At 51.4% G+C, this 57,671-nt stretch carries 56 protein-coding genes, 1 tRNA gene and 1 other annotated feature (1 of these 58 running past the window's edge); of the genes, 44 read left to right on the top strand and 13 right to left on the bottom strand.

Annotation, left to right across the window (positions count from 1 at the left end; all coding sequences use genetic code 11):
• The 18 genes from M4D81_RS13860 to M4D81_RS13775 all read left to right on the top strand — a co-directional run.
• Nucleotides 1-34, top strand: the end of a protein-coding gene (locus tag M4D81_RS13860) for a WIAG-tail domain (RefSeq protein WP_071223485.1). It extends 527 nt beyond the left edge of the window; only the last 34 of its 561 coding nucleotides appear in the window; its start codon lies off the left edge, out of view; its stop codon occupies nt 32-34.
• 177 nt (nt 35-211) lie between these two features.
• The gene (locus M4D81_RS13855; protein WP_260066928.1) at nt 212-1,069 is read left to right on the top strand and encodes a glycosyltransferase family 2 protein; all 858 of its coding nucleotides are present in this window, start codon (nt 212-214) and stop codon (nt 1,067-1,069) included.
• A gap of 145 nt (nt 1,070-1,214) precedes the next feature.
• On the top strand, nt 1,215-2,150 hold the full coding sequence (locus M4D81_RS13850; protein ID WP_260066927.1) for a glycosyltransferase family 2 protein: 936 nt from the start codon (nt 1,215-1,217) through the stop codon (nt 2,148-2,150).
• On the top strand, nt 2,147-2,908 hold the full coding sequence (locus M4D81_RS13845) for a glycosyltransferase family 2 protein (protein WP_071223483.1): 762 nt from the start codon (nt 2,147-2,149) through the stop codon (nt 2,906-2,908). Before M4D81_RS13850 ends, M4D81_RS13845 begins: the two co-directional genes overlap by 4 nt.
• Nucleotides 2,905-3,636 carry a sugar phosphate nucleotidyltransferase gene (locus M4D81_RS13840; protein ID WP_194541426.1) on the top strand — a complete coding sequence of 244 codons (732 nt, stop codon included), beginning with the start codon at nt 2,905-2,907 and terminating at the stop codon, nt 3,634-3,636. The genes M4D81_RS13845 and M4D81_RS13840 overlap by 4 nt, the downstream gene beginning before the upstream one ends.
• Entirely contained in the window at nt 3,633-4,364 is a 732-nt protein-coding gene (locus M4D81_RS13835) for a glycosyltransferase family A protein (protein ID WP_260066926.1), read from the top strand. Before M4D81_RS13840 ends, M4D81_RS13835 begins: the two co-directional genes overlap by 4 nt.
• A gap of 71 nt (nt 4,365-4,435) precedes the next feature.
• Nucleotides 4,436-4,726, top strand: a complete 291-nt coding sequence (locus M4D81_RS13830) for a nucleoside-diphosphate sugar epimerase (protein WP_071223480.1) — start codon at nt 4,436-4,438, stop codon at nt 4,724-4,726.
• Nucleotides 4,727-4,758: 32 nt separating this feature from the next.
• Nucleotides 4,759-5,070, top strand: coding sequence for an alpha-helical endospore appendage domain-containing protein (locus M4D81_RS13825; RefSeq protein WP_233354786.1), 312 nt, complete (start codon nt 4,759-4,761; stop codon nt 5,068-5,070).
• Nucleotides 5,070-5,384, top strand: a complete 315-nt coding sequence (locus M4D81_RS13820) for a hypothetical protein (protein ID WP_260066925.1) — start codon at nt 5,070-5,072, stop codon at nt 5,382-5,384. The genes M4D81_RS13825 and M4D81_RS13820 overlap by 1 nt, the downstream gene beginning before the upstream one ends.
• Before the next feature lie 7 nt (nt 5,385-5,391).
• Nucleotides 5,392-5,700, top strand: coding sequence for a hypothetical protein (locus tag M4D81_RS13815; RefSeq protein WP_074961975.1), 309 nt, complete (start codon nt 5,392-5,394; stop codon nt 5,698-5,700).
• 203 nt (nt 5,701-5,903) lie between these two features.
• Complete coding sequence (locus M4D81_RS13810) at nt 5,904-6,995, top strand: CgeB family protein (RefSeq protein WP_260066924.1); 1,092 nt, start codon at nt 5,904-5,906, stop codon at nt 6,993-6,995.
• Between the two features lie 49 nt (nt 6,996-7,044).
• A complete protein-coding gene (locus M4D81_RS13805; protein ID WP_071223476.1) occupies nt 7,045-8,169 on the top strand; it encodes a CgeB family protein in 1,125 nt (374 codons plus the stop codon).
• A 149-nt stretch (nt 8,170-8,318) separates the two neighbouring features.
• Nucleotides 8,319-9,719 carry a glycosyltransferase family 4 protein gene (locus M4D81_RS13800; RefSeq protein WP_260066923.1) on the top strand — a complete coding sequence of 467 codons (1,401 nt, stop codon included), beginning with the start codon at nt 8,319-8,321 and terminating at the stop codon, nt 9,717-9,719.
• A 150-nt stretch (nt 9,720-9,869) separates the two neighbouring features.
• Nucleotides 9,870-10,964 carry a non-hydrolyzing UDP-N-acetylglucosamine 2-epimerase gene (gene wecB, locus M4D81_RS13795; RefSeq protein WP_071223474.1) on the top strand — a complete coding sequence of 365 codons (1,095 nt, stop codon included), beginning with the start codon at nt 9,870-9,872 and terminating at the stop codon, nt 10,962-10,964.
• Nucleotides 10,954-11,940, top strand: a complete 987-nt coding sequence (locus M4D81_RS13790) for a polysaccharide biosynthesis protein (protein WP_260066922.1) — start codon at nt 10,954-10,956, stop codon at nt 11,938-11,940. The genes wecB and M4D81_RS13790 overlap by 11 nt, the downstream gene beginning before the upstream one ends.
• On the top strand, nt 11,937-12,764 hold the full coding sequence (locus M4D81_RS13785; RefSeq protein WP_260066921.1) for an SDR family oxidoreductase: 828 nt from the start codon (nt 11,937-11,939) through the stop codon (nt 12,762-12,764). The genes M4D81_RS13790 and M4D81_RS13785 overlap by 4 nt, the downstream gene beginning before the upstream one ends.
• Nucleotides 12,746-13,705: an NAD-dependent epimerase/dehydratase family protein gene (locus M4D81_RS13780; protein ID WP_260066920.1), complete on the top strand. Its 960-nt coding sequence runs from the start codon at nt 12,746-12,748 to the stop codon at nt 13,703-13,705. Before M4D81_RS13785 ends, M4D81_RS13780 begins: the two co-directional genes overlap by 19 nt.
• Nucleotides 13,706-13,882: 177 nt before the next feature.
• Complete coding sequence (locus tag M4D81_RS13775) at nt 13,883-14,923, top strand: YhcN/YlaJ family sporulation lipoprotein (protein ID WP_071223470.1); 1,041 nt, start codon at nt 13,883-13,885, stop codon at nt 14,921-14,923.
• Between the two features lie 97 nt (nt 14,924-15,020).
• On the opposite strand, the gene nagA is transcribed toward M4D81_RS13775, so the two are convergent.
• The 3 genes from nagA to M4D81_RS13760 are packed head-to-tail and all read right to left on the bottom strand — an operon-like array spanning nt 15,021 to nt 17,812.
• On the bottom strand, nt 15,021-16,208 hold the full coding sequence (gene nagA / locus M4D81_RS13770; protein WP_260066919.1) for an N-acetylglucosamine-6-phosphate deacetylase: 1,188 nt from the start codon (nt 16,206-16,208) through the stop codon (nt 15,021-15,023).
• Nucleotides 16,205-16,933, bottom strand: a complete 729-nt coding sequence (nagB, locus tag M4D81_RS13765; RefSeq protein ID WP_260066918.1) for a glucosamine-6-phosphate deaminase — start codon at nt 16,931-16,933, stop codon at nt 16,205-16,207. Before nagB ends, nagA begins: the two co-directional genes overlap by 4 nt.
• Before the next feature lie 3 nt (nt 16,934-16,936).
• Nucleotides 16,937-17,812, bottom strand: a complete 876-nt coding sequence (locus tag M4D81_RS13760) for a MurR/RpiR family transcriptional regulator (RefSeq protein ID WP_260066917.1) — start codon at nt 17,810-17,812, stop codon at nt 16,937-16,939.
• A gap of 290 nt (nt 17,813-18,102) precedes the next feature.
• Between M4D81_RS13760 and M4D81_RS13755 the strand changes: the two genes are divergently transcribed.
• From M4D81_RS13755 to M4D81_RS13725, 7 genes are all read left to right on the top strand, one after another.
• Complete coding sequence (locus tag M4D81_RS13755) at nt 18,103-18,327, top strand: helix-turn-helix domain-containing protein (RefSeq protein WP_006208732.1); 225 nt, start codon at nt 18,103-18,105, stop codon at nt 18,325-18,327.
• A gap of 278 nt (nt 18,328-18,605) precedes the next feature.
• Nucleotides 18,606-18,878, top strand: a complete 273-nt coding sequence (locus M4D81_RS13750; protein ID WP_260066916.1) for a hypothetical protein — start codon at nt 18,606-18,608, stop codon at nt 18,876-18,878.
• Nucleotides 18,879-19,053: 175 nt separating this feature from the next.
• A complete protein-coding gene (locus tag M4D81_RS13745; RefSeq protein ID WP_260066915.1) occupies nt 19,054-20,847 on the top strand; it encodes a cache domain-containing sensor histidine kinase in 1,794 nt (597 codons plus the stop codon).
• Nucleotides 20,822-21,610: a response regulator transcription factor gene (locus M4D81_RS13740; RefSeq protein ID WP_071223463.1), complete on the top strand. Its 789-nt coding sequence runs from the start codon at nt 20,822-20,824 to the stop codon at nt 21,608-21,610. Before M4D81_RS13745 ends, M4D81_RS13740 begins: the two co-directional genes overlap by 26 nt.
• 112 nt (nt 21,611-21,722) lie before the next feature.
• Entirely contained in the window at nt 21,723-23,042 is a 1,320-nt protein-coding gene (locus M4D81_RS13735; protein WP_260066914.1) for an extracellular solute-binding protein, read from the top strand.
• Between the two features lie 100 nt (nt 23,043-23,142).
• Nucleotides 23,143-24,024, top strand: a complete 882-nt coding sequence (locus M4D81_RS13730; protein WP_260066913.1) for a carbohydrate ABC transporter permease — start codon at nt 23,143-23,145, stop codon at nt 24,022-24,024.
• A 13-nt stretch (nt 24,025-24,037) separates the two neighbouring features.
• The gene (locus M4D81_RS13725; protein WP_260066912.1) at nt 24,038-24,922 is read left to right on the top strand and encodes a carbohydrate ABC transporter permease; all 885 of its coding nucleotides are present in this window, start codon (nt 24,038-24,040) and stop codon (nt 24,920-24,922) included.
• Between the two features lie 108 nt (nt 24,923-25,030).
• Here the strand turns inward: M4D81_RS13725 and M4D81_RS13720 are convergent, their stop codons facing one another.
• The 3 genes from M4D81_RS13720 to M4D81_RS13710 are packed head-to-tail and all read right to left on the bottom strand — an operon-like array spanning nt 25,031 to nt 27,361.
• Complete coding sequence (locus tag M4D81_RS13720; RefSeq protein ID WP_260066911.1) at nt 25,031-26,416, bottom strand: nucleoside recognition domain-containing protein; 1,386 nt, start codon at nt 26,414-26,416, stop codon at nt 25,031-25,033.
• Nucleotides 26,367-27,113 (bottom strand): FeoB small GTPase domain-containing protein, encoded by a 747-nt coding sequence (locus tag M4D81_RS13715; RefSeq protein WP_260066910.1) that lies wholly within the window; start codon nt 27,111-27,113, stop codon nt 26,367-26,369. Before M4D81_RS13715 ends, M4D81_RS13720 begins: the two co-directional genes overlap by 50 nt.
• On the bottom strand, nt 27,110-27,361 hold the full coding sequence (locus M4D81_RS13710) for a FeoA family protein (protein WP_127589552.1): 252 nt from the start codon (nt 27,359-27,361) through the stop codon (nt 27,110-27,112). The genes M4D81_RS13715 and M4D81_RS13710 overlap by 4 nt, the downstream gene beginning before the upstream one ends.
• A 235-nt stretch (nt 27,362-27,596) precedes the next feature.
• Here M4D81_RS13710 and M4D81_RS13705 point away from each other — a divergent pair, with 235 nt between their 5' ends.
• The 7 genes from M4D81_RS13705 (at nt 27,597) to M4D81_RS13675 (ending at nt 37,818) form a co-directional block, all read left to right on the top strand.
• Nucleotides 27,597-28,664 carry a flavin-containing monooxygenase gene (locus M4D81_RS13705; RefSeq protein ID WP_260067125.1) on the top strand — a complete coding sequence of 356 codons (1,068 nt, stop codon included), beginning with the start codon at nt 27,597-27,599 and terminating at the stop codon, nt 28,662-28,664.
• Nucleotides 28,645-28,950 carry an ArsR/SmtB family transcription factor gene (locus M4D81_RS13700; RefSeq protein ID WP_071223457.1) on the top strand — a complete coding sequence of 102 codons (306 nt, stop codon included), beginning with the start codon at nt 28,645-28,647 and terminating at the stop codon, nt 28,948-28,950. The genes M4D81_RS13705 and M4D81_RS13700 overlap by 20 nt, the downstream gene beginning before the upstream one ends.
• 368 nt (nt 28,951-29,318) lie before the next feature.
• Nucleotides 29,319-31,055, top strand: coding sequence for a proline--tRNA ligase (locus tag M4D81_RS13695; RefSeq protein ID WP_260066909.1), 1,737 nt, complete (start codon nt 29,319-29,321; stop codon nt 31,053-31,055).
• A 519-nt stretch (nt 31,056-31,574) separates the two neighbouring features.
• Nucleotides 31,575-32,597: an MBL fold metallo-hydrolase gene (locus M4D81_RS13690; protein ID WP_260067124.1), complete on the top strand. Its 1,023-nt coding sequence runs from the start codon at nt 31,575-31,577 to the stop codon at nt 32,595-32,597.
• Between the two features lie 435 nt (nt 32,598-33,032).
• Nucleotides 33,033-34,217: a glucose-1-phosphate adenylyltransferase gene (locus tag M4D81_RS13685; protein WP_260066908.1), complete on the top strand. Its 1,185-nt coding sequence runs from the start codon at nt 33,033-33,035 to the stop codon at nt 34,215-34,217.
• 14 nt (nt 34,218-34,231) lie between these two features.
• On the top strand, nt 34,232-35,335 hold the full coding sequence (glgD, locus tag M4D81_RS13680) for a glucose-1-phosphate adenylyltransferase subunit GlgD (protein ID WP_071223454.1): 1,104 nt from the start codon (nt 34,232-34,234) through the stop codon (nt 35,333-35,335).
• Nucleotides 35,336-35,373: 38 nt separating this feature from the next.
• Nucleotides 35,374-37,818 (top strand): glycogen/starch/alpha-glucan phosphorylase, encoded by a 2,445-nt coding sequence (locus M4D81_RS13675; protein WP_260066907.1) that lies wholly within the window; start codon nt 35,374-35,376, stop codon nt 37,816-37,818.
• A 368-nt stretch (nt 37,819-38,186) separates the two neighbouring features.
• On the opposite strand, the gene M4D81_RS13670 is transcribed toward M4D81_RS13675, so the two are convergent.
• Nucleotides 38,187-38,750, bottom strand: a complete 564-nt coding sequence (locus tag M4D81_RS13670) for a phosphatidylglycerophosphatase A family protein (RefSeq protein WP_071223452.1) — start codon at nt 38,748-38,750, stop codon at nt 38,187-38,189.
• Nucleotides 38,751-38,917: 167 nt separating this feature from the next.
• Between M4D81_RS13670 and M4D81_RS13665 the strand changes: the two genes are divergently transcribed.
• The 3 genes from M4D81_RS13665 (at nt 38,918) to M4D81_RS13655 (ending at nt 41,481) form a co-directional block, all read left to right on the top strand.
• A complete protein-coding gene (locus M4D81_RS13665; RefSeq protein ID WP_260066906.1) occupies nt 38,918-39,976 on the top strand; it encodes a GerMN domain-containing protein in 1,059 nt (352 codons plus the stop codon).
• 112 nt (nt 39,977-40,088) lie between these two features.
• A complete protein-coding gene (gene rph / locus M4D81_RS13660; RefSeq protein ID WP_015733982.1) occupies nt 40,089-40,847 on the top strand; it encodes a ribonuclease PH in 759 nt (252 codons plus the stop codon).
• A gap of 4 nt (nt 40,848-40,851) precedes the next feature.
• Nucleotides 40,852-41,481, top strand: a complete 630-nt coding sequence (locus M4D81_RS13655; RefSeq protein WP_098742516.1) for an XTP/dITP diphosphatase — start codon at nt 40,852-40,854, stop codon at nt 41,479-41,481.
• A gap of 80 nt (nt 41,482-41,561) precedes the next feature.
• Here the strand turns inward: M4D81_RS13655 and asnB are convergent, their stop codons facing one another.
• Nucleotides 41,562-43,406: an asparagine synthase (glutamine-hydrolyzing) gene (gene asnB / locus M4D81_RS13650; RefSeq protein ID WP_071223448.1), complete on the bottom strand. Its 1,845-nt coding sequence runs from the start codon at nt 43,404-43,406 to the stop codon at nt 41,562-41,564.
• A gap of 162 nt (nt 43,407-43,568) precedes the next feature.
• On the opposite strand from asnB, the gene M4D81_RS13645 reads away from it, so the two are divergent.
• Both M4D81_RS13645 and M4D81_RS13640 read left to right on the top strand, forming a co-directional pair.
• A complete protein-coding gene (locus M4D81_RS13645; protein WP_260066905.1) occupies nt 43,569-43,877 on the top strand; it encodes a hypothetical protein in 309 nt (102 codons plus the stop codon).
• Between the two features lie 53 nt (nt 43,878-43,930).
• Nucleotides 43,931-44,299: a hypothetical protein gene (locus tag M4D81_RS13640; RefSeq protein ID WP_397376690.1), complete on the top strand. Its 369-nt coding sequence runs from the start codon at nt 43,931-43,933 to the stop codon at nt 44,297-44,299.
• A 105-nt stretch (nt 44,300-44,404) separates the two neighbouring features.
• Here the strand turns inward: M4D81_RS13640 and M4D81_RS13635 are convergent, their stop codons facing one another.
• The gene (locus M4D81_RS13635; RefSeq protein WP_260066904.1) at nt 44,405-45,430 is read right to left on the bottom strand and encodes an aldo/keto reductase; all 1,026 of its coding nucleotides are present in this window, start codon (nt 45,428-45,430) and stop codon (nt 44,405-44,407) included.
• Between the two features lie 112 nt (nt 45,431-45,542).
• Here M4D81_RS13635 and sigZ point away from each other — a divergent pair, with 112 nt between their 5' ends.
• On the top strand, nt 45,543-46,106 hold the full coding sequence (gene sigZ / locus M4D81_RS13630) for an RNA polymerase sigma factor SigZ (RefSeq protein ID WP_260066903.1): 564 nt from the start codon (nt 45,543-45,545) through the stop codon (nt 46,104-46,106).
• Between the two features lie 325 nt (nt 46,107-46,431).
• Nucleotides 46,432-47,913, top strand: a complete 1,482-nt coding sequence (locus M4D81_RS13625; protein ID WP_260066902.1) for a copper amine oxidase N-terminal domain-containing protein — start codon at nt 46,432-46,434, stop codon at nt 47,911-47,913.
• A 91-nt stretch (nt 47,914-48,004) separates the two neighbouring features.
• On the opposite strand, the gene M4D81_RS13620 is transcribed toward M4D81_RS13625, so the two are convergent.
• Nucleotides 48,005-48,301, bottom strand: a complete 297-nt coding sequence (locus M4D81_RS13620; RefSeq protein WP_194541457.1) for a magnetosome magnetite crystal formation protein family — start codon at nt 48,299-48,301, stop codon at nt 48,005-48,007.
• A 158-nt stretch (nt 48,302-48,459) separates the two neighbouring features.
• Between M4D81_RS13620 and M4D81_RS13615 the strand changes: the two genes are divergently transcribed.
• The 3 genes from M4D81_RS13615 to M4D81_RS13605 all read left to right on the top strand — a co-directional run bounded on the left by M4D81_RS13615 (nt 48,460) and on the right by M4D81_RS13605 (nt 49,696).
• A tRNA-Arg gene (locus M4D81_RS13615) sits at nt 48,460-48,533 on the top strand.
• Nucleotides 48,534-48,995: 462 nt separating this feature from the next.
• Nucleotides 48,996-49,193, top strand: coding sequence for a GNAT family N-acetyltransferase (locus M4D81_RS13610; protein ID WP_311200660.1), 198 nt, complete (start codon nt 48,996-48,998; stop codon nt 49,191-49,193).
• 62 nt (nt 49,194-49,255) lie between these two features.
• Nucleotides 49,256-49,696, top strand: coding sequence for a hypothetical protein (locus M4D81_RS13605; RefSeq protein ID WP_260066901.1), 441 nt, complete (start codon nt 49,256-49,258; stop codon nt 49,694-49,696).
• An 88-nt stretch (nt 49,697-49,784) separates the two neighbouring features.
• On the opposite strand, the gene M4D81_RS13600 is transcribed toward M4D81_RS13605, so the two are convergent.
• The 3 genes from M4D81_RS13600 to M4D81_RS13590 form a co-directional block, all read right to left on the bottom strand.
• The gene (locus M4D81_RS13600) at nt 49,785-51,647 is read right to left on the bottom strand and encodes an arginine--tRNA ligase (RefSeq protein WP_260066900.1); all 1,863 of its coding nucleotides are present in this window, start codon (nt 51,645-51,647) and stop codon (nt 49,785-49,787) included.
• Between the two features lie 64 nt (nt 51,648-51,711).
• Nucleotides 51,712-51,936: a binding site (T-box leader), on the bottom strand.
• 49 nt (nt 51,937-51,985) lie between these two features.
• Nucleotides 51,986-52,759 (bottom strand): class I SAM-dependent methyltransferase, encoded by a 774-nt coding sequence (locus M4D81_RS13595; protein ID WP_260066899.1) that lies wholly within the window; start codon nt 52,757-52,759, stop codon nt 51,986-51,988.
• A gap of 144 nt (nt 52,760-52,903) precedes the next feature.
• Nucleotides 52,904-53,332: an EamA family transporter gene (locus tag M4D81_RS13590; protein WP_071223439.1), complete on the bottom strand. Its 429-nt coding sequence runs from the start codon at nt 53,330-53,332 to the stop codon at nt 52,904-52,906.
• A 107-nt stretch (nt 53,333-53,439) separates the two neighbouring features.
• On the opposite strand from M4D81_RS13590, the gene M4D81_RS13585 reads away from it, so the two are divergent.
• Together M4D81_RS13585 and M4D81_RS13580 are read left to right on the top strand one after the other, a co-directional pair.
• Nucleotides 53,440-53,907 (top strand): acetyltransferase, encoded by a 468-nt coding sequence (locus tag M4D81_RS13585; RefSeq protein ID WP_260066898.1) that lies wholly within the window; start codon nt 53,440-53,442, stop codon nt 53,905-53,907.
• Between the two features lie 176 nt (nt 53,908-54,083).
• A complete protein-coding gene (locus tag M4D81_RS13580; RefSeq protein WP_260066897.1) occupies nt 54,084-56,879 on the top strand; it encodes a DEAD/DEAH box helicase family protein in 2,796 nt (931 codons plus the stop codon).
• The last annotated feature ends 792 nt before the right edge of the window (nt 56,880-57,671 follow it).

Raw genomic sequence — 57,671 nt, 5'->3', positions numbered from 1 at the left:
ATGGTTATCATGGATAGCAATAGGCGGACAATAAAATCGTAAAAAAGGGCAGGGAGTTTACTCCCCGCCCTTTTTGTATGTACAGATAGCGGATGGGGATAAGCGTTGGGGCGTAACCGTACATATGCCGTTACGATGAAGAAGAGCAAACATACAATAGGATAGATTGCCAAGGAGCAAGTGACCGTTACAAGGGAGGAGGAGTGCAAGTATGCGCAAAATGCAGCGGTTAAGGCCCCGAAGAAGGCCGGTTTCTCGGCGTCCTTCCAGGGAATCGTTGCAGCCACCCGCTATTCCTACCACCTACCGTCCTATGGAGCCACAGATCCCACGGGAGAATCACCCCCATCCTTGTGTGTCTGTCATTATTCCCGCTATGAATGAAGCCGGTAAGATTTCCGCGGTCATAGCAGAAGCGCGGGCGGTTCATCCCGAAACCGAGGTAATCGTTGTTGCGAACGGGTGTAAGGATCAGACCGCAGCTGTCGCAGAACGGATGGGAGCCAAGGTGTTGTCTTTTGCGGAGCCGCTGGGACACGATGTGGGACGAAGTGTGGGCGCAGAAGCAGCTAAAGGACGAATTCTTCTTTTTACAGACAGCGATATGGTTATTCCCTCCGGTGAGTTAAGGCCTTTCGTGCAGGCGGTTCAATCCGGCGTTGATGTGGCCTTGAACGATTATACCGGTCCTATCGATCGGCAGCCGGTTCACCGGGTTATTCTTGCGAAATATACATTAAATACGATGCTGGGAAGATCTGATTTGCGGGGCGCGTCCATGACAGCTGTACCGCATGCCTTAAGCCGTCGGGCGCTGGAGATAATCGGTGCAAGTGAGCTGTCCATTCCGCCGAAAGCGCAAGCGGCTGCGGTGAACCGGGGGCTGCGTGTAGAAGCGGTCTATCGCGTGGAGGTTGGACGCTTGAATCCCGGTCGAATCCCGGGCGGAGATCCGCTGGAAATGCTGGTGCTTGGCGATCATTTGGAAGCACTGGAAGCCGTGATTGCAGAGCGTGGTATCCGGGGCGGATATCACGATGGAGGACGAAGACGGAGCGTGGTGAGGTGAGCACGTGCAAAGACGGATTCATAAAAAAATAAGTCGATCAGGATCTAAAGGCCGAAGACGTTTAAGGAAAGGTTCCTCACGGGTGGTGGCATACCGTTTAACACGGAGCAGCCGTTGGGAACGGCTCGCACTGAGTGCAGGAGGTATGTCCGGGAGAAGACGAGGAGCCGCCTCCAGAAGGGATGCATCCATGGCCTTGGGTCAATGGCTGGCTTCCAGCGGAATCCCCCAGCACCAGCTCTATCACGTCCTGCCGGGGGTAGCGGAAGCGTTCCGACGAGGATACGCCAGAGGGTCCAGGCAGTCGATTCCGGCACCGCTGCTGCCGCCTCTGAACGGGCGTGCTTCCGTTATCGTGTCCGCCTGCAACGAAGCGGGTTCCATTCCGATGGTGCTGCGAGAGCTAAAGCGGCTTCCATTGCATGAAATCATCGTTGTCGAGAATGGGAGCCATGATCATACGTACGCGGCAGCGCGTGCATTTGAAGGGGTTACGGTGATCCACATTCCCGAGCGGCTGGGGCATGATGTGGCCCGTTCCTTGGGAGCGAAGATGAGCACCGGGGACATCGTTCTGTTCATGGACGGGGATATGCCGGTGCCTGCGGAGAAGCTGAGTTCCTATCTGGTTGCAGCAGATCGCGGAGTGGATGTGGCATTGAATGATATCATGCCATTGCTGCCGGAATTTGGCCGCCAAGATGAAGTTACCCGCTGCAAAACATTTCTCAACCGCATGCTGGGACGTGACGATCTGGAGGCCAATTCGCTAACAGCTGTTCCCCATGCGATGACAAGGCAGGCGCTGGAGAGTATCGGTTATGCAAATCTTTCAGTCCCTCCCAGAGCCCAGACGTTGGCCATAAGACAGGGGCTTCGGATTGAAGCGGTGCAGACCGTGGATGTTTTGAGCGTAAACCGGCGAAGGAAGACGAATCGCGGCAAGGACAATCCAGTGGCAAAGCTGATCATTGGCGATCATATCGAAGCCCTGGGATATACGATGAAAAACCTTGGCGGGCGCCTTCAATGGGGACAGGTGTCACGGACGGAATTAGCCTTACGGAGGAACAGCCTATGAGCGGACTAACGAGTATTATTATTCCCACGTATAACGGACTGCATCTGCTCCGTACCTGTGTGGAGCATATCCGGGCATATACCGATGTCCCCTACGAGATTATTGTGGTGGACAATGGCTCGCGGGATGGAACCGGTGAATATTGTGTACGGGAAGGGCTTTTGCTTGTCTCACTGCCGGAAAACACCGGCTTCCCCATCGCGTGTAACCATGGACTTCGATTGGCCTTGGGAGATCAATTATTGCTGCTGAACAATGATGTTTTTGTTTCACCGCGGTGGCTGACGTTATTGCAAGAAGCGTTATACAGCCAGGAGGAGATCGGGGTCGTGGGGCCTGTAACGAATTACGCAAGCGGTATCCAGCAGGTAAAGGTAGGTTATACGGACAGAGCAGGCTACATCCAGGAGGCAGAACGCTGGAATGTACCGAATGCGGCGCTGTGGCACGAAGTGAATCGTATCGTGGGGTTATGCTATTTGTTTAAGCGCACGGTCATGGATCGGGTGGGATACCTGGATGAGATGTTCTCGCCCGGACACTATGAGGATGATGATTACTGCTATCGCGCTCGCCTTGCAGGGTTCAAGCTGGTGGTGGCAGGGAATGTGCTGGTGCACCATGAAGGGAGTGCAAGCTTCCGAACCCGGTTCCCGAGCGGATTCCAGGAGTTGATTGAACGGAACCGGAGACGGTTTGTAGAGAAGTGGAATGTAGACCCATTACAATTCATCGAGGAGAGAGGTGACGCATCATGAAGGGCGTATTGCTGGCAGGGGGGAACGGCACCCGACTACTTCCGCTGACGAAATATATGAATAAGCACCTGCTTCCGGTAGGAAAGCATCCGATGATTGCATATGGAATCCACAAGCTGCATCAGGCGGGCATCGATGACATTTTATTGATTACCGGCTCCAAATCGGTTGGCCTGTACGCCGAATATTTGGAGAACGGACGGAGCTTTGGTGTCAATTTGACCTATAAGGTGCAGGAGCAGGCAGGCGGAATTGCGGAGGCGTTGGAGCTGGCGAAAGGATTTATACCTCACGGTGAAAAATTCGTTGTTCTGCTGGGGGATAACCTGTTTCAGGATGATTTAAAGCCGTTCATTCAGCATTATGTACAGCAGCCTTCCGGTACGGCTATGGTACTGCTTAGTCCTACGGATAGCCCCCATCGGTATGGCGTACCTGTATTTGCGGAGGATGGCAGCGGGAAATTGCTTTTCATTGAGGAAAAACCCGTAAATCCCCGGAGCCGTCATGCGGTGACGGGAATATATATGTATGACCATAGCGTATTTGACATCATCAGCCGAATCAGTCCGTCAGAACGAGGGGAATTGGAGATTACCGATGTCAACAATCTGTATGCAGCCAACGGGACATTAATGTATGACATCCTGCAGCAGTGGTGGTGCGATGCCGGCACTTTTGAATCGTTGCAGGAGGCGGCTGTGCATATGAAGGATGAATTGCCATGAAAAAACGGCGTGCAGTTCGGGCTGCAGGCCATACCGGAGAGCAGCGAGATGGGGGAGTATCGGGCGAGCATTACCGAGCCGGTTATGAGGCCGGTTATGCTCTCGGGCTAAGGCTTGGGCAGAAGGACAGGGGCAGCGTGTTCGAAGGAACGAGCATTATTATCCCTGCGGATTCTCAGCATGATGCAGCGGTTCAAGTCATACAGCATATTGAGACAATGACTCCCCATTTCTATGAGGTGCTTGTTGCCGATGCTGGCGCCACAGCGAATACGAGGCGGTATATTCATGATCGAAGAGGAGTCGTGCGTCACATCCAGGGGAATAGCGGAGATCATCTAGCCGGCGTTGTGAATAAGGCGATTTCTGCTTCACTTGGCGAGTATATCGTCATATTGGCCAACGATCCTCCACATATGGATAACTGGCTTGGGGTCCTGATGTGCGAGTTTGAGCGTGAACCTGGTGTAAAAATGGTCTACGCCAGTTCTGCAGCAACGGATTTAGGAGCTGCATTAGTGGATGAGGAGAAGTCAGCTCTGCCGAGTTCCTCGTCCAGTCCATTGAGCTGTTTGCTGTTCAGACGTTCGCTCCCGGCAGAGATCGGAATGTGGACGGAAGAGATCCTTTCCGCGGAAGATCATATGCACAGATGGCTTGAACGGATACCCGCGGAACAAAGATTACAGATAGAGGCATCATCGCTATTTGCAAGCGGGAAGATATGATTTGATTGTTGCACGGAGAATCCGTTTTCCGCATATGCTGAACTGATAGAAGAGTGAAGGGGAGTACCGACGTGGAGAGCAAAATCGATGATATGATAGCGCATCTTTCGCATTCTCAACAGCAGCTGGCCCGGATTTTGGAAGCTCAGCGCCATGCTGCTGTTCGCATGGCTCAAATTATACATTCTCTTCCTGAATATGAATTTCAGCTTGCAGAAGGACCGAAATCATCAGGAGGACAGACGACCCAGATCAATCGCAGCATCGTGTCTTATTTGAATGCCATGGCGGATCTGCAGCAAACCGCAGCAGATAGCCTGGAGATCGTGTTAAAGGAAATGAGAGACCAAGAGGAAGAATAACCCGGTAATCTTACCGGATGACAGAGGCGGGAATGCAGGTGAGCAAAGAAGAGTCTTTGATGCGAATGCTGGAAGCAGCCGTAGCCATTCAGCGCGAGACCTCTCTGATCCTGGAAGGGAAGGCTGTCGAAGCTGAAAAAGTTCGCGAGTGGGTGCTTTCGCAGGATCCCTCTACCGGCGGATTGAAGGATTCGCTGGTGATGCATGAGCAAATCGTGGAGCAGATTGAAGGACTGACCCGAATCGGATCAGGGCTCTGCCGGAATCTGCGTGTGGCTTTAGGTACCGATGATCAGGCGTCAAGCGGAGGTTTTGATGAATTTGATTTTGGAGATTCGGATTGATGATTACACGCACCCACCGGGAACATGAAGCAAGGGTAGCCATGATATCATCTATCGCCAGAAGCCAGGAGGCATTGGCCGGCATTTTGGAGAATATCGCCGAAGTCTCGGCCCATTCCGACTTGACAGCGAAAAGGCTTGCTGAGAATATCCGGCTATTAACCGGTTACCAGTCAGTTATGACGGAGATGCTGACAGGCATACCGCGGAACCGAACGAAACGGGGGTCTCCTTCTTCCCCATGGCTTGCAGCCGGAAGGATTGCAAGTCACGGTACAGCAAACCAGGAACAAACCACGCACTTGGGAGGTTAATGACAGGATGAAAGTAAAAATAAAGGGCTTGCGAAAGAGCGGACGTGCACGCCGTGCCGGCAGCAAGAGATTGTCCTTGGCAGTAAGACGCTTAAAGATTGTTAAAGGTGCAAGACGGCGTCGTGGCGGAAACTTGAGTTTGCGTAAACGCCGAGGGATTCGAGGCCGCTATCGTTTACGAAGAGGAGGGCGCGTTTTCTATCCCGCCTCATCCCAGGCGTATAACCAAGGTTATAGTCAGGCATATGACGAAGGATTTAAATCGGGATTTGCGAAGGGTTATGAAGACGGGCAAATCCCTCCTGCACCTGTATGAAGGCGGACAGGGCGGCTCTCACGGAAGGTTTCGAATCCGTGAAGGACCGCTCTTTTTTTATTTTCACTTGCCGTTTCCAAGGGGGCGATACGTAAGGGCATACGCCAAATTCCCGGTTCAAGGGACAATCGTCCATGATGCATTCGTCCTCTTGGCATATAGTTATATGAACCTTTGTAAATCCCATAAGAGACAGGGTGAAGATGGTGAGCTTATCGTTTCTTACAGGTCAGAAGGAGGGCTACCAGGCAGGTTACAGTGAAGGTTACCGTTTGGGGGGGTGCCGTGCGCTGATGGAACGTATTCCAGTCGAGCCCTCGCCATATTTCAATCTGAAAATTCTGTATGTCCCTCAAGGATTTGAGTCCATTGATGAAGGGGTAGTCAAGGGACTTGGCCGAATCGTTCGGGAATGTATCGTGGTGACGCCGGAACAAGTGGTGGAGGTAGCGCTGCAGCAAAAGCCGGATATCATTCTGGTGATGAACGGCTTGCACGTATTTCCGGAGGAGTTTCGCCATTCCATGAATCAGCTCCGGAACCTCGGCTTCCGGACGGCCATTTGGTTTGTCGATGACCCTTATTTTACGGAGGAGACACCGGGATTGGCACAGCATTTTGATGTTGTGTTCACGCATGAGCTGAGCTGTGTTTCATTGTATCAAAGCGTTGGGGTGAAGGAAGTGCATTATCTTCCGCTTGGCGTTCATCCGGAACTATTCACCCCTACGATGGCAGGGCCGGCATATCGTTCTGACATTTGTTTCATCGGTAACGCGTTCCGCAACCGTGCTGCACTGTTTGATGAATTAGCACCGTTCTTGAAAGGGAAGCAGGTTCGTATTATCGGAGGCTACTGGGAACGACTTGCCCGTTATAAAGAACTCTCTCCGTTTGTGTACAGCGGCTTCATTCCGCCTGCTGAAACCGTGAAATTCTACAACGGCGCCAAAATTGTGATCAACCTGCACCGGCCCACACAAAGCGGTGACGATAACCGCAACAGCCTGAATTATCCGGGACGTTCGATCAACCCGCGCACCTTTGAGATCAATGCTTGCGGTACGCTGCAGATCACGGATATCCGTGAGGATCTGAGCCAGTATTATACGCCAGGAATCGACATCGAAACCTTTGGCTCCGTTCCGGAATTGAAACATAAGATTTCCTATTATCTCTCTCAAGAGGATCAGCGCAGAAGTATAGCGCAGCGGGCGCTTCAGACAACGATGACAAGACATACGTATGTTCACCGACTGCCGGAACTTCTGACTTTGATCGAAGCCAATCGATAAGACGGACTTTGTTTTTCGTTCAAGCAAATATCAGGGAGGAGCGAAGCGGATGGCTAGAAGTTTAGTTACAGGACCACGTCGGTCCGCCGTATCCGATGCATACGGGCAAGGCAGGAATGCCGGTCTTCAAGCGGGATACGATGAAGGGTACTTCCGGGGGAAATCACAAGGCATCGTCAACCGGATTGTATACACCCCGCCTGTGCGGGATATCCATGTCTTGTTTGTCAGCTCGGGAAAAGGATTTCCCTATTCGCCGATTGACGAGGCGATTATTGGCACGCTGCATGGCATGGTACGTCAGCTTTCGCTGACGGATGCGAAGCAGGATGTAGCAGCGGAAGCAAGCCGCACCAGGCCGGATCTGGTGCTGGTGCTGGACGGCATGTATCTTCCTGTGGAACAGATGGATGCCGTTCGGGCCATGGGGATTCGGACAGCCGTATGGATGACCGACGATCCGTATTATACCGATATGACCATAGGCTGGGTTCATCACTATGATTATGTGTTTACGCTGGAGTTTAACTGTGTGGCTCATTATCAGAACTTGGGCTGCGCTCAGGTTCATTATTTGCCATTCGCTGCATTTCCCGGCCATTATCGTCCGATCGTCAAACCTGGAGCGGCAACCCGCGATATCAGTTTTGTCGGTACAGCCTACCCGAAGCGGATTCAGTTCTTTGAGCCCATTATGGATCAACTGATGGCGCACCGTACATTTATTAACGGAAATTGGTGGGAACGGTTCCCTGGGTATGGGCGATATAACAACCGAATCGAGGTCAACAAGTGGATGGGCCCCGCGGAAACGGCAGACGTATACAACAGTGCCAAGATTATCATCAATCTGCACCGTGCGGTAGATGACGACGACATTAATCAAAATAGAGGTCATATTCCTGCGGCTTCCCCAAACCCTCGTACGTTTGAGATCAGTGCCTGCGGTACGCTTCAACTCTGTGATGAGCGCGCGGATCTGGCACGCTTTTACACGCCGGGTGTGGAGATTGAGACATACCGATCGCCTGGTGAACTGCTGGAGAAGATTGAGTATTACCTTACGAATGACCAACTGCGTAAAGATATCGCCCATCGTGCGCTGGAGAGAACGTTTCAGGAGCATACCTATGCACATCGGCTGAACACGATGTTCTCGGTCATCTTCCCTTGATCGATATTCAGAAATAGATGAATGTTGGGGGAACAAGCGTCGTTGCGGTATCTTTGTCTCCCTAATATATTGTACCAACTGGGTGAAAAGGAGGTGGATCGCATCCGGTACTGCGAGAATCACGGTTACTGAAGATGCGGACGATACCGATGGCCCTTAAACCGAAAATGTTGATTTTTTCACACGTATCCAATCCTTCAAGCATTACGGGAGCGGAAAAGCTGCTTCTGTTCTTCTGCGGGCAGTTAGCTCCATACTTCGATTGTGTTCTGGTTGCACCGAATGAAGGCCGGTTGACCATGCTGGCCAGACAATCCGGGATTATGGTCAAAATCTACAAAATCCCATTGCTCCACAGTATCTATACACCTGGTGCCCATCTTATAAACGAAGCGGAAAAGTTAATGACAACACCTGTATTCCGTGCCTTGACAAAATGGATAGCAAATGAAGGACCTCAGGTGATCCTTACCAATACCTGCGTGCATTTTATGCCGGCGGCTGCCGGAAAACGACTCGGGATTCCCGTGCTGTGGCAGCTGACAGAAAAAATTACGGATAACGGGTATGCCCATTTCTCCACTTCGTTAATCCATCAGTACAGCAGTTGGGTCATCAGTATTTCCGAATCGGTAGCCGAGAGCTTCCCGCCGGAAGTGAGGCAGTCGAAGATGACGGTTCTTCCTCCATCCTGGAGCGAGTCTGACATTCAGCCGGAAGCATGGCCGGGATGGAGGGCCTCCTACCGGGAGAAGCTTGGGATCACATCGAACAGACCCGTAATTGGAATGATCTCGTCGTTTCTGATCGAGAGCAAAGGGGTCCATCATTTTATCGACATGGCGCTTTCGCTCAAGGATGCCTATCCGGACGCGGTCTTCCTCATTGTTGGCAGCGTGCTGGACCTGGACTATGAGAGGCTGTGCCGCGATCGAATTGCTTGGTCCGGAGCTCAGCACCGATTCATATTCGCCGGTACCCAGGATGATATCACACAGGTGTACTGTGCACTCGATGTTGTTGTTGTACCGAGTGTAGTACCGGAGGGATTCGGGTTGACGGCACTGGAGGGCCTGATGTACGGAAAACCGGTTGTTGCCTATGCCTCAGGAGGACTCCAGGAAGTGTTGACAGCTGCCGGCTGTCCGCATCTGCTAGCCGACCCAGGAAGTACGGCCTCTCTGGTGGAGAAAGTAAGGTCCATACTGGATCAGCCGGATCAGGGAGTTTCCTTGGGAATGCAGAACCGGATGCAAGCACAGGCTGTTTATGGTCCTGCGATGTACCAGGTACGAGTGAACGAAATGGTTTCCCGGTGGATGAATGAGCATCCTGAGTGGTTCCAGGCGACGGCAAGAACGGCGAAGCACCGGGCTGCTCCGACGAGACGGCATAAACAACGTAAGCGGATCCGGAAGAAACGCGGAAAAGCCGGACTGCGCCGAATAATCCCTCGCACGAGAACCAGAAGAACAGAAGGAAAACCGACCAGGCGACGGGCATCAAAGCCTAGACAACGCAGAACGTCCGCAAGGCGACGGAAGGCATAAGACGAGAGGAAAGGCAGAGCGGTCCTCAGGCTGAGACATTAAAAAGCAAGTATGCATCCACTCTGCCTCCTCACGAATACGGGAAGAATGGTCGTGCTGCGGAAAGATCGCCTTCGGATCTGTGATTAACTTGGCAAGGGAGAATCCGATATGAAAGTCATGACAATCTTGGGTACGAGGCCCGAAATTATCCGATTAAGCTTGATCATTCCTCTATTAGACCAGTATGCAACGAGGCATGTGCTCGTGCATACAGGGCAAAATTTCACGAATACCTTAAGCGGGGTGTTCTTCTCGGAGATGGGGCTCCGCAGTCCGGATTACGTCCTTCAGGACCGTCAGGCAACGCTCGGAGGCCAGCTGTCGGTCATGTTCAGCCGTATGGAAGAAATCTTGGAGCAGGAGAAGCCCGATACCGTTCTGCTGCTAGGCGATACAAACAGCGCGCTTTGCGCTGTGCTGGCTGAGCGTCTGGGATATCCCGTGGTGCATATGGAAGCGGGGAACCGCTGCTTTGATCTTGATGTGCCTGAAGAGAAGAACCGCAAAGTCATTGATGCGGTATCCTCCATCAATATGCCTTATACGAGCTACAGCAAGAATCATCTGCTTCGCGAGGGTGTGCCGAGTCAGCGTATCGTTCTGACAGGGAACCCGATCTATGAAGTCATGAAGCATTATGAAACTCAGGTCAATCAAAGCCGGATCATGGAGCAGCTGTCCTTGTCGCCTCAGCAATATTTTCTGGTCACGATACACCGCTCCGAGAATGTGGATCGACCTGAGAATTTAAAGGAAATTTTAAATGGGTTAAACGCGGTTGCGGAAACGTTCGGACACCGGCTCATATGCAGCCTTCATCCCCGGACGGCTTCGCGCCTTGAAGGGGCGAAGGAGGTTAGTCTCCATCCGCTCATTGAATTCCACGAGCCGTTTGGCTTTTTTGATTTTGTGAGGCTCGAGAAGGATGCGCTGTGTGCCATCACCGACAGCGGCACGGTACAAGAGGAATGCTGCATCATGCACGTACCCACAGTAACGGTTCGGCGGACGACGGAGCGACCGGAGACTGTGGATTGCGGAAGTAACATCGTATCCGGCTTGAGCGCCGACCGGATCCATGGAGCGGTCAAATTGATGACTCAATTGAGTCGCGACTGGAAGTGCCCGGACGGATACTTGGCGGACAATGTGTCGCGTACCGTCGTAAAATATGTGCTTGGAGGGAAAGTGAATGTTCACTAATCAACGGATTTTGGTGACTGGCGGCACAGGCTCTTGGGGACATGAACTGATCAGCCAGCTTCTGCCGCTAAATCCTAAGCAGGTCATCGTCTTTTCCAGAAGCGAGGCCACGCAAGTGGCCATGGACCGTGAGTTTGAAGATCCGAGACTCACTTTCCGAATTGGGGACATCCGCGATAAGGAAGCTCTTACGACAGCCTGCCAGGATGTTGATTACGTATTTCATCTTGCGGCGCTGAAACATGTACCTGTATGTGAAGAACATCCCTATGAAGCTCTGAAAACCAATGTAGTAGGCACGCAGCATGTCATTGAAGCAGCCATTGAAAACCAAGTGAAAAAAGTGATATATATTTCAACGGATAAAGCTGCAAATCCATCCAACTTTTACGGCATGACCAAGGCGATTGGCGAAAAGCTGATTGTGTATGCTAATCTGTTGAGTAATCATACCAAATTCGTTTGCGTGCGGGGCGGCAATGTTCTCGGAACGAACGGGAGCGTCGTTCATGTATTCAAGAATCAGATTCGGCAAAAGGGACAGATCAGCATCACCGATCACAACATGACCCGTTTCTTCCTGACCTTGAAGGACGCGATCTCTTTGCTGTTCAAGGCGTCGATTGAAAGCATAGGCGGCGAAATCTTCGTTATGACGATGCCGACCTGCCGCATCGTGGATTTGGCGGAAGTGCTTATAGAGGCTTCCGGGCGAAACGACGTCACAGTGGTTGAAACCGGAATTCGACCGGGAGAGAAGATCCATGAAATACTCATGAGTGATTTTGAAAGCCAGACAACCGTTGTTTACGATGACGAGTATTTGGTCATATTACCGACTTTAGATATTCCTGATCTGAAGGAACGGTATCAGCACCTGCCCAAAGTGTCTTTCAACAGCTTCAGCTCGGAGCATCAATTGATGACGAAGGTCGAAATACGGGATATTCTGCGCCGCGGAGGATTCTTGCCATGAAGATGCTCATTCTCGGGGGAAATGGCATGGCGGGACATATGCTTGTACAGTACTTTCAGTTATCCGGCAAGCATCATGTCTTTTATACGACCCGGGACAGAAGCGATTCACAAGGCCTGGTGCTCGATGTAACCGATATGAGTGCTGTAGAGCATATCGTGAAGGCGGTTGGGCCCGATATCATCATCAACGCCGTAGGCGTCTTGAATCAACGAGCTGAGCAAGACAAGATAAACGCGTATCATATCAATGGATTTTTACCTCATCGGTTGCGGTATTTAGCGAATAGCATTTCGGCCAGACTTATTCATATCAGCACGGATTGCGTGTTTCTGGGGACCAAGGGAGGCTATCGGGAAGATGATCTTCCCGATGGTGTGACTTCCTATGCGTTAACCAAAGCGCTGGGCGAGGTCCAAGACCCGGATCACTTGACGATTCGAACCTCGATCATCGGACCTGAAATTCGGCAGAGCGGAATCGGCCTGTTTAACTGGTTTATGAAGCAGCGAGGCGAGGTCTCCGGCTACCGGGCTGTGCTATGGAACGGTGTTACAACGCTGGAGCTTGCCAAAGCGATCGAATTCTTCATGAACAAGGACGTGGGAGGTCTCATCCATCTCGGACACCCGAATCCGGTAAGCAAATATGAGTTGCTGCTGTTGTTCAAGGACATATGGGGGAAACACGATGTGGTTGTGGTTCCGACGGATGAGTTTGTTCAGGATCGGACGCTGCGCAGCACGCGACTCGATGCAACCTATCCATTCCCGGATTATGCTCAAATGTTAAAGGAGATGTATGAATGGCAGCAGAAACCTTAACAAACAAAAAACTGCTGATCACAGGAGCCACAGGTTTTACCGGCTTACATGCTTGTGCTTATTTCGTCCGGCAGGGCTGTACGGTCGTTGCTGCCGGTCGAAATAAGAAAACGCTGGATTCGATACAAGGCGTCATTTCCGCCGAGTGTCACCTGGAGGACCGTGAACAGGTGAATGACCTTATTCAAACTAACCGTCCCGATTATATTTTACATTTAGCCGGAAAAAATTCAGCTTCGGAGTCGTGGAAGCATCCTGCTTCATATATGGAGAGTAATGTTATGGGCACCATTTATCTGCTTGAGGCTGTTCGGCAGCATTGTCCGGACAGTCGCATGGTGATGGTTGGATCCAGACTAAGCGTAGATCCCGCAAAAGGCGCGGCCGCGGTTCCTCATCCATACAGCCTTAGCAAAACCTTTGCCAGTTGGTCCGCAGCGGCCTGGCACAGCATGTTTAACCAGCATATCGTCCTTGCTGAGCCGTCCAATCTGATTGGCCCTGGAGAATCGACAGGATTCTGCACGCTGCTTGCCCGGTATATTGCAGGCTGTGAAGCGGGTAGGGGCCTGCCGCTATTCCGTATCAGTTCCCGATTCGAATCCAGGGACTTTCTGGACGTTCGGGATGCGGTAGCTGCATACGGCGTACTTCTGAAGAGCGGTTCTTCCGGCATGACGTATCCCATCGATTCAGGGAAAGAGCATACGCTTGGAGAGCTGGCTGAGCGCTTACTGAAGGAGACCGGGACGGCGGTGCCCATCGATTGGGGACCTGAATCCGCCTCGCTTTCATTGGATTCGTTAAATAAGGGGACCGGGGGGCAGCAAGGGGCCGGGCTCCTCAAAGCGCTGGGATGGAGCCCGCAATACGTCCTGGAGCAATCGCTTGCCGATATTATGGATGACGCCAGAATACAGGTGCAGTCCTCCACTTCATAAGTAAATTGAAATAAAACGCCGATGGATGTTCGTGATCTAATCGGTGTTTTTTTTGTCCATAAAATTAGGCTTGATCATCAGTAATCTTCCATGTTAAAACCTTTCAGAATACCACTTCTGCCGCAAGGTCATCCTATACGATGTTAATACACTCATTATAGAGATGGAGGATGAATCATGATTAAATCCAAGGCCCTCAACCTGACCGTCTCCACGGCATTGCTGCTGAGTATGGCTGCAGTAGCAGGATGCGGTAACGCCAACGACGGCAACACGACACGCACGAACAATGTGGACAATGGCCGTATCGGTGTGAATTCCGTACGGAACAACCAGAACGTCCGCAGCACGCAGCAGCATGACCTGACCAACCTGAAATACAGCAAAACGCTGTCGAGAAAAGTTTCGGATATCAGTGGTTTAGGTACAGCCCATGTATTCGTGACAAACCGCAATGCGTATGTATCGCTGTCCCGGGATGGCATGAACACGAACAACATCAACGGTCGTGTGACGGGTATGAGCACTGGAGCTAATCGTGCCACTGACCGTACGCTGACGGGCACGAACACCACGAATGTCAGAAACCGTACCTTCGGTACCTCAGGTACAGGCAGCGTTGGACTCCTGCAAGGAATGGCAAACGACACAAGACGTGCTGTGGACAATACGACAGGTCTTGGAACAGGTTTAGGCCGTAATGCCGATAACCGCGGCTTCGGTGTAAACGGAACGACAACCAATGGCGGATTTGGCGGCAGCAATTATAATACGTTAAACGGAACACGCACGAATGGACTGATGGGTACTAACGGAACGAACGGTACGACAAATGACACTCATATGGGAACAGGCATCAATGGCGTTCCTTATGGCACTTACAACAACAATAATATGGGTATCATGAGCAACAATCGTGAAGAGGTTCCTCAACATGTACGTCAGGAGATTACGAGCAAAATTCGCAAGACCGCTCCGCATATCAGTCAAGTATATGTTTCCACAGATGAGGATTTTTATCAGCATGCCAATCGTTTTGGAACTGACGGTAATGCAGCGAACACGGTTGGAACGCTTACGCGCGATTTCGGCACCTGGATTAACCGTGTGTTCCCACTGAACCTTGGCGGTCGTGACGGCATGAACGATACCCGCGGCAACCTGATGAAGAATGATACGGATGACGGTTGGTTTGGCGGTAATCGGAACAGCCGGTAAAACCTCTATACCAAAAGGAGCTGCTCTTTAGGAATGAAATCATCCCTAAAAAGGCAGCTCCTTTGCTATGTCTGCTATAAGTAATAATCAATCAGGATTAATGTTTGCGTTGTCCTTGAATCCAGACGCCTTGAAGCTCCAGATCACTTGAAAGCATCAGCACATCGGCAAGCTTGCCGGCTTCAAGAGAGCCTGTAAGATCTGCGATGCCGATCTTTGCGGCGGGATTAAGACTTCCAACGCGGGAAGCCTGCTCAATGCTTAACCCAACCTCTCGGACCAACAGCTGAAAGCCTTTGATCATCGTCAGCGTACTGCCAGCCAGGCTGTCTCGGTTGCTCTTGAGCGTGGCGATGCCGTTCTCGACAACAACCGGCAGGTCACCAATCGTATATTCGCCGTCAGCCATACCGGTAGCGGACATCGCGTCGGTAATCAGAATCAGATTTCCTTCTTGCTTCATGCGGGACAGAATCCGAATGGCTGCGGGGTGGACATGGATACCGTCAGCGATAATCTCGCAGCTTAAGCGATCATCACTGAGCATCGCGCCCACCACGCCAGGCTTGCGGTGGTGCAATCCTGTCATCGCATTGAACGTATGCACGCCATGGCTAAGACCTGCTTCAACGGCGGCTTCGACTTCCTCATAGGTGGCATCTGTATGCCCCAAGGCGGCTACGATTCCGTGGGTGTTCAGCCAAGAGATAGCCTCTAGTGCTCCCTCGCGCTCGGGTGCGAGCGTCACCTGGCGGACCAGGCCAGGGTAAGTGGATACCCACTCTTCCAGCCAATCGATATTAGCGTGGACGATATGCTCCGGATTTTGTGCGCCGGGCCATTTCGGGCTGATAAAAGGGCCTTCCAGATGTACGCCCACCAGTCTTGTGTAAGGCATGCCTTGGCTCTGGTAGTCGTTAACTTCTTGCAGCACATGGTCGATGGCTGCCTTAGGGGCCGTCATCGTGGTAGCAAGCATGGCCGTTGTTCCCTGGGAGCTGTGGAACGACGTGATTTTATCCAGGACATCCTTGGAGGCATCCATGAAATCTTCACCGTTACCCCCATGTACGTGGATATCAATAAAACCGGGAATAATGTACCCATCCGGTTGATGGATCACTTCCGCTGCGGCCAGCTTCAGATCGGCAGGGAGCCCGGAAGCATCACCGGCGTAGGAGATGCTCTCACCTTGAATCGCCAGCACGCCGTCTTCGCAGATGCCGTTTGGCGTCAGGACTTGACCATACAGCAATTGGACAGATTCTTTTCGTTCGCCGCTCATACCAGCAGTCTCCCTGCACCTTGATCCAAAAGGACAACCACGTTCGGATGACATTGAAGCAGCGATGCCGGACATTCTGTGGTAATCGGTCCTTTCAATGCACGGTGAACAATTTCCGCTTTATCCTCACCACGGACGAGGAGAAGAATTTGCCGGGCTTTCAAGATCGTGGCAACGCCCATCGTAATCGCATGGGTTGGCACATCATCCAGGGTAGGGAAGAATCTTGCATTGGCGTTGCGTGTTTTCTCTTGCAGCTCAACCACATGCGTACCCCCACTCAAGGCTTCGCCAGGTTCGTTAAAACCGATGTGTCCGTTATGTCCAAGGCCGAGAAGCTGGAGATCAACCGGGCCGAATTCTTCCAGCATTTTATCGTAATTCAGGCATTCTGATTCCGGATCGGCAGCATTTCCGTTCGGCACATGGGTCCGTTCGATCTGGATGTCCACATGATTGAAGAACTTCTCATTCATGAAAGTGCGGTAGCTCTCGGGATGGTTCTCGGGAAGGCCTACATATTCGTCCAGATTATATGTTGTGGTCTGGGCGAAGCTGACCAGGCCCTGACGATTCATTTCAATCAGTTTGGCATAGAGCCCGACCGGTGTGCTTCCTGTAGCCAGTCCCAGCTTAGCGCGCGGATTGGTGTGAATCAGGCTGGAGATCAGGTTAGCGCCTGTTTGCACAAATTGTTCTTCATCGCGGAATGTGTAAATATTCATTGGTTATTGTCCTCCTCGGCTTTTGCGATAGTTTTGAACATTAAGATATGATTGCTCCAGACGGGGAACATACGTAGAGAAGTCCCGACTGGCCATACCCATGAACAGGATGTCAATAATGTGAAGCTGAGCGATACGCGAAGCCATGTCTCCCCGGCGCATTCCTTCCTCTAATGAAGATGAATACAGTGTGATGTCTGCCAGAGCGGAGATGGCGCTGCTTCGGTACGACGTGATGCTGATCGTGAAGGCGCCGGCGTCTTTGGCACAAGTCAACGCATCGATGGTCTCCGGTGTTTCGCCGGAGTATGAAACAGCAACGGCAACATCGCTTGAAGTCAGGGTAGAGGCTGATGTGATTTGCATATGCGAATCTGCGAAAGCCGTGCAGTTTTTGCCGATCCGGATCAGCTTCTGGTAGAAGTCCTGTGCCACAATGGAAGAGGTAGCCACTCCGTACAGATCAATGCGCTTCGCGCGGCATAGGGCATCCACGGCTCGCTCCAGCTGACCCAGATCGAGCAGCTCTGTCGTATCCCGTATCGAAGTCAGATGATTGGATTCAATCGCCTCGACGATGCCGGCAAGCGCGTTGCCGGCAACGATATCCTGATAGCGCGTATTTCCCGTGCGTGAGGCCATTTCGGCATGAGCGATCTCGGCGGCGAGCTTGAGCTTAAAATCAGGATACCCTTTACACTGAAAGTTCTTACAAAAACGGGTTACGGTGGCAGCGCTGACCTCACACTGCTCTGCAAGATCTTTAATGCCCATATGCACAATCTCGGATGGAGCTGTCAAAATAAACTCTGCGAGCCGTCGTTCCTGACGGGGCAGACTTTCCTTTTCGACAGAAATAATATGCAAGATTGGTGTCATCACAAGCCTCCTTCAAGGTTCCCGGTGAGCTTATTGCCTGGGCATAACGAATGGGATTCCAATTCTGAAAATAATTTTTATAAATATGAAAAAATAAAGAAAATTATTTTTACACCATCATCATAGACCAACCCTCGAGAGGAAGCAAGGACAAAAATCGCCAATACGGGCCAATCGCCCAAATTGTTCGCCTCTTTCGCACCTTCCCCCCTCATCTTACATAAGATGAGTTGACTGTATCCCTTACCCTTGTTAGACCACACATACCCGGGCAAGGAGGGGTGACACCATTGAAGGGGACCGACCATAACAGCAAGTTCTTGTTAACCCACCGTGAACGCGAAGTGTTTGAATTGCTAGTGCAGGACAAAACGACTCGCGATATCGCCGGGCAGTTGTTTATTAGCGAAAAGACGGTGCGTAACCACATCTCCAATGTCATGCAGAAATTAAACGTCAAGGGCCGTTCGCAAGCTGTCGTTGAGTTGATAAAACTCGGTGAGTTGAAGATCTGACACCATGCCGGTTGCATGAACGAAAGCACAGCGAAAGCCTTCCTTCCCGTAGCAACGGGAGTGAGAAGGCTTTTTTGTGTTTTCATTGCGGAAATTCGGTTATATTCTGTGATTGGAAATGGGCAGGAACCGCCATGACAAATACAAGATATGTTAAAATGTTCGCAAATGTATTAATGTAGTAACGTCGTTTATACGTGATCATGGAGTGTAAATCTGCTAATCGTTTTTTAGCTATTTTGTACAAATAGCCTGCACATGTCGGAGGTGAAATAAACATGGGATGGATGATCGGGATGATGACTGGAGCCGTTCTAGTCCTTCTTGCAGTTGTATGGTTCAGACGCAAGAAAAGAAGCGGAAGGGAGCGTAATGTTATCCATCTGAACACAACAACGCGAACCCACAGCGGTCAGCACGGACAAGCATGCAGTAAATGCCGGCGCAAGCGACAATTAATCTTTTATGCTGATGACGCCGGCGCCGTAAGAGGGCTGTGCACCGATTGCAAAAGAGAGCTTGAGCGGCATCAGGAATTATATCCGGTATAGTATGCTTGGCTGTATATGAGAGGAAGTGCAAGGGGAAACTAACCTTTCGCATTTCCTCTTTTTTGAGTAATAAAGTACATATGCCTTGGACCTTTGCGGAAGGGCGAGGACTCCCTAACTTCAACAAGATTGTGTATAGTGAATTACAGTTCCAAATCGAAAGGGAGTGCAGAACTTGAACAGGTTTGGCAGGCTGAATACACTGCGGAATCAAATCTTCCTTGGATTTATGCTGGTGATGGTGATCGTATTGGCATTGGTCGGGGTGTTTGTATATGATCAGGTTTCGGCTTTGCTGCGTAACAGTGCGGAGAAGCATATTCAGCAGACGGCCGTTCAGGCCACGGGGAAGCTGGATGCGCTGCTCAAGCAGGTGGATACGCTGACGGCCCAAGTCTCGACGAACGCAACGGTTCAGCGCTTTCTGGCGCAGGAGACCGCAGGCAAGCCGATAACATTCGGTGAACGGCAGTCTCTTCAACAGGAGGTTCGTAAATATGAAGCCTATGCTACGGGCATCCGGTCGCTGGAATTATATACGAAGGATTATCGGCGGCTGTTTCCGCTGGATGAAGGAAGTCTGACCAGCCGGGTCAGGGGCGATTGGATTGCTGCAGCAGACCAGGGCATGGGGAAGCTGGTATGGTTCGGTCAGGATCCCCGGGATTCGGATGTGGTGGTAGCGGTACGGAGAATTCGGCTGATTGACCATTCCTTTGCCCACGGCGGGTACTTGCTCGTGAAGCTGGAGAAGGACTATTTTGCACTGGCGGACTCTGCAGGCGGCATGGGCAGCGATTCGCGTGAAACGATGGGATTGTTTGATCAGGCGGGGAATGAAATCTCGTCGGATTTTGCCACCGTGGTGGATGCGAAGGAGGTTTTGCACCGCGAAGGGGAGACGGTTACGGTCGGCCATGAGGACTACATTGCCGTACAGAAACAGTCTGAGGCCACGGGCTGGAACCTGGTCATCCTGACGCCTGTCGACTATACGACGGAGGGGATATCAGTGCTGCGGACCGCGATCATCGTATCCGGGGGCGTGGGTGCGCTGCTGTTTCTGTTCTTAAGCTTTATACTGACCACGATGATCATCCGGCCGATTTTGAATCTGATCAAAGCCATGCGCGGCGTGAGACTGGGAACGCTGAGGCCCATTGCCGTCACCTCGAAGACGATGGAGATCAACGAGCTTAACAATTCGTACAACCAGATGGTGGATTCGCTGAACGAATTAATCGAGGTTGTGTATCAGAAGGAGATCATTCAGAGCCGGACAGAACTTAAAGCGCTGCAGGCTCAGATCAATCCGCACTTTCTTTTTAACACATTGGAAGCGTTTTACTGGGCGCTGGATGATCAAGGGGAAGAAGAGCTGGCCCAAATCGTGGTCGCGATGTCCGGCTTATTCCGTTACGTCATTAACCGCAAAGACGAGGATGAGTGGGTATCGGTCCGGGACGAGCTGGATCATGCCGAGCGTTATTTGATGATTATGAAAATGCGGATGCTGGACCGGTTATCCTGGAAAATCGAGGCGGATGAAGCCAGCAAAAACGTGCCGATTCCGAAGCTGCTGATTCAGCCGATCGTGGAAAATGCGATTCTCCACGGAGTTGAGCAGCGATTGGGTCCGGGCACCGTTATTGTACGGGCGAAGGCCTCGGATCACCCGGGATTTACGGTCATTTCGGTTAGCGATGACGGCCCGGGAATGGACGAGGAGACGGTGGCCTCTCTGTATTCCTCCATGGAAAAGGGATACGCGGAATCTTCTAAAAAAAGCGGTGTTGGCATTGCCAATGTAGAGCAACGAATCCGGTTGTATTATGCTTCCGGGCAAGCCGGCCTGCGTATTCACAGCGTGGTGGGTCAGGGAACGACGATCTCATTTCAAATTCCGAATGATTTTCAGGCTAATGGTGGGGAGGGGGAACAGCATGAAAACGATACTGATCGTGGATGATGAGCCGAGAACGAGGGAAGGGGTAAGGAAGACGCTGGAGGCATGGTCGTCGGGTCGCTGCAGAATCGTGACGGCTTCAAGCGGCGTAGAGGCGCTGGAGTGGCTGCAGGATCAGGTGGCTCATCTGGTGGTGACGGACATCCGCATGCCGGAAATCGGGGGACTTGAGCTCATTGAGAGATTGCATGAACTAGAGCATCCGCCGGTCATTATCGTCATATCCGGTTATTCGGAATTTGATTATGCCCGTAAAGCGCTGCAATACGGCGTCGTGGATTATCTCCTAAAGCCGCTGGATAAGCGGAAGCTGGTAACTGCGGTCGAGTCGGCCCTGGAACGCCAGGAAAAAATTGATCGGATTGAGCGGATGGAGAAACTGGTGGATCCCAAGCTCCTCGAGGCGGCGCAGCTGGATAAGGGCTACAGCATTCAGGTGCAGGAAGCGCTGAAGTACGTGGATCAGCACCTTCAGGAATCGGTATCGCTTAAGGAAGTAGCAGAAGTGCTTCACCTGAATTCCAGTTATTTCAGCGTGTTATTCAAAGAGCAAACCGGACTCACCTTCAGCGAATATTTAACGCGTCGCAGGGTACAGCGGGCCAAGGAGCTGCTGGCGGGCACATCGCTGCCTGTCGCGGAAATTGCGGAGAAAGTGGGATACCAAACGGCGAAATATTTCGTGAAAGTGTTCCGTGACCTTGAGGAGGTAAGCCCGAGTCAATACCGCCACAGCGTATCCGATAGCGGAGAGGAAATCCAATAAAAGTGGAATTAGTCCCAATCATTATGACCTTATACATTCATCCCCTCACTGATAAAATTTGATTAAAGCGGTTTCAATACGCGAACAGCATACTAGAAAAGGGGTTGTAAACGTGTTCAACAAAAAATGGACGGTTCTGCTTCTAACATTGTGTCTCGCTCTGGTTGCGGCTGGTTGTGGATCGAGCAACAGCAGCACGGGGGATTCCGGAAGCAGTGGCAGCGAAGGCGATAAAGTTACGGTAAACTTCATGCACTTATGGCCAGCGGGCGTTTCCGCAGGGCAGAACAAAATCGTGAATCAGATCATCGAAGAATATCAAAAAGAGAATCCAAACGTGACGATCAAACAGGAAGTTCTGGATAATGAACAATACAAAAACAAATTGAAAGTGCTTTCCGCATCAAACGAGCTTCCGGACGTAGGGGTAACCTGGGCAGCCGGATTCCTGAAGCCTTATGTCGAAGGCAAACTGTTTGCACCGGTAGATGATTTGCTGGGCGGTCAGCTTAATGGCAAGTTCGTAGCCGGCACGACCGAGGCTTATGCCATTGACGGCAAAACGTATGCGCTTCCACTCGAGTTCAATATCGCTCCGGTATACTACAACAAAGCGATATTCGAGCAGCATAATCTGGCGATTCCGCAAACCTACGAAGAATTCAAAAATGTCGTGAAAACGCTGTCCGATAACGGGATTGCTCCGATCGCACTGGGCAACAAGGATCGCTGGACCGGATCCCTCTGGTACATGTACCTGGCAGACCGGATCGGCGGACAAGAAGCGCTTGCTGGTGCAATCAGCGGATCAGGTTCCTTCAAGGATGAATCACTTGTAAAGGCAGCCGCCGAAGTTCAATCGCTGGTAGATGGCAATGCGTTTGTCAAAGGGTTCAACGGCTTGTCCAACGAGGAAGCGAAATCCGAATTCCTGAACGGCAAAGCGGCCATGTACATGATGGGAACCTGGGAACTGCCAAACTTCACGACCAATGAAGAGATTCCGCAAGAATTCCGCGACAGCGTCGGATTCTTCAAATTCCCGACGGTTGAAGGCGGAAAAGGCGACATTAACAGCTGGGTTGGTGGACCGGGCGTTGGCTTGTTCATCGGCGAAAACTCCAAGGTAAAAGAGGAGTCCAAGAAGTTCGTTGAGTATTTCGTAACCAAATGGGGTGAGCAGTCCGTCACAGGCGCAGGCGTTATTCCGGCAACGAAAGTGGATACCTCGACGCTTGAGCTTCCACAGCTGTACATCGATCTGTTTGATGAAATGAATCAAGCAAGCAGCATTACCTTGTTCGCGGATGTACAAATGGAGGCCAATGCCGCCGAGACGCATCTGAACATGATTCAGGCACTCTTCGGCAAAGCCGTAACACCGGAGAAATTTTCCGAGGAGCATGATGCAGCGATTTCCAAAGGTAAGTAAGACTCTTTAGGACAACGAAGAAACAGGACCCTGATGTATCCGGGCAGCGATGCCGGATACATCTTTCCTCTAGACCATAGGAAGAAAGGAGTCGGACACTTTGGATAAAGTGATGTCCAACAAAAAAATCATCGCGCTGTATGTACTGCCTGCACTGCTTGTGATTATGGCCGTCGTCTATATTCCAATCGTACTCACCGCCTATTATGGACTGAACGAATGGAACGGAATCGGTGCGATGACCTTTATCGGACTCGATAACTACCAGGCTCTGCTTACGGACGGCAAGTTCTGGGACAGTGCGTGGCACTCCCTGCTGTTAGCCGTATTCTCGGCTGCAAGCCTGATTATCTACCTGGCTGTTGCGATGGTGCTGGCCTCCAAGATCAAGGGCGCCAACCTGTTCCGTAAAATCTATCTCATCCCCATGCTGCTGTCCTCCGTTGCGATCGCGCAGCTGTGGCTGCGCATTTACCACCCGACGAACGGGATTGTGAACAGCTTCCTGGAATCCATTGGGATCACGAACCCGCCGGCATGGCTCGCTGAGCCGTCGCTTGTCTTGTTCGCTTTGTTTATTCCTATTCTGTGGCAGTATGCCGGTTTCTATATCTTGATCTATTATGCAGCTTTGAAGAATATCCCGGCATCGCTGGTGGAAGCAGCCAAGATCGACGGGGCGACTTCCCTGCAAATTGCGTTCCGGATCAAGCTTCCACTCATTATGGAAGTGATTAAGGTGACGATCGTGCTGGCGGTGGTAGGTTCCTTGAAATATTTCGACCTCATCTTTGTTATGACGGACGGGGGGCCTAACGGCGCAAGTGAAGTGATGGCGTCCTACATGTATCACACGGCTTTCCGCGCTTATGATTTCGGTTACGGCAGCGCGATCGGGTTCTTCCTGCTGGTGATCTGTCTGATCGTAACGTGGGTCATACGGAAATTAACGGCATCGAAAGAATCGATCCAATATTCATAAGGAGGAATGCTTCATGATATCCGGAGCCACAGGACAGCTCCAAGACGGGCGCGCCCGGTCCGGAAACGGAGTGGGAGGCAAGCTGGGTTACGCGCTGCTGTATATCGTGCTGATCGGCGTTGCCGTATTCCAGCTGTTCCCGCTCTTATGGCTGCTGCTGTTCTCATTAAAAAACAATCAGGAAGTCTTCGATCTTCCTCCGCTGTCCCTTCCGATGAATCCGCGCTGGGAGAATTACGAGAAGGTATGGAGTGCCGGCAACATCAGCGTTTATTTTCTGAACAGCATTTGGATCACCGTTGTCGCCACTGCGCTCACGGTCATTCTGGGAAGTCTCGTTACCTTCGCGATTACGAGAATGAAGTGGAAGGGCAGCTCCTTCGTCCTCGGATTATTTATGGTTGCCATGATGATTCCGGTTCACTCCACCTTGATTCCGCTGTTCAGCATTTTCAACAAGGTTGGCCTGACCGATCATCCCGTTTCTTTGATATTGTCGTACGTGGCTTTCAATATGCCGATTACCATTATGATTCTGCTCGGGTTCTATTACACGCTGCCGAAGGAAGTGGAAGAGGCGGCGGTTATGGACGGCTGCTCGGTTCACCGGGTTTTCTTCCGGATCGTGCTTCCGATGACGGGATCGGTGCTGGCGACGACTGCCATCATTAACATGATCTACAACTGGAACGAATTTATTTTCGTGAATACGTTCATCAGCTCGGACATGTTCAAGACGCTCACCGTCGGCGTGCAGAACTTTATCGGACAATACACAACCGATTGGGGTGCGATTGGCGCAACCTTGATGATCAGTATTTTGCCAATTCTGCTGATGTTCCTGTTCCTCAGCGATCGTATCGTGGAAGGCATCGCTGCTGGTTCGGTGAAAGGTTAAGTTTCATAGAACTCATCCATTTCCGGTATAAAACATACGAGCCGCTTCAAGGAGACTTCTTGAAGCGGCTCGTTTTGCTTTAAATGATGTTGATTCAATCCTCTGTCTTTAAACCCATCCCAGTGCCCGGGCCAACTGAGTGACCAGGAAGGTAACGCCGATGGCGATGGCCGTCGGGATGGCAAAGGACAGGAACGTCCACTTCGCGCTTTTCGTTTCCTTCCAGATGTTGACGAGCGTGGTTCCGCATGGATAATGAAGCAGCGAGAACAGCATCATGTTCAGTGCGGTCAGCCAGGTCCAGCCTTGGTCCAGGAAGATTTGCTTGAGGGCAAACATATCGGTAACCTCGGTCAGGGACCCCGTAGCCAAATATCCCATCAGCAGGATCGGCAGCACGATTTCATTGGCGGGAAGGCCGATGATAAAGGCCATCAGAATGAAGCCATCGAGTCCGAGAGCGCGCGCAAACGGATCGAGAAATTCAACGAAATGAATCAGAATGCTGGCATCGCCAATATAGATGTTGGCAAGCACCCAGGTGAGGACGCCAGCAGGCGCCGCTACGATAATGGCCCTGCGCAGTACATAGAGGGTTTTATCCAGAGTCGACCGGAGAATGGTATTCAGTATCTTCGGTTTACGGTATGGAGGCAGCTCCAGCGTGTAGTGGGAAGGAATGCCTTTCAAGGCGGTTTTGGATAGACCCCATGATACCGTGAGCGTGACAACGACACCGATCAGCACCATGCCCATAACAACGGAAGCCGTTACGAGCGTCTGGGCTCCTCCCGAGAAACCTGCAGCCATGAACAAGGAGGCCAGCAGGATCAGGGTCGGCCAGCGACCGTTGCAGGGCACGAAGTTATTGGTCAGAATGGCGAGCATTCGCTCGCGAGGCGACTCGATGATCCGGGTTGACATAATGGCCGCCGCATTGCAGCCGAATCCCATCGCCATGGTGAGGGACTGCTTGCCGTGCGCACCCGTTTTTTTGAACAGGCGGTCCAGGTTAAAGGCTACCCGAGGCAAATAGCCATAGTTCTCCAGCAGCGCAAAGGCTGGAAAGAAGATGGCCATGGGAGGTAGCATGACACTGACAACCCAGGAGGTCCCCCGGAACAATCCGAGAATCAGCACGCCATAGAGCCAATCGGGAGCATGAAGGGCCTGAAAGGCTATCGTCAGATATCCTTCGATCCAGCCAAAGAAACTTGCCAACATGGAAGAAGGCACGTTAGCCCCTGCGATCGTTAAGTAAAAAATAACGCCGAGCATGGCCAGCATGATCGGAAACCCCCACAGCTTGGAGGTGAAGATGCGGTCCAGACGCTCGGAACGGTACAGAAGCTCCCGGTTGGTCACGGTGACGGCTTCGCTGCACAGCTCGCGGGATTTTTTGAATAACTCACCCACGATGTCTTCCCGAACATCCTCTACCTGCTCAGCAGGAATGGCGGCTGTTAGAGCTTCCAAGCGCTTTAGCTGTTCCAAGCGAAATCCCCCCTTTATCCGAAGTCTTTAATCGTTCTTTCAGCGTGGCGATTAGCTTCCGGTCTCCATCGAGAAAACGGATCGCCAGCCATCTGGCTGGATATTCGTCACCGAAAATGTCTCGTAATTCGGACTCCAGGCCGGAAATTTGCGATTCCAGCTGTTCGTTATATTTCATCCGATACGGCGTAGTCGGAGTCTGCCCTGTACACATGAGAAGCAGCTGCTCGGACAGGGTATCCAGCCCTTCGTTGTTTCTGGCCGAAATCGGAATGACGGGAACGCCGAGCTGATCCGCCAGCTTGCGTGTATTAATCTTGATTCCTTTTTTCTTCGCTTCGTCCATCAGATTCAGGCAGACGATGACCCGGTCGGTCATTTCCAGCACTTGCAGTGCGAGATTAAGGCTTCTTTCCAGCGCCGTAGAATCCAGAACCAGCAGGGTAACGTCCGGTTTCTCAAAAATAATATAATCGCGCGCCACTTCTTCATCGGCCGAGTTGGAGAACAAGGAGTATGTCCCGGGCAGATCGATAAATTGGAAGCGGGTGTCTTTGTAATCGTAATGGCCGCTTGCGAGACTGACTGTTTTGCCGGACCAGTTGCCGGTGTGCTGCTTCAGGCCGGTGAGTGCATTAAACAGCGTGCTTTTTCCCGTGTTCGGGTTGCCAGCCAGCGCGACGGTAAAAGTTCTCATGATGACATCACCTTACCCCAGATTAACTGACTTTCTTCTTTTCTTAATGCAATGACGGTACCTGCTACTCTATAAGAGGTGGGGTCACCGAGCGGGCTGGCTTTCAGCACTTCGATAACGGAGCCCGGAACGAATCCGAGGTCCAGAAGCCGTCGTTTATGCTCTCCGCGGATATCCACCTGTTCAATCAGAAAACGCTCGCCGAGCGCTGCCTGATGCAAATGCTGCCGATATTTTGTCTCATCCATAAAGTTTAACCTCTCCCTACTAAATTGGGCCGAGCATATATTGTTTCCTCGAAGCAACTTTATGCCTATAGTATGACTGAATGTGTATGTTGTCAACTGGATTCATCAGATATTTATTCCAGTTTCATGCGGCGTTTGACGATGCAATCACCATTTTATGCTTGAAGGGGAAACAAGATCCATGTTATATGTATATATGAGCAATTATTCATATAATTGGAGTGATACCTATATGATATGGGACGTAATCGTTATCGGCGCGGGGCAGGCAGGATTGGCAGCTGGCTATTGGCTGCAGCAGGCAGGGATGAAGTTTCTGTTGTTGGATCGGGGGATGGAGGCAGGTGAAACATGGAAGACGAGATATGATTCCTTGAGGTTGTTTACGCCGAGGACTCATAGTGCCTTGCATGGAATGAGGTTAGAGGGGGATCCCGACGGGTTCCCGGATAAAGATGAGATGGCGTCCTATCTGAAATCGTATGCAGCGCGGTTTAGGCTGCCCATTCAGTTTGAGACGGATGTGAAGTGTGTCCGGAAGGAAGAAGACCGTTTTATAATCGACACCCATCAGGGAGAATATCATGCAAAGGCGCTGATCATCGCTACCGGGCCCTTCCGGCAGCCTCGAATTCCGACGTTTGCAGCATCGGTTCCAGAGGATATTCTCCAGCTGCACTCATCCGATTACAGGCGACCTTCCCAGCTTCAGGAGGGCGGCGTTCTTGTCGTTGGCGGCGGGAACAGCGGGGCACAGATTGCGGTCGAACTGTCACGTGGTCGGGAAACGTATTTGGCCCTCGGACAGCAGCCGCGGTATTTACCCATGACCATTGGGGGAAAGGGCATGTTCTGGTGGTTGGACAAACTCGGCATTTTATCTGCCGGCGGTTCCTCCTGGGTGGGGCGTAAGCTGAAGCGCCGCGGAGACCCGATTTTTGGATATGAATTGAAACAAGCGGTCAAGTGCGGTAAAGTGGTGTTGAAAAAGAGAGCCGTTGATGCCGGCGCTTCCGGAATGCGATTCGAGGATGGAACGGAGCTTAAGGTTCAGAATATTATCTGGGCGACCGGCTTTGTTCCCAGCTATGATTGGCTTCAAGTGGATCAAGCGCTGGATCAAGAGAAGGCTGTTATTCATACACGCGGTATCAGTCCGGTAAAGGGGCTCTATTATGCAGGTTTGCCTTGGCAGACGCACAGGGGCTCCGCACTCTTGGCAGGAGTTTCACGGGATGCCCGCGAAATCGTTCAAGCCATTATGGAGAAGAGGGGATTAGTTTATGGAAAAAGAGCACCATGAGCTGCTGCACGAAGACGAGGCCATGGAAGCGTCACGACTGCTGAAGGCCATTTCGGATCCGACGCGGATCCGGATTCTTCATTTGCTCTCGCAAGAAGAATGCCCCGTCGGCCATATTGCCGAGGTGCTTGGCATGAGTCAGTCGGCGGTATCCCACCAGCTTGGCTATCTGCGAAGTTTAAGACTGGTCAAATACCGGAGGGAAGGAAATACATATTTTTATACGTATGAAGATGAGCATGTCATCGGGATCTTACGGCAGGTGCTGGACCATATCGCTCATTAGAATCGCCTGACCCGTTCATGCTTGACATTCCGCCCGTCCGGCTGTAATGTATTGGAAAATGAATTTCCCGTGAATAACGATCATCAAGGACATGAGGATGCAAGATTCGGCGAGACAGAAAAGAAGCCCTTGGCTGAAAGGCTTCCCCCGCTAGGCTGTGTCCTTCCTACCTTGTAGTTGCCCGCTGTGAACAAGCGGCGCCGGTTTGGCCCGTTACCGCCGTATGAAGCATCTTCAATGGAGCGTCTTTTGTGTCCGGCAAGATGGAATCAGGGTGGTACCACGAGCACATTCGTCCCTAGGAGCGAATGTGCTCTTTTTGCGCTCAGGCAGGTTCATTCATGGATATAAGAAGGAGTATGAGGAAGATGCGGCAAAGCCAATTATTGATGACAACGATGCGTGATGTGCCTTCCGAGGCGGAGGCACTGAGCCATCAATGGATGCTCCGCGGCGGCTATATCCGTCAAACGGCAGCAGGAATTTATTCGTATCTGCCGCTGGGATGGCGGGTCTTGCGAAAGATCGAAGCTATTATTCGGCAGGAAATGGATGCCTCCGGCGGACAGGAGATGCTCATGCCCGCTGTTCAGCCCGCCGAGCTGTGGAAGGAATCGGGCAGGTACGATGTTTACGGTTCGGAACTCATCAGGCTGCATGACCGCCATAATCGGGAGTTCGTGCTTGGACCCACTCATGAAGAAGTGATTACGTCCATCGTTCGCCAAGAGATTTCTTCGTACCGGAAGCTGCCAGTCAACCTGTACCAAATTCAGAACAAATACCGTGATGAGCGGCGTCCGCGTTTTGGTCTGCTGCGGGGGCGGGAATTCCTGATGAAAGATGCCTATTCCTTTGACCGGAACTGGGAAGGCCTGGATGTGTCCTACCGGAACATGTATGAAACGTATGAACGAATCTTTAGACGCTGTGGTCTGACGTTCCGGGCGGTGGAAGCCGATGCGGGTGCCATTGGCGGGCAAGGGGAAACCCATGAGTTTATGGCACTGGCGGATATAGGCGAGGATACCGTTGTTTCCTGCAGCGATTGCAGTTATGCAGCAAATCTGGAGCGAGCGGAGTCTGAGGCTTCAGCTGAGCCTGCAGGAAGAGTATCCGTAAAGACCGACGGAAGCTCAGTTATAGAACGGGTAATAACTCCCAATGTGAAGAGCATTCAGGAACTGACTGACTTCCTGCAAGTCGGCCCGGAGCAATTGATCAAGACGCTGATTTACCACGTGGACGGAGAACAGGTTGCGGTGCTTGTCCGGGGAGACCGCGAAGCAAACGAGGCAAAGGTGAAGTCTTACCTAGAAGCAGAACTCGCGGAATTAGCGAGCGCCGAAGAGGTGATGCAGGCGACGGGAGCCCCAGTCGGGTTTGCGGGACCGGTAGGTCTAACCCTGAAGGTATTGGTCGATTCCGAAGTCGCAGCTATGGCAGAGGGGATCACCGGTGCTAACCAGGGGGATACCCATCTGAAGGGAGTCCGCCCAGGACATGATTTTTCGCTGGAATACACCGGGGATTTCCGGAATGTAACAGAAGGTGAACCTTGTCCGCGCTGTGGAGCTCCGCTTCAGTTTCATCGCGGGATTGAGCTTGGACATGTGTTCAAGCTGGGTACGAAGTACAGTGAGGCTATGAACGCCATGTACCTGGATTCCGACGGACGGGAGAAACCGCTGATCATGGGCTGCTACGGTATTGGCGTCTCCCGCGTCATGTCCGCCATCGCCGAGCAGTGCATCTCGGATGAGCGGTTGGTCTGGCCGATGTCCGTGGCTCCGTTCAAGGTGCACATTATCCCGGTTGCGGTTAAGGATGAGATTCAGATGAAACTGGCTGAACATATCTACATCGAGCTGAACAAGGCTGGTCTGGAGCCGCTGTTGGACGACCGGGACGAACGGGCCGGCGTCAAGTTCAAGGATGCCGACCTTGCCGGCGCTCCGCTGCGTCTGATCGTTGGTCGCGGAGCCGCTAACGGAGAGGTCGAATGGATGGGCGAGGACGGAATCAAGATCACCCTGCCTGCCGAGGAAGCCATCCAGCGCTCATGCGAGGAGGCAGTCCGTCAGCTGGATGGAGCCTTCCAATAAGAGTCGAGATTCATTAAGTTGGAGATGAGAGGGAAAGAACTTTACGCGTAACGGATGGAACCTATATCGGATATTAGAATAGCTTTAAAAATATAGTGGAAAACGTGCATGTCAGTAGGAGGGAAGGCAACCCAATCTTTTTTTGAGGTTGCCTTATTGTTTTGTTAGAAGGGGGACGTTGCATAGGCTTACATGATTACGATAATGATGCAGCCGATCTAGGCTTTATAATGAACGAGCTCGAAGCAGCGGAGCAGACGAATCGATTCCGGAAAAGCGGCAGCGTTCGCCTTTGCCCTCGGATTTTTACAATGGATAAATACAGTAAGGAAAATCCGAGGGCAACAGCGATTGGAGGAACGATACGTATGCGCAGCGTCCTCTAGTGAAACATAGTAACTTGCTCGCTTCAATCCTCTAACCAACATGCAGGGCAGCCTTGTATACATATCCCGAATACAGGCTTATGATGAAGGAGTCGGAATTGAAGTCATAATGCGGATGGAGGTTGCATCTACGATGAATCAGGAAGAGAAGGGACCAAGCCCGGACATTCATCATATAGAAGAACATCAGCTCAGTCAGGTGAAGATTACATTGTCCAACCCCTTAAGATGGGTGAACAGCTATGTGCTGCGGGGTGATGACGGTATGACCATCATCGATCCGGGGCCGCGAACGAGTTCCTCGGAGCAGGAATGGCTGGCGGCGATGGAGCAGCTTGGGTTCGAGTTCAGCGACATCGCTTCGATCGTGCTGACCCATCATCACCCGGATCACTATGGGCTTGCCGGGTGGTTTCAGGAGCGTTCGGGCGCCAAGGTGTGGATGTCAGAGCGGGCGCATCGGGAAGCGATGCTCATGTGGGGAACGGATTCCGCGATGGATCACGAACTCCCGGCGTTCTTCCGGCAGCATGGCATGCCGGAAACCAAGCTTGCCCTGCTGCCGGAGCATCTGAACGGCTTCTTCCCCCAAGTTACGCCGCAGCCGGAGATCTCGTTTATCAGCGAGGATCTTCCGTTCCGGATGGGCAGCCGGATATGGGTCCCGGTGCAAACGGCCGGCCATGCTCCGGGACAACTGTCGTTCTTCCATGCAGACAGCGGCGTTCTGCTATGCGGCGATGCCGTGCTGCCGCAAATCTCGCCCAACGTGAGCCTGCTGCCCGGCAGCGATGCCGAGCCGCTGGCACTATTCCTCGCAGGGCTGCGCCGCCTGCGGGAACTGCATGTCCGGACGGCGTACCCCGGACACCGCCACCCGTTCACGCATTTCCGTGAACGGATCGACACGCTCCTCCTCCATCACGAGGAGCGCCTGGCGACCATCGCCGGCATGCTGAGCGCTGCCGGTCGCCTAACCGCCTTCGAGGTCTGCACCGCCCTCTTCGGCGAGAAGCTCGGCATCCACCAGCTGCGCTTCGCCATGTGCGAAGCGCTGGCCCATCTCGCCGAGTTGGCCCGTCGCGGGGAAGCCGAGGAGATTGAAAACGAGGATGGAATGCGCTATTTTTATGTACGGAAACAGCCGCATTCCTGATATAATCAAGACATAAATAAAACCGTCTGCTTGTACGTTGACTTCCATCATGCGTAGAATAGGCGGTTTTTTGTTTAATAGATTTAGAGGGCTACATTGTGGAGCATCTCTTGATCAGATGCAGTCGGATAGTCTGCCCGAACAGCCGCTGCGATCAGGATGCTTGGCAAGTGGCGCCACGGCTTTTTTATAGAAGAGAAGGCCGGTAATACCTAAGATGGGGGGCCTTCCCTCATTAGAGTCAGAGTTTCTCACTACCCCGCATATAGTTGATGTACCTTGCTGTTTAAGTAAGGCATTCCCTCAAGGCTTTTTTCTTAATCACTCGTCATCATGATCCACTCCACCATATTCGTATCGAAGCGTTCCCTTGGTTCCGCCATTTTCATGTTATAGGATTCGTATCTCATAAAGCCCCTTAAAGGAGAATCTGTCATGAAGAAAAAAGATGTGGTCGCTATGCTGCTCGCAGGAGGTCAAGGTAAACGGCTGAAGGGCCTCACGAAGACGCTCGCCAAGCCGGCTGTTTATTTTGGGGGTACATACCGGATCATTGATTTTCCGCTGAGCAACTGCTCCCATTCGGGAATCGACACGGTTGGGGTGCTAACCCAGTATGAACCTCTGGTTCTGCATTCTTACATTGGCGTAGGAAGCGATTGGGACATGGACCGGTTGAATGGAGGCGTATTCGTGCTTCCGCCCCATGAACGGGAGGACGGGACGACCTGGTACCGCGGGACGGCGGATGCGATTTATCGGAATCTTAAGTTTATTGATCAGTACGATCCCGAGCACGTTTTGATTTTGTCGGGAGATCACATCTATAAGATGGATTATGACCGTATGCTGACTTACCACAAGGAGAAGGATGCCGATTGCACCATCTCCGTCATCGAGGTGAGCCTGGACGAAGCGAAGCGGTTCGGCATGGTGAATACGGATGAGAACTACCGGATTTTCGAGTTCGAGGAGAAGCCTGCACATCCGAAGAGTACGACGGCATCCATGGGCGTTTATCTGTTTCGCTGGAAGCTGCTGCGATCCTATTTACTGCGGAATGCGGAGCATCCGGATACGAGCCATGATTTTGGCAAAGACATTCTGCCGAGCATGCTGACGGACGGCAAAACGCTGTACGCTTATCCGTTCGAAGGGTACTGGAAGGACGTCGGCACCATCGAGAGCCTCTGGGAAGCCAATATGGATATGCTCTGCGAGCAGCCCAAGCTGGACTTGAACGATCCGCTGTGGCGCATTTACACCCGGAACCCGAATCAGCCGGCAGAGTATATTTCTCCAACCGGCGTCGTCCGGAACAGCATGATTAACGAGGGCTGCACCGTGTGCGGCGAGGTAGAACATTCGGTCCTCTTTTATGGCGTGGAGGTAGGGGAAGGCAGTGTCATTACCGATTCCGTCATTATGCCCAAGGTGCGCATCGGCAGCCATGTACGGATACACCGGGCGATTATCACTGAGGACATGGTCATTCAAGATCATGCCGTCATTGGTCCGCCTCCTGAAGATCCATCCCGGATTGTGCTTGTAAGCGGTCAAGATGAAGACGTCCTGAAGCTGCTTCAATCGTCGTCTTCGTCCCATAATAATCAAGGTTAGGACGGGATTCGCAGATGAGAGAACTCATGGGTATTATTAATTTGGAGCATGAACGGGATGTATTGAGTGAATTGACGTATTACCGGTGCGGGGCCGCTGTGCCTTTTGCGGGGAGGTACCGCCTGATCGACTTCGTGATGTCCAATATGATGCATGCGGGCATCGAGGATATTGCGCTGTTTGTTCGCAGGAAATACCGGTCCCTGATGGATCATCTGGGCGAAGGCAGGCCTTGGGATATGCATCGTAAGCGGGGCGGCCTGTTCATACTTCCGCCGGATTGGAACGATGAAGCCGATGTGTCCGCCGGCGAGCTGCGGCATATTTATAACAATCTCGATTTTTTTGAGCGGGGATCCGCGAAGCATATCGTGCATTCCGGCAGCCAGCATATAAGCACCGTCGATTTGAATGAGGTATACGAATACCATTTGGAGCAGGGCGCCGACGTGACGCTTGTTTATACAAAAGTGACTGCACCACGGGAAGAGCACCGTTCGTGTGTTCGCCTCGATGTCGATGAGGACGGCATGGTCAAGGATATTCATTACGATCACAAGCATGATGCGGTATACATGGAGGTGTTTGTGATGGAGAAAGCGCGGTTTCTGGAGATGGCCGACCACTGCATCGCCCATGGGGGCAGCCATTTCTTCCGGGACGCGATCATGCGTAACCGGCACAAGCTGAACATTGCGGGATATGAATACCTCGGCTATCATGCGGTGATCAATTCGCTTGAGAGCTATTATCGTACCAGTATGAACCTGCTGAATCCTAAAACGTATAACAGCTTGTTTCGCAAGCAGGCGGTCCACACCAAGATCAAGTATGAGGTTCCCGCTAAATATTTGAATTCGGCCGATGTGAGCAACGCACTGGTGGCCAATGGCTGCCAGATCGACGGGGAAGTAAAGAATAGCATTCTGTTTCGCGGAGTACAGGTAAAACGAGGCGCAAGCATCCATAACTCCATCATCATGCAAAAATGCGTCATTGGCGAGAATGTGAGGCTGGAGAACGTCATACTCGATAAAGATGTGATGATCTCGCGGGATCATAAGCTTCAAGGGGATTTTCGCAAACCTTTTGTCATCGCCAAGGACATCTCGATTTGATCACAAAATAATTCGAATCCGTCAGGAGGAACTTTCTTTTGTTTAACAACAAGGAAACATTCAAGCAGGTCTTTACGGAGCAGTTGGTGAGTCGGTTGGGGAAGGGACTTGAGGAAGCGACAGCTGAGGATGTTTACAAAACACTCGGCGGCATGATCCGGGAGTATGTTGGACGGGAATGGGCGGCCGCCAATCGGATATACCGGGAGACCGGGCAGAAGCAGGTATATTATTTCTCGCTAGAATTTTTGATCGGGCGGTTAATGGGAAACAATCTGCTGAACCTGGGTGTGCTGGATATGGTCCGCAGCGGCCTTTTGGACCTCGGGTGGAATTTGGATGAGATTGAGGAGCAGGAACCGGATGCAGGACTCGGCAACGGGGGGCTCGGACGTCTAGCGGCATGTTTTCTCGATTCGTTGGCATCACTAAGCTATGCAGGCCACGGGTGCGGAATCCGGTATAAGTACGGATTGTTTGAACAGAAGATTATTGATGGCCACCAAGTCGAGCTGCCGGACAACTGGCTTCAGCGGGGCAACGTCTGGGAAGAACGGCGGGCTGACAAGGCGGTGGAAGTGCGCTTTTGGGGCCGCGTGGAGGTGGATGTGCAGGAGGGGCGAACCGTGTTTCACACGATGGATTATGAGCGGGTTCTGGCGGTACCTTACGACGTTCCGGTGATCGGGTACGGTGAGGGGCAGGTGAACACGCTGCGATTGTGGAGCGCCGAGTCCGCTTCGGATATATCCAGAATCCGTTCGGCTCATCATCACAACAGCTATTATAAATTTTTGGAATATAACCGTTCGGTCGAATCGATATCGGAGTTTTTGTACCCGGATGATTCGGCTTACGAAGGCAAGCTTCTCCGGCTGAAGCAGCAGTACTTTCTCTGTTCCGCGGGCGTTCAGAGCATTCTCAGGACGTTCGACAAGCTGGGACGGTCCTATCATGAGCTGCCCGAGCATGTGGCCATTCATATCAATGATACGCATCCGACCTTGGTGATTCCGGAGCTGATGCGGATTCTTATTGACGATAAGGGTTTCGGTTGGGAGGAAGCCTGGGACATCACGAGCCGGACCGTTTCCTACACAAACCACACGCTGCTTAGCGAAGCTTTGGAGAAATGGCCGGCCGGCATGGTTCGTGAGCTGCTGCCGCGCATTTACATGATAATCGAAGAGATCAATAAGCGGTTCTGCGGCATGCTGCTGGAACGCTATCCTGGCGACCATGAGCGCATATCGCAGCTTGCCATCATTGAAAGCGACCAGATCCGCATGGCCAATCTGGCAATTGTGGGCAGCTATCATGTAAACGGCGTGGCGGGGCTGCACACGGAACTGCTTAAGACACAGGTCATGAAACCGCATTATGAGCTGTATCCGGAGCGATTCAGCAACAAAACCAACGGGATTACCCACCGGCGCTGGTTGATGCACAGCAACCCCGGCCTGAGTCAAGTGATATGCGATGGTATCGGCGATTCATGGATCACGGATCCGCATCAATTAATTCAGCTCAAGGGGCTGAAGACCGATTCCGCCTTTCAGCAGGGGATTCAGCGGATCAAACAGAACAATAAAGAACGGCTTGCCGATTACATCGCGAATAAGCAAGGGATTGTGATTAATCCCGATTCCATATTCGATGTTCACGTGAAGCGGCTGCACGGCTATAAACGGCAATTGCTGAATATATTACGGGTGATGCACGCGTATAACGAGATTAAGGATCAGCCAAGCGCGGATCGCGTTCCCCGTACCGTCATTTTTGGGGCGAAGGCAGCGCCGGGTTATTATCTGGCCAAAAGCATCATCAAACTCATTAATGTCGTTGCCGAAGTCGTGAATAAGGATCCGCAGGTCAATGACAAACTCCAGGTGCTGTTCCTGGAGAACTATTCGGTGTCTCTGGCGGAGAAGATTATCCCCGCAGCTGATGTAAGCGAGCAAATTTCCACGGCTGGCAAGGAGGCATCCGGCACGGGAAACATGAAGTTCATGTTGAACGGCGCTTTGACCATCGGCACGCTGGATGGGGCTAATGTGGAGATGTTCGAGCTGCTTGGCCATGAGAATATGTTCCTGTTCGGATTGAAGCTGGAGGAAGTGCTTGAGTATTACAGGACGGGAGCTTATGTATCCAGGGAGCGGTATGAGCAGGATCCCAGAATCGCCCGTGTGCTGAATCAGTTAATATCTTCAGGACCTTTCTGCTGTCACGAGTTGGAGTTTGGTCAGATTCTCCAGTCCCTGCTTGATCATAACGATGAGTTTTTTGTATTAGCGGACTTTGCCAGTTATGTGGCAACCCAGTCGGAGATCGATCGTGCTTATTTGAATACCGGAGCCTGGACCGAGAAATCGATAATAAATATGGCCCACTCCGGACATTTCTCCAGCGATAACACGATTCACCGTTATGCATCCGACATCTGGAATGTTTCTCCTGTTATGGTTGGTGCGAACCGGTAATCTATCTCTATCACATTCTTCAAAAAAAAGGACCCCGCCATAGGCTTGGCGGGGTTTCCATAGGTGCTCTATTGGAATGTTCTTCATCATATCATATGATGGATCTTTTCAAAAATGACTAGATAGATTTACCGATTTACGTGATTGGACAGCCCGTTTTTTCATAGGTGAGAGGAGGCTTCTTATTATAGAAGAAACTCATTGTTCCGGCCCGTAAAGAGGTATGCTTTCTATCTGCATTCGTCTATAATTCTTTGAAATTACCTACTCTCGGCTTGGATAGCTCCCGTCCGGTGAGCTGTTTCCTGCTGGTAGGCAGAAAAAAAGAAGATTCGCATGTTGAGCGAATCTTCTTTTTATGAGGCGTTTTATTCTTTTGGAAGCTCTTCGGTTGTGCCGTACAACTCGATCTCACGCTCCGCTTGCTTGCGATGGGCGATCCGGCTGCTGGCGGCTGCGGCAACCGCGCCGACGATATCGTCGAGGAAGGTATGTACACGGCCGCTTGATTTATCATTCAATTGCTCAAGAATGCCGGGTTTAAGCTTGTCGATATACCCGTAGTTGGTGAAGCCGATGCTTCCATATACGTTAACAATGGAAAATGCCAGGACTTCATCCACGCCGTATAACCCTTCGTCATTGGCCAGCATTTCTTGAAGCGGGGATATGAGATTGCCTTCCTCCGCCAAAATATCTAGTTGAATTCCGGTTAATACGGCGTTTTGGACTTCGCGTTTGCTGAGTACGGCATCCACGTTCTCCATGCACTCGTCCATGGTCAAATTCGGGTAGTATTTATTCTGAAGGATCATCACCAGTTCCGCGATTTCCTCCAACTTGATTCCACGCTTATGCAGCAGGCTCCGTGTCGCATCCGCTACCTTCTTGCTGTTCAGACTGTATGGAATATTTGAATCGTTTTCTGCCATGATGGAACTCACCTCATTTTCGTGGTTGATGAAGATGCATACGACGATTGTACTTTTTCCACCCCCCCTTTGTCCAGAAAGGGCAAAACTGAGAGTTATTTTTTTGGAAAGGGCTCGTATACATAGGAGTACAACCTGTACAAAAAAATGTTAGGGAGGAACAATACATGAAACGTAGTAAACGTAATCTTCGCAGGCTTTCCGCCGCCGGGCTGCTTGCTGTTCCGATCGTCTTGTCCGGCTGCGGCGTATTTTCCGGGAAGCAATCGGAGGCGATTGACCCGCCGCCTGCGCAAGTGGAGAAGCAAATGCTGAACACGGCCGGATCCACAGCGGCACAAGGTGACATTGGCACGCAGACAACGGTTTATCTTTCGGATGCGCGGGGAATGCTGGCACCTGTAACCTTGGGTATTCCGAAGGTAGAAGGTGCAAGCGCCGTGAAAGAATCTCTTGAAGTGCTTGTGAACGGAGGCCGCTATGCTGGCTATGTTCCACAGGGTTTCCAGGCGGTATTGCCTGCAGGTACGCAGATCCATAATGTGACGGTCGATCCGGAGAGCAAATTGGCCGTTGTTGAATTCAATAAATCGTTTACGGAATATCAAGCGGCAGATGAACGAAGAATCTTGGAGGCGTTGACGTGGACGCTGACGGGACATGAAGGGATCGAATCGATGCAGGTATGGGTGGATGGAGTCAAACTAACGGAAATGCCGGTCAATCACACGCCGCTGGACCGTCCGCTTTCACGAGCAATGGGGATCAACCTTCAAAAGGCGGATGACGCATTGTACACTTCCTCTTCGCCGGTTACCGTCTATTTCTCTTCAGTGACGCCAGACGGCATTCAGTATTATGTACCTGTTACCAGACTTGTTCCGACTGGACAGGATGCGGTTAAGGCTGCTTTGAACGAACTGATCCGGGGGCCGCATTACGGTGATGGGCTTGTCGAGGTCATCCCGGACGATACCACCGTTGCATCGGTCGAAGAAGGAGAGGACGGCGCTGTTACCGTATCACTTCAGGACAGCATGTTTGAGCAGGGAGAGCAGGTTCCAACCGAGCTGCTGCAGGCCGTCGTGCTAACCGTAGCCGAGAATTCGGATGATGCGAAGGTCAAAATTCGAATGAACGATCTCTCCGAGGTGGTTGGAACGGATAGCCGTAATTACAGCGAGCCTGTCAGCCGTCCGGAGTTCATTAACGAAATTTCGATCTGACCCTTCACGGCCATCTTTGAAATATGCGCCGGAAAAGGTGCTTTTGTGCCTGCACTTTGGTAGAATAGGGAATGCTAATCAGGATTGCGATAAGAAGTAGGAGGCAGAAAACATGAGATCTAACGGACGTAAGAGCGATGAGCTTCGACCGATGAATTTATCGACCCATGTGAATAAATATGCGGAAGGCTCCGTGTACATCGAGATGGGAGACACCAAGGTGCTGATTACGGCGACCGTGGATGAGAAGGTTCCCCCGTTTCTGAAAGGACAAGGAAAGGGCTGGGTGACGGCTGAGTACTCCATGCTGCCGCGCGCAACACAATCCCGCAACCAACGGGAAGCCAATCGCGGTAAACTCAGTGGCCGGACGATGGAAATTCAGCGATTGATCGGCAGAGCGCTTAGGTCTGTTGTGAATCTGCATGCTCTTGGCGAGCGGACAATTACGCTGGACTGCGATGTAATCCAGGCGGATGGCGGAACGCGGACCACCTCCATTACAGGAGCATTTGTAGCTTTAGCCATAGCGGTAAATAAAATTGCAGAACAACATAAACTAGCGGTATTTCCGATTACGGACTACCTGGCCTCCATTAGCGTAGGCATTGCAGGCGGACAGGCGCTGCTGGATCTGAATTATGAAGAGGATTCCAAAGCGAAGGTGGACATGAATCTGGTCATGACCGGAAGCGGCAAATTCGTTGAGGTTCAGGGAACCGGCGAAGAAAGCCCGTTCTCTCGTGAGGAGCTGGATCAGATCCTGGAGCTCGGGGAACAGGGAATCCGCGAGCTGATCGAACGTCAGCAAGAGGCGCTTGGCCCGATTGCAGCAAAAATCGGTTCCGTGAATGCGAGTACTGGAGTATAATCCCATGACATTGACACTTGGAGACACGCTAATCGTAGCTACCCGCAATCAGGGGAAAGTCAAGGAATTTGCGCATGCTTTTGCTGCTTTCGGTACGGAGGTCAAGAGCATGTACGATTACCCTGATCTGCCGGATGTCGTTGAGGATGGAGCCACATTCGCAGCCAATGCATTTAAAAAAGCCAAGGCGGTTGGCGACGCACTGGGATTGCCTGTTCTGGCCGATGATTCGGGATTGTGCGTGGATGCGCTGAATGGTGCGCCCGGCGTTTATTCCGCCAGGTATGCCGGCGAGCACGGCGCGGATGAGGACAACAACGAGAAGCTGCTCGGTGAGCTGGAACAATTAAGGCTCGGTGAGGATACGGAGCAGCCCTTGCTGAGTCCGGCCCGATTTGTCTGTGTGCTGGTGCTGTATGATCCGGTCTCGGGAGAAAAGCTTGAGGCTGAAGGGAGTGTTGAAGGCTGGATCACGTCGGATCCGTCCGGAAAAGGCGGGTTTGGATATGATCCGCTGTTCTACCTGCCAAGCCATGAGAAGACGATGGCCGAGCTTTCCCTAGAGGAGAAGCAGGAGATCAGCCATCGGGGCAAAGCGCTGCGCAAGCTTGTAGCGGACCTGCAGGCACGATAATTGAATAGTAATACTATAAAAAGAAACCATACCGGCTATTGCGGGTATGGTTTCTTTGATTTTTCGTAAACAATAAGAACTTAACGTATGGATACGTTATACTCTTTGAGCCAGAAATGCACCTGGGCCAGGTAGGCGAACAGCTGCGGTCCGGACATCAATTGACCGAACCAAGGGAGATTGGAGGAAGCATCCGGCGAAGAAGCCAATTCCCGGATCCGTGCCGTATCGATGAGCGGAAGCAGCGGCGAAGAAGGATCGTCCAGAATGGACAGCACCTGCGCTTTGACGGCTGCCAGATAGTTCGGATTGTGAGTTTTGGGATACGGGCTTTTTTTACGGTACAGGACATCGTCGGGAAGCACACCTTCAAGGGCTTTGCGCAGAATGCCTTTTTCACGGTCGCCTGTCGTTTTGATGCTCCAAGGAATATTCCACACATAATCGATCAGGCGATGATCGGTATAGGGAACGCGGACCTCCAGCCCAACGCCCATGCTCATCCGGTCCTTGCGATCGAGGAGCGTTGGCATGAAGCGGGTGATATTGAGATAGGACATGACCCGCATTTTGGCCTGCTGCCCGGTCTCCCCGTCCAGCTTCGGCACTTCGGCTACCGCATCGGCATAACGGTCTCCGAGGTATTCCAGCGGTTTGATCCAGTCCCGAATCTCGTCAGACAGCAGCCCGGCTCTCATATCCGGGGCGACAGACCATGGGAAAGTACCGGAATTCAGCATTTCTTCCCGGTGAAACCAAGGGTAACCGCCGAATATTTCATCAGCGGCTTCACCGGATATGGCGACGGTCGCGCCTTTTTTAATCTCACGGCAGAAGAGGAGAAGGGAGGCGTCCACGTCCGCCATGCCCGGGAGGTCCCGCTTCTGAGTGGAGACATCCAGCGCTTCGACCAGTTCGGGCGTGTCGAATTCAATCCAATGGTGGTCCGTGCCCAGCTCCTCGTGCATCCGTTTGATCCATGGCGCATCCGCGCCCGGCTGGAAGGAATGGGATTTAAAATGTTTGTTGTTGTCCACATAATCGACGGAGTAGGTGTGCACTTGTCCTTGGCCCGTCCGTTTGTAGTAATCGACGGCGAGCGAGGAGAGCGCACTGGAATCAAGACCGCCGGATAACAGGGAGCAGACCGGTACATCGGATACCAGCTGACGTTCAACGGTGTCCCGCAGAAGATCGCGTAAGTAGCTTGCCGTCTGATCCGCATCATCCTCATGGGGCTTGCTTTCCAGCTTCCAGTAGGTATACTTGCGCAATCCTTCCCGGTTAAAGATCATCGCCATTCCAGGGCGAAGCTCTGCGATATCCTTGTAGACACCATGTCCTGGGGTTCGCGCCGGACCGATGATAAACACTTCCGCAAGCCCCTCGGACCCGACCACAGGCTCCACCTTCGGATGCTGAAGCAATGCTTTCGGTTCCGATCCGAATACGAGCGTTCCGTCAATGTAACTGTAGAACAGGGGCTTTACCCCCACCCGGTCCCTAGCCAAAAATACTTGTTCCCGCACGCTGTCCCAAATCGCGAATGCAAATATGCCATTGAGGCGTTCCAGACAATCGGGACCCCATTCGACATAAGAGACTAACAAAACTTCCGTGTCGCATTTGGTATTGAAACGATGACCGCGTCGTACCAATTCGTCTTTAAGCTCCGCAGCATTATATAATTCCCCGTTATATACAATGGCATAGACTTCCTCTTCCCGATGAATGATCATCGGCTGGGCGCCATTTTCGGGGTCGATCACGCTGAGTCTTCGGTGACCGAATGCGCACGGGTTGGAAATCCAGGTGCCGGATCCGTCAGGTCCGCGGTGAGCCAAACTTTCTGTCATTTTTACCAGCAGCTGCGAATCCTGCGTCAAATCGCCGCTCCATTGTATAAAACCGGTTATTCCGCACATGACGGTTCATCCTCTCTTTGTCTTTGTCATACGCTGTCCCATCTTTTTAATCCTACGTCGCCAAAGTGATACAGATATATGCCGAAGGAAGGCATAAAATGTCTGTCCTTTTACGAAAACTAAGAAAGAGGACGAATATCAAAGAGAAGGAGAGATGCGTCCATGAATAAGTCGACCTACTACGTTTCCGTCCAGAGCCGCTCCGTGTTGACCGAACAGGGAGCGAGCGCTTATGAATGGGAGATCGAAGCAACGCCGGAAGAGGCGGACCAAGTTCGGATTGAGCTGGACATGATGCAGGAGAAGGACGAAGAAATGACGGGGTACTTGTTTCCTTGGCCGGATACGCCGCAACAAAGCTCCAATGCCCTGTTTCAATCCTCCTTGGACAAGGTGTACCGGACCATCTACCAATTAGGAACACCGGCCACGCGCCAGCAAATGGAAGAGCTGCGATTGCTCTCCGACTGACTGAAAACTATACGGATCGTGCAGTCCCTGCACATCGTGATGAAGGAGAATGTATGATGTATGCAATCAGAGATGCAAAAATCCGGCGGATTACGGAAGTGAATGGCGTTCCTTGCGCTGAGGTTGAGGTCTACCCCGCAGCGGAAGGAGAAAGTGCATTGCTGGCTTATCTGACGCCATCTTCCCCGCTGGGAGGTTATGAGCTGGTGAAAATTGTCCGCAGCAACGCCAGCATGGAGGTGGATTGGTTCGACAACAGCATGCATGATGCATTTGTCGATGCCACGGACGAAGCGTTCGAGAGCACCGTTCAATCCACCGCGGAGGAAGATCGGGATGCATTCAAGCAGCAGCTGCTTTCTACAGGCCAGCTATATGAGCAGCTGAACCAGCGGCTCAGCGAAGGCCCCCAATATTTTTAGAGATATAAAAAAGAAAGAAGAGATCTGTCCGATGCTCATCGGCAGATCTCTTTTTGTATGCGTAAGGGCAATGCCGCCATACCAGCATTCCCCATTGTAAAAAACTCAGTTCTGTCCATGCTTTCGAATGATATCCTCGTCCAGCTCCATAAAAGGCCATCCCGGATATTCAACAGGCAGACGGCTTACTTCATCCAGTCGAGAAAGTTCGGCTTCATTCAGAATCAACCCGCTCGCTCCCAAATTATCTTGCAGTTGGTCAGTACGCTTAGCACCGACGATAACTGTGGTGACCGCTTGTTGATGAAGGAGCCACGCAAGAGCAATTTGGGCGACAGTTGCCTCATGAGCTTGCGCGATATCTTGAAGCACATCAAGAATCGGGTACACCCGCTCCGTATCAATCGGCGGAAAAGCCAATTTGGCATGGCGGTCCTCGGAGCTTCCCCGATGTTCACGCGTATATTTTCCGGTCAAGAACCCGCCTGCTAACGGGCTCCAGACGATTAAACCCATATGTTGATCCTTTAGGGCAGGGATAATCTCTCTTTCGATATCCCTTGCGGCGAGTGAATAATACGATTGGCTGCTTTTGAATGCATGAAGACCGTGCATAGTGGAGATGCCGCGGGTTTTCATGATTTCCCAACCGGTCATATTGGAGTTGCCAATGTACCGGACTTTTCCGCTTCGGACAAGGTCATCCAGTGCACGGAGTGTTTCCTCCCAATCGGTTAATTGATCCGGGTTATGAATTTGATATAGATCGATATAATCGGTGTCCAGGCGTTTAAGGCTTTCTTCCACCTGACGAATGATGTGCAGCCGCGACAGTCCAATATCGTTGGGGCCCGGACCCGTGCGCGCACGAACCTTCGTAGCAATCAGCGCTTGATGTCGCTTGGATTTCAGTGTTTTACCAAGAATCTCTTCAGAGCGGCCTTCGGCGTAGGCATTGGCTGTATCAAAGAAATTGACACCCGCATCCAAGGCCTGATCTACAAGATATCCTGCTTCCTTATCATCCAGCGTGCCGAACATTCCCCACTTCGCTCCTCCGCCAAACGTCATCGTGCCGAGCCCGATCTCTGATACCAGCACACCTGTATTACCGAGTAAATTGTATTTCATCTCTTTCCAGCCTCCTATGATTTGGTTTACACTAAGGGAGACGCTGGTCAGTTGGAATGGACGCAAAAATCAATCGAATTATTTTTGGAAAATGCCGGGGGTGAGCTTTCAGATGGATGCAGTCGCCATTTGGACGGAGTACCATGAGCCTGTTAAAAGGTTTGTCATGACTAGGATTCGTGAGCGCGCTGATGTGGATGATATTGTACAGAATGTATTTATGAAGGTCCACATCCATATCTCAGATTTAAAGGATGAGGAGAAACGGGGCTCCTGGATATTTCAAATAGCTCGCAACAGCATCGTGGATCATTACCGGAAGACTCGTTCAGGTGAAGAGCTGCCGGAACAGCTGTCTGTTGTCGATGAATATGCAGAGATTGATTATGATCAGGAAGTGATTGCCTGTTTTCAGTCCGTGCTGCCATGCTTGCCTGATAAATATCGGGAAGCTCTTGAATTGACCGAATATAGAGGGATGTCGCAAAAGGAATTAAGCGAGCATTTGGGAATATCCTACTCCGGCGCTAAATCAAGAGTACAGCGCGGGAGAGAGATGATGAAAGAGCTGCTGACGGGCTGCTGTCATATCGAATCGGATGCATACGGGAACATCGTGGATTTTCGGATCGTGTACGATGAGCCGCAGCCGGTAAGAAAAAAGGCCAAAAAATAAAGCTTGGTGCGTTCACCAAGCTTTTTATTATGATGTATCACAATGGGAATCACCCCGAAGCGTATATGTTCTTCCCGTGGCTATAACAATGATGATATTCCTATATAGGACAAAGGAGTTTTACGCAGTTCTGCAAAAGATGTCGATAAAAGATAGGATTCTTGTCGATTCCGATTTCGCTTCAGTAGGGAGTATGGACCATGCGGGACTCTTGATTATGAAAGAGATGCAAATAGGGCTTTTCCTCTATATGATTACTGAAGAATCCTCCCTATAATGTTGGATTAGCGTCACTTCTAACATATTAGACAAGGGGAGATTGAAATTGGGTAGATGGAATAAACATATGGTTAAGCTGTGGGGAGCGGGAATCCTGGCATTGTCGATTACATTGGGCTCTGTCCAAGTGCCGGTATACGCGGATACCGTGCAGAGCGTAACGGTTCTAGAGTCCACGCATGAGCTGGTGAACGGCAAGATGCGCGTGACAGCGGATATTCGCAACGGAGGAACCGGTGCGGAAGCGGGATTCTATGTCGTGGGTTATGATGAAAACGGTAAAGCGCTTGAGGTTGTCGGTGATTCCGAATATATGATGAGTGATGAAATCGGTACAAATGAGGTGGATCTGGATAGCGGCAGCAGCGTTAAGCGGGTGGAAGTCATTCCTGCAGGACCGGCCGGCGATCAGGCACAGCTGCTGGCTTCAGGTTACTATACGAATAACGGCGTGATTAACGTGTCGGGTGTCGTGCAGAATTCTACGGTCGGGCACAACGTGGGCATGCTCGCGGTAGGTTATGATGCTTCCGGTAAAGCGGTTGAAGTGACATCGGCGGACAGCTACTTTGGCGGCAGTGATGTCGGTACGTTCATCGTACAGCTGAAGGCAGCCAAACTGATCAAAAGCGTAAAGGTATCCGTTATCGATCCGGTTGAAGATGCCGTGAAGCTGCTTCAAACGGGCAGCCGCCTGGAGAACGGAAAGCTTGTCGTGACCGGCTCGATTCAGAACCGGAATAAAGGCGGGCAAGCCGGAGTCATTGTTGTCGGCAGCAACGGTAGCGGCAAGGTTTTGGAAGTCAATACAACCTCGGGATACCTTTCATCTAACGAAATCGCGACTTTCCAGGCTGAGCTGGAAGCTGGCAAAGCGGTCAGCGATCTCAAGGTGTTCCTCACAGGAAATAGTCAGACTCCGAAAATCATAGCCGAGGGCAGAACGACGATCAATAATAAGCTTGTTGTTACGATCGGTGTGGAGAACGGGGATGTGTCCCAACGAATTACCGTGAAATCAACGGCGTATGATGCAAAGGGACGCTCTTTGGGGACGGATACGGATTCCATGTTCATGACGGCCAATGAAACGACGACCCTGCGCATTGATTACGATACACGAGTAAAAAGCGTAAAGCTTAAATATTATGATCAGTCCGGCAAACAAATCGGAGAAGCGCCGATTCGCATCAAAATCAACGGCCAACTCCAATCCTATGCACAGTCACCGGTCATGGTAGGGGGAAGCGTTCTTGTCCCAATGCGTCCGATCTTCGAATCCCTCGATGCCTCGGTCAAATGGGATCAAAAGACGCAAAGCGTATCTTCCAGCAAAGGATCTACCCAGATCAAGCTGAAGATGGGCTCCAAGCAAGCGGTCGTTAACGGAAAAAATGTAGCACTGGATTCGGCGCCGCGGATGGTAAAAGGCACCACGATGGTGCCGCTGCGTTTCGTGGCATCCGCGCTGGGCTGTGAAGTGAAGTGGGACGGCAATGAAAAAATGGTGCTGATTACAACGAAATAACACAAGAAGGACCATGCGGTTAAACGTATAACACAACGAATTAACACAAGAAGGACCATGCAATTAAGCGCATGGTCCTTTTTAAATATGATCAGTAAGCGTACTCCCTCAGGACTTGAATGCCCATGATCACATTATAAACAAAAGCCCCGAAGTAGATGATGCCGAACAGGATCAGGTATCCAATGACGGAACCGAAGGACCCTGCGGTTACGGCCATGTAGATTAAAGGGATCGCAGCGATAATGGGGAACAGGTGCGAGAACAGGGCGCGACGGGCGTGCTTGGCTACATAGGCGTCCGGGGAGAAAATCCAGACGATGACAGGAAGGATGAAGGGGGCAAAGAAGATGCTGAAATACGATAAAGAGGATAAAAGCTGTCTCATGATATCACGCTCCTGGAGTCATTTTCATGATATTCATATTACCCAGTAAGCCCGCTCCTGATTCTGTTCCGGACCATTTTGAAAAAAGTTCTTTGAAAAATACAAAAGATGCGATATAATATACTTCGTTACTGTTTAAAAGATTTTCATACATATTTGTCCCAGTAGCTCAGCTGGATAGAGCAACGGCCTTCTAAGCCGTCGGTCAGGGGTTCGAATCCCTTCTGGGACGTAAAAAGAGAAGCTGCCATGATTGGCAGCTTCTTTGCGTATTCCAGAAGGGTGATGAACCCCAAAGGGGTTCGTCGGAGGATAAGCTTCGTTAGGATTACTTCGCAGTCGGCCTGAAGGGCCGTATCCCGACTGGGACGAGAATGTCCCGTGAGGATGAGAACCCCAAAAAGGGGTTACGCCTGCGCATAAGCTTCGTTAGGATTACATCGCAGTCGGCCTGAAGGGCCGTACCCCGACTGGGACGAGAACGTCCCGTGAGGGTGATGAACCCCCAATGGGGTTACGCCTGCGCATAAGCTTCGTTAGGATTACATCGCAGTCGGCCTGGAAGGCCGTACCCCGACTGGGACGAGAACCCCAAATAGGGTTCGTCGGAGCTTATGCTTCGTAAGGATTACATTGCAGTCGGCCTGAAGGGCCGTACCCCGACTGGGACGAGAATGTCCCGTGAGGGTGAGGAATAGCCTCTCGGATTCTGCTCTATCTGGAAGAGCAAGCGAAGAATCGGGGTTATCGTTTTTCGCGCCTGGAAACAGGCGAGCCGCAGGAGGAATCCGTTCATTTTTATAAGAAGCTGGGGTATGCCCAGATTGAACCGTTCGGTGAATACATCGGGAGCGAATATAGCTTATGTTTTGAGAAGTGTCTGACATCCTAGCGGTTTCGTCTTATAATAGAAGAAAAAAGTATTTTACGATACATATTGAGGAGGCGTCGAGCATGCAGCTTACGAAAATCTCACAGAATACCGCCATTTTATTGGAGCATGCCAAAAAATCGGGGCTAACTACCTCCGAGCTGCTGGAGGCTGTGCGCTCGGGTGAGGTCGAGAGATTCCAAGTCGCGAACAATGGTCATTTTCACTATGAGGAATTGTTCTCTTATGCAAAAGAACATGGGGAAGATTTAGAGAAGGCCGTTACCGAGGGGTACAAAATGACGTTTAATACCCGCAACGGGTTGAAGATCTGGCTGGAGGAAGCCTTCCACATCAGCTCAGAATCTGATTTTAGTGTAGGTGAAGGCATTATTGAGGGGCTGAAGCTCCAGGAGGAGCAGGTCGCTCGCTTGAAGGAAGCGCTGGCCGTCAACTGGACCCTGCAAGAAGAGCCTGCAACAGATGCCGTCCAGGTCAGACTGACCGTCAGAGGATTGCAGTAATATATGATAGCCACCGTACGTATTCAACATGAATCGTACGGTGGCTTTTTTAGTGCAGCGTCATTCGTTAATCTCGTTAGAGGGAGATTTACATCCGGCTTGGCGTGGGCAGTCCCAGTACATCCAGTGCTTCTCCAAGAGTGTTTTTAAATAAGGAAGTGAGCCATACGCGGAACCGGAGCACTTCATCCGCCGATTTCAGAATTGGGCATGCCGAATAAAAATTGTTGAACAAGGAGCACAGCTCATAAGTAAAGTTGCAGATGGCGCTTGGAGATAGATCCCGGCCGGCGGCGTACAGGGTATCATGCCAGGTGCTGATATGGCGAAGGAGCGCATGCTCCGCTTTTTCCATGGCTGGGAACCGGGCAGGCACCGACGGCGAAACACCCGCTTCTTGCGCTTTATTGAGCACGCTGAGTGCACGCGCGTAGGAGTAGAGCAGGTATACCCCCGTATTTCCTGATATTTCAGTGGCCTGCTTCAGATCGAAGACCACTTCGGTTTGCAGTGCAAAACGAAGCAGATAGTAACGGATGGAGGCGGCTGCGATCGTATGACTGGACAAACCGTTTTTATCGGAACGGGTGTCTTCGATGACCTTGGCAACTTGATGGATAAGCTCGGTGATTTTAATTCCGATCCCCTGACGTCCGGACATCGCGTAGGATGCTTTCCCGTCGGAAGTATCGATGCCGAGATCCGAAGCGGCGGAAGGGCTTAACGAAACGACGCCGTAGCTGACATGACGGAGCTTGTCGGCCTCTTTATGGAATCCCAAGCTTTCCAGCGCCTGCTTCACCATCGCCTGCGGGTACTGCTGCCTGTAATCAATGACGTTGATGACCATGTCTGCTTTGCCGAAAGAGAGCTGCTCGCCATGAGTGCTCGTCGTCCAAACCTCGTGTGTGAATTTTTTATATACAAAATCGTTGGAGAGCACACCGTATTTCCACAAGTGATAGGCGATGTCTTTGGCGGTGTATGTCAGGATGCCATTGGAGCGCACGAGCACTTTATCCATGCTGTGGTCTGACTCCGGACCGTCCACGGTTTCCGTTCCTGTTTGCTTGAGCACCCAGCAGCCTGCAAGTTTGCCCTCGGTTTCTTGATGGAAGAGCGGCGTGTTCTTCAACAGCTCGAAAGCGGACGCCCAGAACCCCTCTCTGACAATGCTGCTCTCCCACACAAGCAGATCATAGTCAATGCCGAACTGCTTCATTTCTTCAAGATGCTCTTTGACAATTCTCTCGGCAACGAGCAGTCCGATCCAGGACAGATTCTGGTTACCCTCTTCCAGTGCGTGCAGAACCTCGGTCCGATGCTGGACCAGCCCGGGCTCCCTTTCGTAGGCCTTATTGGTACTTGAATACACGTCCCAGCAGTAATCGCCGAACCGGGCATGTTCCTTTGACAGCGGCGTGTGGAGCATCCCGACGACCGTATCTGCTAGTTGATTGCCAAGGTCGTCGATATAATTATGAACCTCCACCTCGTAACCAAGCTTCCTCATCAGCCTGACCAGCGTATCACCGATACAGGAGTTTCTTAGATGGCCGATATGGGCGGACTTGTTCGGATTGATGGAAGTATGCTCAATGACAATCTTCTCGTTCGTTGCCGGAGGTAATTCAAAGTGATGACCAGCCCAATATTCCCAATCGATACGCAGATTCATAAAACCTGGGGCAACAATCTCCGTGGCATAGACAAGCTGTTTATAGGTCGTATCCTGCTCAAGCTCGGCTTGAATCAGCTCGGCAATATGCAGCGGAGCTTTACGAAGCAGCTTCGCAAGCTGCATCGCAATGTTGGTGGCATAGTCCCCATGCTCCATGCTGGCAGGCTGCTCAATCTGGATTGGAGTAGAATCGGGCAGTTGGACGCCCATATCTTCACACACCTGGTTTACAGCTTGCTGAAGGCTCGAAGTAATCAAATGACTTAACACGTTAAATCCCCCTTTGAAAAATAAACAAAACACGTCAGAAAAATCAAAAAAAGCCCTCATCTCCTAAAGAGACGAGGACTTGTGCTCGCGGTACCACTCTTGTTGTTAAACCACAGAGGGTTTAACCACCTTGATACGATAACGGTGTAAGCCGGGGCTTCCTACGATATTTCATTTCGGAAGACCATCTCCTGGGTCCGTTTCACCGCCGACTTTGTACCGGTTTCCACCCTCCCGGCTCGCTTGGACTAAAGTCAAGTGCAGTTACTCTCCCAATCAACGAAAATCACATGTTCAAGTTTTTCATATTATTAACCATTCTATTTAGAAAATCAACCCTAAAATTCTGAAACCTTCTCTGCAAAGACTCGCAGGCGTTTGTAATCTGCATAAAATGCATCCTCACGCCAGAGCGTCGCCTGTGCAGCTTGGCTGATACGGGCAATGGCTTCGTCCTTCTCTTGAGCCGAGAATCCAGCAAAGAAACGATCGCCAAAATGTAGCAGCCAATACTTCACGCCATCCTTGCCCTCAGGCAGCTTCGTGGGACGGTCGAAGTGATGGGCGATATGCACCCGGAACCCATGGGATTCAAGCAAGGTCGTATATTGGCCCAAGCTGGGAAAATACCACGGATTTCGGGTGTCGGCATCCATTCCATAATGGTCGGCGAATACCGTTTTCAAAGCTTGGTAAATTCCGTCGATATTCCCCTTGCCTCCAAACTCCGCTACGAATCGGCCACCGGGCTTGAGTGCGCCATAGACGGAGCGTACCACACCACAAGCATCCCTCATCCAATGCAGGGCGGCATTGGAGAAGACGGCATCATACGGTGATTCGGTGTCGAAGTTCTCGCCGTCTCCGGTCAGAAACGTAAGCCCGGGGTATTTGCTTTTGGCGCGCTCAATCATCTCGGCCGAATCATCCATGCCGGTTACATGTGCACCCGAAGCAGATATTTCATTTGCCAAATCACCGGTTCCACAGCCGAGATCAAGAATCCGTTCTCCGGGTTGGGGCGCAAGAAGCTCTACTACGTCTTTTCCATAAGCCGAGACAAACGATAACTGCCGATCATAATCGTGCGCTTTCCATACTTGCTCTGACATAACAACAACTCCCTCACCCATGAATTATCCTCATTGTGACATGTTTATCTTATAATTAGAAATATATAAATGTGATAATATTGATAGGTTTTAACAATAAATGAACGAACAAAAAGCCGCTGAGCAGCGGTTTTAAGTAGAACCTTACTTAACGGCAACCAGAAGAGCGCCAACGGCAATGAGTGCAACGCCGGCTGCGTTAATCCAGGATATCTTTTCTCCAAGAAACACAAAAGCCAGAATGACCGCGATGACAACGCTCAATTTATCGATAGGTCCTACCTGCGATACTTTGCCGTATTTTAGCGCAAGAAAATAAAACAGCCAGGACAATGCCCCAGCAATGCCGCTGAGCACAATGAAGCTTAAGGCTTTCTTCTGAACCAGAATGTCACCGAGTTCCGAGAATTTGCCCTGAACCCCCACGACTCCCAGCAGAAACAGGGCCATAATGACAGAGCGGATCGCCGTTGCCGAATTGGCATCGATGTTTTGCAGGCCTATTTTTCCGAAAATGGCGACAAGAGCCGCCGTGACCGCCGACAGCAATGCATATATAAGCCATAACGGCATGTTGTTCTCTCCTTCCTGACAAAGATAAAGTCTCTGATTAATGTACCGAATTCCACTATAATAGTATAGAGCAATTTACACATTATCATGAATATCGATGAGATCGAATGATTTGGAAGGGACTGGATGAAGTGGTGTTACATATAGCGCCTTATACAGAAGAGTATCATGATCGGCTGGTGGAAATATGGCTTCGTGCCGTATCCCAAACGCATGATTTCCTGACGGAGGAAGATATCCGGTTTTATTATGAGATGATGCAAAATGGAGCGCTGAGAGCCGTAGAAATCTGGGTCTGCTTGAATACCGAACAGGAACCGATTGGATTTATGGGGCTGGATGGCGCCAAAATCGAAATGCTGTTTGTGGATCCCCTCCATCACGGCTTAGGCACGGGAACGAAGCTGATCCGGCATGCCGAACAGCTCAAGGGGCGGAGGCTGCAAGTCGATGTGAATGAACAGAACCCCATGGCCCATGATTTTTATAAAAAATACGGCTTCGTGCAAATCGGCCGCTCCGAGCTGGACGGCTCCGGGAAGCCGTTTCCGCTTATTCACATGGAATTACAGTAGGTCATGGATCACTATTTTACATTATCGAATTTATAAGTTTCCAGCGCAGCTGAACCCAATCGATAATCAAGAAAAACATCCTTTACACGCAGTCTGTCTTCTGTGGACTTACGTCGATAGACGTTTTTCCTATACACACCGAAGAAGAAAGAGGTGCATCTAAACTGGAGGAATCCATGAAATTTTTTCCGAGTAATCTGTCGTTTCGTTATCCGTGGCGCTCCTATCAGAAAAGGGTGCTTCACGGGCTGGAGCATCATCTGAAGAATCGGCATCTGCATTTGGTGGCGCCGCCGGGTTCGGGGAAGACCGTTCTTGGACTGGAAATCATGCTGCGCATTAACCGGCCGACGATCATCCTGGCCCCCACACTCACCATCAAGCAGCAATGGGCGAGCCGGTTTGTGGAATTATTCCTAGACGATCAAGAACAGCCCGAATGGATCTCTACCTCGCTCAAGCGACCGGCATTGGTAACGATTACGACCTATCAAGCCCTTCATAGCCTGCTTAGTAATGCTGGGGAGCAAACTTCTGTGAGGAAGAAAGGCACGGCGGAGATAGAGCATGCCCATCAGGTTGAAGATGAGAACAACAGGGATCCCGAAATGGTCATGGAAGCTTCTGAGGCGGAGGTGATAGATAGCGCTGGCGAGGATGATATCACGAACGGTACCGAGGCTCAAGAAACCTTGGAGTTGTTGAAGCAACGGGGTTATCATACAGTCATTTTTGACGAGGCGCATCATCTCCGGATGTCTTGGTGGCAAAGTGCTATGCAGCTGTGCGAAATGCTGGGCCAGCCGACGAAGATTGCCCTTACTGCCACACCGCCATATGATGTTAATCCAAGGGAATGGCAGCGGTATATCGAGCTTTGCGGTCCCATCGACGAAGAGATTAGCGTCCCGGAGCTGGTCCGTCATGGTGAGTTGTGCCCGCATCAGGATTACATAAGTTTAACCACGCCTACTCAAGAGGAGGCAGCTAAACTCCGGGAGTTTCGGCTGCAGGCAGCCCAGGTTAAGGACGAGCTGATCCGGGATAAGTTCCTGGCGGATTTGATTGTCAATCATCCTTGGATTACGCAATCCGAAACGTATACCGAAGAAATATTATCCTCGCCCGAGTATTACTCCAGCATGGTGCTTTATCTGCGTGCCGCCAATCAGCCCATCTGGAAGGAAGCGGTGAAGCTGCTCGGAATGAAGGAGAAGGAAACGCCCGATTTTTTGGAAGAGTGGTTGGAGGAACTCCTTAGTGGCATGCTGTATAAGGATCCGCATATGGATCGTGAGCTGCCGGAGTTAAAGGGTTTACAAAAGAGGCTCAGCCGAATGGGCATGATTGAACGTCGAAGGGTTTATATGCGTTCTACGCCGGCATTTGACAAAATGCTGGTCCAGAGCGTTTCGAAATTACACGGCATCGGCCGTATTCTTGATTTCGAGCGTTCCATGCTGGGGGAGAACTTGCGGATGGTGATTTTGACCGATTATATCCGTAAGGAGGACCTGCCGAAGGATGCAGCTGACGAGAAGCCGCTTCATCGGCTCGGCGTTGTCCCCATTTTCGAGTTAATCAGGAGGCAACTGGCTGAGAAAAACAGTTCGCACAGCGAGCATGAGCTGCCTATCGGAATTCTGACCGGCTCCTTTGTTGTGCTGCCGGCAAAGGCTGTGCCTTTAGCCAGGGTTTGTGCCGTTCGGCGAGGTCTTCACTTATCGGAGCGCCCGCTTGCTCACGACAGCCGCTATATAACGATTGATGTTCGTGATGCGAATCGCTCGGCTATCGTCGCAATCATAACGGAAGTGTTTTCGGAGGGAGAAATCCGGGTGCTGGTTGGTACGGCGGCTCTTCTGGGTGAGGGGTGGGATGCCCCCGGAATCAATTCCTTGGTCATGGCATCATATGTCGGTTCGTTCATGCTGTCCAACCAGATGAGAGGGCGGGCGATTCGGGCGCAGCGCGGGAATCCCGATAAAACCGGAGCGATCTGGCATCTGGCCTGCATAGATACAGCCAAGAGCGGCGGCGGCGAAGATTTGGGCTCGCTTGCCCGCAGATTTCGATCTCTCGTAGGTTTATCGATCTCGCACCAGACCATAGAGTCGGGCTTGGAGCGCATGGGCCTTGATCTTCGGAAAAGACAAACCGCAGACAGCATTAACGATTATAACCGCGACACATTGGAGCGTGCGAAGCAGCGGCATCTTCTGAAGGGGCGTTGGGATTCGGCGATTGCCCTTCACAGCTCCATGACGGAAGAACTGACGGCGGATCGAGAGAGCATCCCTAGGCCTGTCGTATTTTCTCATACGGTGAAAGCCGTACTCCTGTTCGCCGTTGGTCTGGGATTGGGTTCCTTCAGCGAGACGTTAACGTCTCCGCGTTTGTTCCAATCGGACGCGCCGGCCTGGTTCAATATACTAATCCCGGTTGCCGTTGCCTTACTCGTATCAAGCCCATGGGTATATAAAGCCATCAAAATGCTGGCGCGGCATCAGTCGCTGGAGCGAAGTATCCGTGAGGTTGGTCTCGTCGTTTATACGGCCCTGTTCGATATGAAGCTGGTCGAATCTGTGCCAAGCCTTCATCGATTGAAAGCGGAGGAAGTGGGGGGAACCGTCACGTGTTGGCTGATGGACGGAACCACTCAGGAAAAAACACTCTTTTTGGATTCGCTGCAGCAGGTGCTGGACCCGATCGATAACCCGCGTTATCTTCTATACCGCGAATCGCGAAGCTGGTTTCTGAAGAAACGGGATTACCATGCCGTGCCGGAGGAAATCGGTCGCCGCAAAGAACACGCGGAACGGTTTGCCCAGCTGTGGCGCAAGCATATCGGCCCTGCCGAACTGGTCTATACTCGCACCCCCGAAGGAAGGAAAATACTTCTGACCGCGCGAGCGAGAGCATTGTCTTCCATTTTCGTGAAGAAATCGGAGCGGGTCAGTGCTTGGCGATAGGACAGGACTGTTCGCAGAAGCTTATTGAGCAAGTGGCGGGTATGCGTTGTTTTAACGGACACAGGGTCCGTTATTTGCGGGGAAAACGCTCTTACAGGTTTGGTAACGGACCTGAAGTCCGTTATTTAGGAAAAATGAGGGCAATTTGTCTATGAAATAGCGAAATAACGGCTGAGGTGTCCGTTAAATTCTAAATTGGACCGTTTTATCAGAAATAACGAACCTACGGTCCGTTAGAGTTTGTGTTTCGTGTGGGGTGTTTTAGGATCGACTTTGGGGTTCATATCCCCTTAGACACAAAAGCACCACCCCATGGGGCGGTGCCTGTTTACGTCCCGGAAGGGATACAGCCCTTCAGGCCGACTGCGAAGCCACCCTAAGAGTAAGTGGCGGGTATGCGTTGTTTTAACGGACACAGGGTCCGTTATTTGCTGGGAAAACGCTCTTACAGGTTTGGTAACGGACCTGAAGTCCGTTATTTAGGAAAAATGAGGGTAATTTGCCTATGAAATAGCGAAATAACGGCTGTGGTGTCCGTTAAATTCTAAATTAGGCCGTATTATCAGAAATAACGAACCTACGGTCCGTTAGAGTTTGTGTTTCGTGTGGGATGTTTTAGTAACTGCTATCGAGTTCATATGCCCATTGTGACCCAGAAGGGATGCGGCCTTTCAGGCCGACTGCGAAGTATTCCTCCCGAAGCGTAGGCTCCGACGAACCCCTATCAGGGGTTCTCATCCTCACGGACACAAAAAAAACACCGTCATAAGACGGTGTCAGGCTGTCGAGAAA

Source organism: Paenibacillus sp. p3-SID867 (assembly GCF_025142895.1).
Classification (GTDB): domain Bacteria; phylum Bacillota; class Bacilli; order Paenibacillales; family Paenibacillaceae; genus Paenibacillus_AQ.
The sequence above is the reverse complement of the archived record's forward strand: the minus strand, read 5'-3'. Positions and strand labels throughout refer to the sequence as shown.

Coding starts and splice junctions, on each gene's coding strand:
- M4D81_RS13855 (WP_260066928.1), top strand. CDS start 212: ATGCGCAAAATGCAGCGGTTAAGGCCCCGAAGAAGGCCGGTTTCTCGG.
- M4D81_RS13850 (WP_260066927.1), top strand. CDS start 1,215: ATGTCCGGGAGAAGACGAGGAGCCGCCTCCAGAAGGGATGCATCCATG.
- M4D81_RS13845 (WP_071223483.1), top strand. CDS start 2,147: ATGAGCGGACTAACGAGTATTATTATTCCCACGTATAACGGACTGCAT.
- M4D81_RS13840 (WP_194541426.1), top strand. CDS start 2,905: ATGAAGGGCGTATTGCTGGCAGGGGGGAACGGCACCCGACTACTTCCG.
- M4D81_RS13835 (WP_260066926.1), top strand. CDS start 3,633: ATGAAAAAACGGCGTGCAGTTCGGGCTGCAGGCCATACCGGAGAGCAG.
- M4D81_RS13825 (WP_233354786.1), top strand. CDS start 4,759: ATGCAGGTGAGCAAAGAAGAGTCTTTGATGCGAATGCTGGAAGCAGCC.
- M4D81_RS13820 (WP_260066925.1), top strand. CDS start 5,070: ATGATTACACGCACCCACCGGGAACATGAAGCAAGGGTAGCCATGATA.
- M4D81_RS13815 (WP_074961975.1), top strand. CDS start 5,392: ATGAAAGTAAAAATAAAGGGCTTGCGAAAGAGCGGACGTGCACGCCGT.
- M4D81_RS13810 (WP_260066924.1), top strand. CDS start 5,904: ATGGTGAGCTTATCGTTTCTTACAGGTCAGAAGGAGGGCTACCAGGCA.
- M4D81_RS13805 (WP_071223476.1), top strand. CDS start 7,045: ATGGCTAGAAGTTTAGTTACAGGACCACGTCGGTCCGCCGTATCCGAT.
- M4D81_RS13800 (WP_260066923.1), top strand. CDS start 8,319: ATGGCCCTTAAACCGAAAATGTTGATTTTTTCACACGTATCCAATCCT.
- wecB (WP_071223474.1), top strand. CDS start 9,870: ATGAAAGTCATGACAATCTTGGGTACGAGGCCCGAAATTATCCGATTA.
- M4D81_RS13790 (WP_260066922.1), top strand. CDS start 10,954: ATGTTCACTAATCAACGGATTTTGGTGACTGGCGGCACAGGCTCTTGG.
- M4D81_RS13785 (WP_260066921.1), top strand. CDS start 11,937: ATGAAGATGCTCATTCTCGGGGGAAATGGCATGGCGGGACATATGCTT.
- M4D81_RS13780 (WP_260066920.1), top strand. CDS start 12,746: ATGGCAGCAGAAACCTTAACAAACAAAAAACTGCTGATCACAGGAGCC.
- M4D81_RS13775 (WP_071223470.1), top strand. CDS start 13,883: ATGATTAAATCCAAGGCCCTCAACCTGACCGTCTCCACGGCATTGCTG.
- nagA (WP_260066919.1), bottom strand. CDS start 16,208: ATGAGCGGCGAACGAAAAGAATCTGTCCAATTGCTGTATGGTCAAGTC.
- nagB (WP_260066918.1), bottom strand. CDS start 16,933: ATGAATATTTACACATTCCGCGATGAAGAACAATTTGTGCAAACAGGC.
- M4D81_RS13760 (WP_260066917.1), bottom strand. CDS start 17,812: ATGACACCAATCTTGCATATTATTTCTGTCGAAAAGGAAAGTCTGCCC.
- M4D81_RS13750 (WP_260066916.1), top strand. CDS start 18,606: ATGGGATGGATGATCGGGATGATGACTGGAGCCGTTCTAGTCCTTCTT.
- M4D81_RS13740 (WP_071223463.1), top strand. CDS start 20,822: ATGAAAACGATACTGATCGTGGATGATGAGCCGAGAACGAGGGAAGGG.
- M4D81_RS13725 (WP_260066912.1), top strand. CDS start 24,038: ATGATATCCGGAGCCACAGGACAGCTCCAAGACGGGCGCGCCCGGTCC.
- M4D81_RS13715 (WP_260066910.1), bottom strand. CDS start 27,113: ATGAGAACTTTTACCGTCGCGCTGGCTGGCAACCCGAACACGGGAAAA.
- M4D81_RS13710 (WP_127589552.1), bottom strand. CDS start 27,361: ATGGATGAGACAAAATATCGGCAGCATTTGCATCAGGCAGCGCTCGGC.
- M4D81_RS13700 (WP_071223457.1), top strand. CDS start 28,645: ATGGAAAAAGAGCACCATGAGCTGCTGCACGAAGACGAGGCCATGGAA.
- M4D81_RS13695 (WP_260066909.1), top strand. CDS start 29,319: ATGCGGCAAAGCCAATTATTGATGACAACGATGCGTGATGTGCCTTCC.
- M4D81_RS13690 (WP_260067124.1), top strand. CDS start 31,575: ATGAATCAGGAAGAGAAGGGACCAAGCCCGGACATTCATCATATAGAA.
- M4D81_RS13685 (WP_260066908.1), top strand. CDS start 33,033: ATGAAGAAAAAAGATGTGGTCGCTATGCTGCTCGCAGGAGGTCAAGGT.
- glgD (WP_071223454.1), top strand. CDS start 34,232: ATGAGAGAACTCATGGGTATTATTAATTTGGAGCATGAACGGGATGTA.
- M4D81_RS13670 (WP_071223452.1), bottom strand. CDS start 38,750: ATGGCAGAAAACGATTCAAATATTCCATACAGTCTGAACAGCAAGAAG.
- M4D81_RS13665 (WP_260066906.1), top strand. CDS start 38,918: ATGAAACGTAGTAAACGTAATCTTCGCAGGCTTTCCGCCGCCGGGCTG.
- rph (WP_015733982.1), top strand. CDS start 40,089: ATGAGATCTAACGGACGTAAGAGCGATGAGCTTCGACCGATGAATTTA.
- M4D81_RS13655 (WP_098742516.1), top strand. CDS start 40,852: ATGACATTGACACTTGGAGACACGCTAATCGTAGCTACCCGCAATCAG.
- asnB (WP_071223448.1), bottom strand. CDS start 43,406: ATGTGCGGAATAACCGGTTTTATACAATGGAGCGGCGATTTGACGCAG.
- M4D81_RS13645 (WP_260066905.1), top strand. CDS start 43,569: ATGAATAAGTCGACCTACTACGTTTCCGTCCAGAGCCGCTCCGTGTTG.
- M4D81_RS13640 (WP_397376690.1), top strand. CDS start 43,931: ATGATGTATGCAATCAGAGATGCAAAAATCCGGCGGATTACGGAAGTG.
- M4D81_RS13635 (WP_260066904.1), bottom strand. CDS start 45,430: ATGAAATACAATTTACTCGGTAATACAGGTGTGCTGGTATCAGAGATC.
- sigZ (WP_260066903.1), top strand. CDS start 45,543: ATGGATGCAGTCGCCATTTGGACGGAGTACCATGAGCCTGTTAAAAGG.
- M4D81_RS13620 (WP_194541457.1), bottom strand. CDS start 48,301: ATGAGACAGCTTTTATCCTCTTTATCGTATTTCAGCATCTTCTTTGCC.
- M4D81_RS13605 (WP_260066901.1), top strand. CDS start 49,256: ATGCAGCTTACGAAAATCTCACAGAATACCGCCATTTTATTGGAGCAT.
- M4D81_RS13595 (WP_260066899.1), bottom strand. CDS start 52,759: ATGTCAGAGCAAGTATGGAAAGCGCACGATTATGATCGGCAGTTATCG.
- M4D81_RS13590 (WP_071223439.1), bottom strand. CDS start 53,332: ATGCCGTTATGGCTTATATATGCATTGCTGTCGGCGGTCACGGCGGCT.
- M4D81_RS13585 (WP_260066898.1), top strand. CDS start 53,440: ATGATTTGGAAGGGACTGGATGAAGTGGTGTTACATATAGCGCCTTAT.
- M4D81_RS13580 (WP_260066897.1), top strand. CDS start 54,084: ATGAAATTTTTTCCGAGTAATCTGTCGTTTCGTTATCCGTGGCGCTCC.